A 57671-nucleotide genomic window follows, 5' to 3' on the forward strand; every position below is an offset into this window, starting at 1 on the left:
GATGAGTGCTCTCACCACGTAAGTGGGTAAGGTCACGGGAAGAACACCCGTTCTTAGGCGGTAGGTGGAAGTACAGCAATGTATGTAGCCGAGCCGTGCTAACAGACCGAGGGCTTGACCTCACAACTCATTTGGTTTCGTGTTACTGTGCAGTCTTCAGGGTTGCTGTTAAATTCTGATTTCTAATTCTTTAATTACGAATTAGCAATTAAAACTTTTCCTGGTGTCTATTGCGCGGTGGAACCACACTGAATCCTTCCCGAACTCAGAGGTGAAACGCTGCTGCGGCCACGATAGTTTAGGGGTAGCCCTACGCAAAAATAGCTCGATGCCAGGATTCATAATTACAAAATAAAACCCTCTAGCTCCCATAACAGCTAGTGGGTTTTTGTTTATCTTGAATTTAGTATTGAATAAATTGCTATGACTTATGACTCAAGAACTTTGGGATTTAAGAAAGTCTATTCTTGATGGACGATTATGACGACGCTTTGGTAATTGTTGATGAGCTAGAGTTGATGAGTCGAAAGAGTTATATCCGAAATATTAAGAGTTTCCTCATCAGACTCATGATTCATTAGTGACAAGTTAAGCCAAAATTAGTTTTGTCAACAGTAATTAAGCTAGAAATTAACTGAAACAATGAGTATCAAATTTAGCTTAATATTCTGGTTTGAGTACAAGGGCAAACGATGCTTTTAAATATGACGCTTAAGCTAGCTTAAAAATGGTGTTTCTAACCCGGATTTATGACAATAATTCAAGTACAAGTGCTTATTGACAAATAGTTTATAACCTTAACTTGTCACCAATAGCCTAATACTGTTGTATAAGAGCAGTCGCGTAGATTTTTGTTTTGAGTTCTAAGTCTTTTTTTTGGCTCGTTTTAGCAACTTCTATTAGCCAAAAGATATCTTCTGGTTCAGGATGACGATTATTATACAGCGCTTCCCGCTATTATGCAATACAGGTTTTCTCCTTGCCCCTCTCCTAGCATAGCTTTCAGCTTTTAAGATGGATGTACCTCATAGCTGCCGGAAGTGCTGTATACAGAATCTTGTGGTCTAACAATAGCGATATTTGGTTCAGGTTCTGAATTTTATAGGGTTATCGCAGTCCTAACAACTTAAAATACCAAAAATCGCAGCTACCAATTGAAAAAGCATTTCTAGCGAGCCAGTAGCTACAGCTATATGACTTCCAAGTGCTACTGATATCGCTTCAAAACTAGCTCCAGCACTAATCATAGTAACTAAAATAGTTCCTATAGTTACAATACTAACTCCACTACCCACAACAAAAACCCCACTTCCAGCAACTAAAGTCACTATGACTATCCACTGAAGTGGATTAGGGTTGGAGCAAGATACACTACCTAATACAATGTGGAACAACTGCAATTGCTGTAACTGCATATCTCTCGCCTGGATAAATTAATAAATCTCTACAAATATAGTTTTCCCAATAGCTAAAGCAGTATAACAGTCCCAAAAAAGAAGAATTTCTTCTGTAGCAATTCCTTGTGCAATCCGATCGCCTACTCTTCCAAAACTTCCACCAATTGTTCTAAAGTCACTTCAAACGCACGGGCTATTTTAAATACAGCAGATAGGTCAACGGTGTTGAGAGTACCACGCTGGACATAACTTCTAACAGTGTTGTAGTTGACTCCTGAGCGATCAGCAACATCTTTTAGTGTCAAACCTCTCTCTTCAGCTAGCTCTCGAATCTTTAACCTAACGTAACCCATCCTAAATAGTTGACATTGATGCGTATGCATCAGATAATCTTTTTGTACATATTGATGCGTATGCAATACAAGATGTTTACGCATATCAAAAGCGATCGCTCGTCCAGTCTGTAAAACTAACGGAGCGATCGCTATCTTCAGTTTTGAAGGCAACCAAGCATAGAAGTCACCTTCGATACTTAGGTTAAAGGTTGATCACCCTCTCCCTGTTGTCTTGTCCCCGCCTCTAATGGTGGTGCAGACATGATTTGCTTTTGCTGTTCTTGTAGCCAGGTTTCAAAGAGTTCATTCAGCAGTCGCGCTTTCATAAATTCATCCAGTTGTGCGGGGATAAATTTTTCCAACCGCAAAATCACGAACCAGTCGGCGATGCGGGTAGGGGGCAATATCTGACCTGGTTGACTGCTAGATAGCATTTGCACCATTATCGGATGTAGTGCATTTAGTTCAATCGGGCCTACTAAGCCTCCAGTTTGGGCTTCTGGCCCCAGTGAATATTCACGCGCCAAGTCAGCAAAAGAGTTTTCTTTTGCCTGAATGCGAAAGTAAAGTTCTTGGGCTATTCCTAGATCCTGGGTTCGCAGTAGAGAATAAATTACTTTGTCTAGTTTTGTCTTGGACTGAAAAAAGTAGGATTCCAGTTTATTACCCCAAGTAGCTTGCTTGAATTTTTCAATTTTAAGCTTACGAGTGATAATAACTTCTAGTTGTTCGGGAGTCAGCCCTTGATGTGCTATCCAAGCCTGGATGTCTTCTTCATTTTTGAACTGTTTTTCAGCGTAAAACTGCTGTTTAGCTTGGGCTACTTCCTCAGGTGTACATATTGCTACCTTGGCTGAGCGTGAATTTTCCTCTATTGCCTCATCAATAATCAATTCGCGCTGCAAATGTGGCAGCATTTGGTAACTTGCCAGTAAGGAAATCAGTTCACTAGCTGTGATTGTACGATTACCGATTTGGATCGCTTCAGTCATTAGCTTTCGGGCATCTTAAGAATATCTGGTCTGTTAAAGAAGCTAAACCCTAGCTCACTCACTGGGAGCTTTTGTCTTAATCTTACCGAGTTAGGTACGCTAACTTCACTTTCGTAATAATTAAATAGTGGCTTTAACATATTTTAAAATATACAGTCTATATGAGTTTTTATCAAAGATTCTACGTAAATACGACCAGATGTGAAAAAAAAAGGACAAAGCTCAAATGGTAGCATCCCAATTTTGCAATTTTACCAAATATAGTTACAAGTTAATTGCGATTGCTTTGCTGCGTTACGTACCCTGCGGGTTCTCCAAAGGAGTACGCAATGAGAAATTATGTTTTTACACATTTGGGATGCTCCCGCTCAAGTAACTAATAACACTTCTCGCCACTGCAAGTTAGAAGACGAAGTTATCAGACTGAGCTAGGGTGCTTTGAGATAACCTTCTCCTAACAAAGGTTTTTTAGTTAACCAGAAATACTCACTTTATAGCGAGTCCCATTTGAATCTGACTTTTCCCATTATATTTTTGGTAGAGCGATGTCTACGAAGGGCTGCGCCTACCCTCACTATACCTCTATCCCAAAGTCCTATTATGTATCCCACAACTAAAAATTCTAACGTTTACAATGACTCTAAATAATTCAAAAGATCCGCCATTTCTTGGGGACTAGGTTGGAATTTTGGCATTGGCGGGGTTTCGCCACTGATCACTTGGCGAATAAGTCCATATCGAGACTTATGCTTTGAGACAGCTTGCAAACTGGGGCCTACTCGCCCATCTGCTTCCAAGCCATGACAACCAGCACAATTAATTTGAAAGATCGCGTGTCCTTGAACTGGGTTTCCTGTTAAGGATAGAACGCTTTTGACGTATGGATCGGAGGCTTGAACCAACTGAACACCAAAAAAGCCCAAAGGGACTGCTAGCAGTATAGCCAGCGTCAATAAAACGATCCTCTGAATCAAAATTTCAGGTTTGGTAATCTGGTTATCCAAAAGGTTTGCTGTGAAGTTTAGGTGTGCTAAAAAGTTTTCATTTCCTACACATAGCTTAAAAGTTCTTGATTGTGTCTGCAAGCACAGAAGACTATTTTCTTGTGGGCAGTCGCTCTCCAAAAAGGCTGTAGGGCGCAGGATTCATACGAAATTTGGTAAAATCGAAAATAGGCAACGAATATTTAATAATTTCAAAGAGGAGATTTACAGTGGTTGAACCCTTACTATCAGGTATTGTCCTTGGTCTAGTTTTCGTCACCCTTGCTGGACTGTTTTACGCTGCCTATAAGCAATATAAGCGCCCCAATCAGTTGGGGGGGTAAGCAGTGCTGAGTTTTGTTAGCGGATAGCTATGGTTTAGCCTGTGCTGAGTTTTGAGTGGGAATATGAGGGGGATGAGGGAGACAAAATAAAATTTTCTCCTCCTGCTCCTTTGTCTGCCCCCTCTTTTCTCATTGCACAGTTCTGTAGAAAGTAAGTGATGTGTTGCCGTAAACTTTCTCGCGGCAAATTTCCCAAGCGGGAATCTCTGGCGGTGTCCAACCTTGTGAGGCGTGTTCAACTGCGATTTCACCGCTAGGATCTAAAAGTTGATAGTGAGCGATCGCTTCTAATACTGGCTGGTACAATCCACTGGCATAAGGTGGATCAAAGTAAATTCTATCGAATTTCTTGCCTGATAAAGTCTTTAACTGTTGGAAAATATCTCCCCGCAATACCCGAAGTTCTTGCTCGGCATTCCCTACCTGCTGCCAATTTTGTTGGATGGTGGCACAGGCTCGGCTCGATTGTTCAATTCCCACTACTAGGCTGGCTCCTCTACACAAAGCCTCTGCGCCCATTGAACCAGTACCCGCGCACAAATCTAGCCAGCGACAACCTGCAATTTCTCCCTGCCAAATATTAAACACTGCCTCCCTTACCCTCGCACTAGTGGGTCTAGTCTCTTTCCCGGGTAAAGTTTTTAGCTGGCGATTTCCGTAAATTCTCAGGCTCATTGGTTATTAGTCATTGGTCATTAATCATTGGTCATTAGTCATAAGTTTTAGACAAAGGACAAACAACAAATAACAAAAATAGTATTAGGCAGGAATTTTTTCGCGGACTTGAGCAACAAAATTAGATAGGATTTGCAATCCGATATTAGAAGATTTTTCGGGGTGAAATTGGACTGCCATCAGGTTTTCGTGGGCGATCGCAGCTGTGACGGTTTGAGTCCCGTGGGTGACGGTTGCTGCACGGATTAGGGGGTCTATTGGGTCAACATAGTAAGAATGGACAAAATATACCCAAGGATCGGACGGTAAATGCTCCCACAAAATACTTTTTGGTTGAGTCACTTCCAGTTGATTCCAACCCATGTGAGGAATAGTGATGTCAGGCTCTGAGCGAAACCGCCGCACTTTTCCTTTGATAATTCCTAGTCCTGGTTGAGTACCTTCTGCACTTGATTCAAAGAGAATTTGTAATCCTAAACAAATTCCCAAGAACGGTTTACCAGATGCGATCGCTTCTTTAATCGGTTGTTCCAAACCACGCGATCGAAGGTGTTGGACTGCTGGATCAAATGCTCCCACTCCCGGCAGAACTATTGCATCTGCCTGCTCTAATTCCTTTGGAGAATAAGTAACATTAGGAGTTGCTCCAGCTTTTTCCAAGCCTTTGCAGACTGAGTGCAAATTTCCCATCTCGTAATCTACGACCGCAATTACTGGCATTCACCTGCTCCTTGTAAATTTATTATGGAGGGTTTTTCTATTCTAAATAATATTTGTTATGAAGAGAAGAATTCTATTAACTTCTTTTGACATTTGCCTAAAAGATCAACAGTCGAATTCTTCTGATGATTTATTACTTGAAGTTACCAAACTTGATCTGATACCAGATGATTTAAGTTTTTTACCCTAGTTACCCGTAGATGTGCAACTTGCCAGTACTCAGGTAATGGAAAAAATCAATGCAATTCAACCTGATTACATCATCTGTTGTGGCATGGCTGCAAGCCTTACATAATTAAGTATGGAAGCAGTTGCTAAGTAACTAGGCAAGAATAAATCGAATTAGATTAAGTAATGTAAAAACTCTTGAGATTATTTTGTAGTCAGAGCTTCAGCCCTCATTTGAGGACTTTAGTCTTGACTAAAAACCTTTAATTATTTACGCTGCTCTACTTAGCTATGGAGAAATTGTTTTGCAGACAGCAGTTGATTTAAAAAAATTAGTGGCGTGAGCAAAGACAATTGAGATTAGCCACGACTGCGGTAAATTTGTCTGTGTTCGCGTAGTGTCTCACAGAGAGTACTTAAGCTAAAAACAACTGACGGTACGTTGTATATTTGCCCACGTTCCGGTTCTGACTCAAGAAAATTTGATGGGGATTCTTGGAGATTCCGTATTAATTATTAACAAACTGGCACTTTCATCAAGTTGTTAATGTCTGTATGGTGAAAGAAATATCTAAGTATATGTTGCCATTGTTACTAATTTTCCCAATTGCTCAATTAACTCCTGCCACGCCACCACCTGAAGAAGTCGTACAACCACAAGAAGTGCGTCCTTTACAAGGACAATTGGATACAGTGCCAATGTTTAACAGCAATAGTCCAGAATTGGTTTTGAAAGAAGGAATTTTACTCTCCACTTTTCCACCAGATGGCAAAAAAGTGCCAACGGCGCATCTAAATTTTCCCTTTCGAGGACGATTTGATATTTTTGCCCACCATATTACTAGAGCTGAACCACCAGAGAATTTGCAATCGCTCTATCTAGGAATAATTTTGCATAACCCTAATTCGGAAGCAGTGAAGGTGAATATTTGGCAGGCGGCGAGTTATTTGAGTCAACCGGATGCACCATTTATTCAGCTACCATCCTTTAGCCAAAATCTTTTGGGTACAATTTTTGCCGGGCCAGGCGATCGCGTCATGTCTGATGTACTGAGAGGACGGCGACAAGAGATTTTTCCTGCCCAAATTGAGATTCCAGCAAGGCAAAGTCGGATGTTACTAAATTTACCAATTCCGGTGCAGGGATTGACACCACCTCTCAATGGTCGATCTACGTTCATGCGACTACAAAGTAATGGCACTGTCTATGCAGCTAGCCTAGCCATGTTTGCGCGTGTAAATCCCGATGGCAGTGAGCGATCGCCTACTTTAGAAGAGTGGCAAAATTTACTCAATAATAGCGATGTGTCCGGGCCACGCGATAAAACCCCCACTCCTTTAGAAGAAACTGGCAAGCCAAGAATTTATGGGCGTGTTGCTGGAGTGGCTGCTGGTTCACGATGGAGAGCTTTATTAATAGATAATCCTAAAGCCAGGTATCTAACTATTCCCCAGGCTGGTCAAGCGTTTTCTTACGCTCTAAGTAGCCTGCATAATGGCACATTAGGAACTGGTCAAATTCAAAGTGCGCCTATGCTGGTGCGCTATCCTGACACCGCATATCGCGCTCATGGCAACTATGGAATTCAATATAATCTCAAGTTGCCGCTATACAACAATACTCAAAGTCCTCAAACTGTGAGTGTATCCATACAAACACCACTCAAGGAGGATCAGTTAGTCAAACCAGGGTTACGCTTTTTTAGTACACCAGCCCGTCAAGTATTCTTCCGAGGGACAGTGCGGGTACGTTACAGAAATGGCCAAAATCAACCACAAACTCAGTTTGTGCATTTAGTGCAAAAGAGAGGTCAACCAGGGGAACCCTTAGTTTTATTAAAGATGAAAGCAGGCGATCGCTCTTTAGTAGAAGTTGACTTTCTCTATCCGCCAGATGCTACACCTCCACAAGTATTAACAGTTTCAACTCAAGCTGAACCTCGGTAATGAGTTATGGGTAATAGGTAATAGCTTTTCTCCAATTACCTGTTACCAAAAAATATTAGTCAGCTGATTCACAAAGCTTTACTGTTTATCAACTTGGCGCGGCTCAATGGCACATCAATCATAGATAACTTGTTCGGGGCGATCGCTTACCTAACAGAGCGGTGAATGTGATCCGTGAATTAACTTCTTCATATTGATAAAACTTTTCACCCCAAATTTCTGTATTTAGGGTGAATACTTATTCCCCCCCCATGCGTTGCAATAGAAATACTAGACTATAGCAGGCAACAAAGGGACGGCATGGCAACCGATCAAAAAATCAATCAAGAAACTGAGTTAAATTCGCTTCAGCACCTTATTGGAACCCTGATTTTACTGGTAGAGGATGAGCCAGATATCGCAGATTTGCTCACCTTCATTTTGGAAGCAGATGGTGCAGAGGTGATTGCTTTAACCGATGCAGAAGCAGCCCTTGCCTTAGTAGAATCGCTTCATCCCGATATTCTGCTGTGCAATGTGAAATTGCCCGATCATGATGGAAATTGGTTAATTGAGCAAATTCGAGTGCATTCTTGCCCATCCTTAAGACAGCTACCCGCGATCGCTATCACTTCTTATACACGGGAAGTCTCAAGTCATAAGGCTTTGGATGCTGGCTTTAATCGATTTTTAGTCAAGCTTGAAAATCCAGATGAGATCGTAGGTGAGATTGTTCACCTGCTATCTACCGAAATTTAAATACAAATATTTAGTTTTTATGTCGCTTTTAATAGTTATATTTCCATAGATGCTGGGAGGTACAGCTAACTGTACGCTCCTACAAATGACTCTAACTGGGAAATTAAACCCTAAGTGGGTGGGGTGAGATATTGGATATATTTGTTAACTTTATTGAAAACCCTTTGCTGGTTTTTTTTGCCCTTTACCCTTGGGCTTGGATTTGTTAACTTCTCCTAAAGCTTCCTGAAACAAGTTGTGTAGATGTATGGGGACACTAGCAATTTCTGGTAATTCTGGCTCAATAGGTTTATTGAATTCTTGCAAAAGTGCGTCTAAGTCGGTTTCAAGACCGAACTCTGGACGTTGCAGAACTGTTTGCAACACATTTTCTAATTTACTTGGATACTGTTGCGCTAATCGATGCCAAATAAAAGCATTAATACTTTTATCTTCGAGGTAGTAACGAACAAGTTTTTCCGCCCCTTTAACACTTTGCCAGTCTTCTGCCGATAAAATTGCTTGTACTTTACTATATGTTGGTAAAAACATTTGTCCCCAACGAGGATGAGAAAGAGCTGTTACTTGTTCTGCTTTCTTGAGTTCCGCAGGTAAATCAACCTTTGGCATAACCATTTTGCTATTACTGGTTTTGCTGTTAAACATCTGAGAGACTACGTTGGAATCAGCACCAAATTCTTCTGCTGCCGCTTTTATTTCATCGTCTCCAATGCCAGCTGCTTCTACTACTTCAGCCAAGGATTTAGAAGTATCAATTCCTGCTTCTGCAAAGCGTTTTTCAGTGATTAATTCTTGGAATTCAGCTATTTTTTTATTAAGCTGGTATCCAGATAGTGTGATTTCATCAGTGCCAAAAAAGTCCACAAACTGCTGATGATATTGTCCTACTGACTGCCAAGCTTCTTCTAGCAAGTCTGGAGCATCGCTGTAAAGATTACTTCTATAGTTTTCTTTGAAATTACCAATTGCTACAGCAAGTTTTGGTTTACCTAATTTACCCATTATTGTGTAGGGGCCAGAAAACATCCAGTAGCTATCGGTAACAGGAGAAATGCGAGTTAGTAAAATTTCTCCTACTTTCAACCGAGATATTGCCTGTAATGTTTGAGTATTATTTGGCTTGACGATGTAGTGTTTATCTGTCAACCAGTTCGTCAATTCAAAGCCATCAGGTAGAATATTCGTTATGGCAAATAAGCCAATAAAACTATGATGCCAGCTATTGATCAGGTTGCGATCGCTTTCTTCTAAATCTGGATGGCTTTCGATAAACAACTGTAATGGAGATTTATCACCGACTTTCCCGGCTGTCAGAAAGCTATCGATAGTTAAGTCCTGCTGTGTACTATCCCCGCTTCCACGGCGCAACTGTGCGGCTGCATAAGTTTCTAGTGCTTGTGCTAGTTCGCCTTCAGCATCAAGGACAAAATCAACTAAGGCTTGTTTTAATTGGTGCGATCGTTCTAATATGACATCCACAAGTTAATCTCTCGGTGCAACAGATGTAGATTATAGCTCTTGAGAGAATTACAGCATCTAGCAATAGCTAGATTTATGCGGATTTAATCCGTAAAGCTTCTTTTAAACTAGATACAAGGCATCACACAAGGTCATTACAGATGGTTGCAACTCCAAATAGCTATATTTCTCCAGAAGACTATCTCAAAGGAGAAGAAACCAGTCCTATCAAGCATGAATATAGAAAGGGAGATATTTATGCAATGGCAGGAGCAAGTAATACGCATGTAATTATTACTGGTAATCTGTTTGCTATGCTGAGAAATCATTTGCGTGGGAGTGGTTGTCAGGCTTATATCTCAGATACCAAAGCACATATTGAATCGATTAATATCTATTACTACCCCGATGTGATAGTAAGTTGTGACCAACGAGATAGAGCTTTTAACAACTTTCTGCGTTATCCGTCGTTAATTGTAGAAGTGCTATCTCCGACAACAGAAGCGTTTGACCGAGGTGATAAATTTGCTGATTACCGACAGATAGAGCCACTTCAGGAATATGTAGTTGTAAGTCAAACTCGGTTAAATGTTGAATGCTTTCGCCGCAACTCAGAGAAACAATGGGTACTTTATCCATATAAACAACAAGATATCATTCATTTGGCGAGTGTAGATTTTCGGTGTGCTGTTGCAGATTTATATGAGGACGTTACTTTTGAATCCCCATAATTGGCTGGCTACTAGCTCGAAAGGTAGAAACCAGAATATTGAGGATTTAAAAATGTGTTTTTAGAGAGCAAAATAAAAAGGCAAAAGAAGATTTTCTTTTGCCTTTATTAATTTTTACCTTTTAATAGAGACGGGAAATTTCAAGTCTCTATTCATCGTCGAAATCATCGTCGTCTTCCTCTTCTTCCTCATAATCGTCGTCGTCTGCGACTTCATCGGCGATTAATTCATCTTCGTCATCTAGAACTGACCTTTCTGCCCGTCTGCTACCAAAACCAGATTCCCCAAGAGTAGGAGAATCTAAATTATAGGTGCGAGCTGTGCGGTCATCTAAGACCATATCCAGGGGATCATCGACTTCATCCAAGACACTACTGGTAATTTCAGCAGCATAATCATCGATCGCACCGGGTTCATCATAGGTATTGTAGCCAGTACCAGCCGGAATCAATCGCCCGATAATCACGTTTTCCTTTAATCCGCGCAGCCAGTCGGATTTCCCTTCTATAGCTGCTTCGGTAAGTACCCGTGTTGTCTCTTGGAAGGATGCGGCGGAAATAAAGCTGTCGGTATTCAACGATGCTTTAGTGATACCCAACAATACTGGGGTATACTGTGCCCTAGCACCGCCTGTAATTGCCATAGCTTCGTTCACCTGCTCAACTTGGCGCAGTTCCACCAATTCACCAGGAAGCATTGTGGTGTCACCACCATCATCAATCCTGACTTTGTTGGTCATCTGGCGAACAATGACTTCAATGTGTTTATCGGAAATATCAATCCCTTGAGATTGATACACCATTTGCACTTCATTTACCAAGAATGACTGTACCTTCTGTAAAGCATGGCTAGCACAAGCATAGATTCCATCTTCGGAACCCAGGCTAAAGAAGATTTCCAAAATTTCGTGGGGATTGGATGGCCCATCGCTTAATGGTTGTCCAGCTAACACAAACGATCCATCTGGCACAATCAAATTTTGTCCTGGGCCTAGAGGATAATCTGTTACCACGCCATTTGATTCTACGACCTTGATAGCGATCGCTTCATCACCACTTTCAGCGTAAACTACCTTAACTTCACCCCCCCGGCGACATAAAATGCACGCTTCTTTGGGTTTACGAGCTTCAAGTAGTTCCTCAATCCGGGGCAAACCTTGAATAATATCTCCGGTTTTGGCGCGTTCAAACACCAGCAACACCAAGTTATCACCCCGTTGTACCAAATCGCCATCTTCTATCTGCAACACAGCACCAGGGCTGACTCGATAAGGACGACCGATACGGGTAGTAACAACGTAGTTTTTAGTACTCAGGGCTGATTCCTCACCAGATGCAGCAGTGGCACTTTTGATATCCACTACTTGTCCTGATTCTGGGGCAAAAACTCCAGGAGCAACTTCTGTACCTTCTACTAGCAACTCACCCACTTTTACCTTTGGCTGAGTACTAGTATTAATGGTCAACCTGTCAGCATCGCGCAACACCAAGCAGCGACGCACGTTTTCGGTTCCTTGTCGGACACCCCGCACTTCCCCGCCTTCTTTACATAAGATTTGGGTACGTGCAACCACAGATCCAGGGGCGATGGTAAGCCCATCTTGTACCTCAAGTGTGGTTTGGGTGCTACCTTGGGTAGCATCGGCGGTAATGTCTCGACGAATTACCAAGGATTCCAAAATTACCAGTTGTAAACGTTGAACTTCTGGGTCTTCAGTATCCTCTACCAATTCAATATCTGCTGCAAGGGGTGAAGCATTATGGTCTTGTTCCCCTTCTTGCTCAATTTCCAGTACTAGCTGAGTTCGCAGCAGTTCCACACCTTCAACAGATTTGACGCGTTCTGAATCTTTGTAAGGTAGTCGCTGCACAGCCCGCAACTGAATCGATCGCCCGGTTTGTTGACTCACGGATGTAGTTGATGGCACATCTGGATTATCAGGTACAGCAAACTCAACTACTGGACGACTCAACAGGGCCGGCCCTTCTGGTGTCTCCACATACTGGATATAACGCAATTCTGTGGCGACATTACCTTGGAATTCCTCACCTGGTTGGATGAAGGTGTTATCTCGCCCGATAACTGATTCTGGATCGTCTACCATCAGCAGTTCCCCAGGCTTAACTACAACTTCCCGCAGGATGTCGTTTTTCTGGGTAACTTCTATCACACCACTGTTTTGGCAGAAGATATCTTTTACTACCTCGGTGCCAGCTTCTACAAACTGACCATCTTCTACCAACAGCAAGGAGATATCTTTATTAACTTCGTGGCTTTCTTCGGGAATCCACAAAAGAGTACCGCCTTGCACGACTTCATAACCCAGCTTGGCTTTGCCTTTTTTCTGGACTTCTACACCCGCGAATTTCAGGAAACCACCAGTGGTTGTCCGATAGCGATCATCAATTAACTCAGCTACCACTTGACCATTTTGCACTTTTGTGCCTGGTGTCGCCCGGAGGTTAAATACCTGGTTGTTGCCAGTGGAGACTAAGTAATTATTCCGCCCTTGGGAACTTTGAACTGTCACCGTTGCCTGGTCTAGTACCACAGAAGCAGTGATAATTTCAATTTCCCTGGTACTCTTACCTGGGGTAGCTTCTGGCAAGCGCACCACACCACCGTGCAAACTGGCTAACTTAGTTTCTGCTAAAACTCCATTAGAAGCGATCGCATCACCATTTTTCACCACCAATTCTGCACCAGGCGGCAAGTTGTAAACTTCCCCAGACAAAATCCAAATCAAACCACCGCGTGCGGCTGTGGTTGTGGTATTACCTTGACGGTCAGTTTTTTGTTCTGGAACAACTTCGGCAAATTGCACTTCCCCTGCTAAGTCAGAGGCTACATCTTTAACTGCTTTTTCTGTATTAGTCCGAGTTGTGCGTCCACCAAGGGCAACCTCTGCCAACAACTGACCTTGTTTTACCTTATTTCCATCAAATACATATAGTGTTGAACCTTGGGTAAGATGAACCTCTTGGTTCTCTGGGGTAACATCACCTACTTTTGTTGGCTCCAAAAGCATGATGCCATTAGCCTCAACATAGAGGGCATCTTCTCCGTGGCGGGTACGATATGTTCTGGTCTTCAGTTTGCGGGGAAGCTTGACAGTTCCATCGATTTTGGAACGTACTTGTTGCGCCACTTCTCCGGTAAACACCCCACCAGTGTGGAATGTCCGCATGGTTAGCTGGGTACCAGGTTCGCCGATACTTTGGGCGGCAATAATCCCTACAGCTTCGCCCAAGTCCACCATCTTAGCGTGGGCTAAACTCCAGCCGTAGCAGTGTTGACAGACAGAACGTGCCGCTTCACAAGTTAGGGGCGATCGCAGCACAACTTCTGCCACCCCAGATTTGTCGATTTTTTTCGCCAAGTCCTCAGAAACTGGGGTATTGCGTGGTGCAATTACTTCTTTTGTCACCGGATGCAGCACATCTTCGCCAATTACCCGTCCCATCAAGCGGTTTCCTAGAGGGATCAAGGTTTTAGCACCTTCTGTCATTGGTCGAATGGGAATTCCTCTGGTGGTACCACAGTCAAATTCCCGAATAATCACATCCTGGGATACGTCTACCAAACGCCGGGTAAGATAACCAGAGTCAGCCGTCCGCAAGGCAGTATCCACCAATCCTTTTCTGGCACCGTAAGACGAAATAATGTATTCCGTCACAGTAAGTCCTTCACGGAAGTTGGTTTTGATGGGTAAATCGATAATTTCCCCTTGAGGATCTGCCATCAGTCCCCGCATCCCCACCAATTGCCGGACTTGAGAGATGTTACCCCGTGCCCCGGAGAATGCCATCATGTATACGGAGTTGAGGGGATTAGTCTTCTTGAAGTGGACGACTACTTCATCTTTCAAGGCTTCACTAGTACCATTCCAAGTATCGATTACCTTTTGGAAGCGTTCTACTTCAGTAATTTCTCCCCGTTGATAACGGGTTTCAGTAGCGCGAATTTCTTCCTCGGCTGCCTCTAAAAGCAATCGCTTAGTTGGTGGTATCATCAAGTCATCTACACTGATGGAAACCCCTGCTTTGGTAGCGTAGCGAAATCCCAAATCTTTCAGTTTGTCCGCCATCACTGCGGTTCGCGCCGTACCATAATTTGTAAAGGCCCAAGAAATTAAATTTCTCAGTTGACCTTTGTCAACCACCCGATTGCGAAAAATCATTTTTTCGTTAGTCATTAATCATTAGTCCTGAGTCATCAATAATTAATAATTCGTAATACTCGCCTTTGGCGAGAAGCAAGCTACGTAGTTCGTAATTCGTAATTCAATTCTTCAATTACGAATTACGAATTAGAAATTACGAATTAACTTGCTAGTGCTTCCTGAATGGCATTGTTGTAAATAACGCGGCCAGGGGTTGTGTATATATACTGCGAAAGTACATTGCCTTTAGCGTCTTGTCTGACTCGACGGAACTTATAGAGTAATGTGCGGGTACCATCCTCGTTTTCCGTCACCTTCACCGGTTCTGTATCCGGTTGGTCTGATTCTATTTCACCGTCAAACCGCACATAGATATAGGCGTGCAAGTCAATTTGATCTTGCTGGAAAGCCATAATTACATCCTCTAGCGAAGAAAAGTAATTTCCTGCCCCTTTTGTCGCACCGGGATTTTCTGCTGTTAAATAATACGCTCCCAGCACCATATCTTGGCTAGGCGTGATGATCGGTCTACCCGTGGCTGGTGACAAAATATTGTTAGAAGCCAACATCAACAACCGCGCTTCAGCCTGACTTTCTAACGATAGAGGGACGTGTACCGCCATTTGGTCGCCGTCAAAGTCGGCGTTAAAGGCTGGACACACCAGAGGATGCAGTTGAATCGCTCTACCTTCTACCAAAATTGGTTCAAAAGACTGAATACCCAAGCGGTGCAATGTTGGTGCCCGGTTTAGCATTACAGGGTGTCCTTCAATCACCTCTTCCAGCACATCCCAAACACTGGGATCATTACGGGATATGAGCTTTTTCGCAGCTTTGATATTATTGACCATACCGCTACGAATCAGCCGATTAATCACGAATGGTTGAAATAGCTCAATTGCCATTTCTCTAGGCAAACCGCACTGGTGAATTTTCAGCTTTGGCCCGACCACAATTACAGAACGTCCAGAGTAGTCAACCCGTTTACCCAACAAGTTTTGTCGGAAACGCCCTTGCTTACCCTCAATAATGTCGGACAAAGATTTTAGGGGTCGGTTATTTGCCCCTACCACAGTGCGTCCCCGACGACCATTGTCAATCAAAGCATCCACTGCTTCTTGCAGCATCCGCTTTTCGTTCCGCACAATAATCTCTGGTGCCAAAATTTCTTGCAAGCGTGCCAAACGATTGTTGCGGTTAATTACCCGCCGATACAAATCATTCAAATCGCTGGTGGCAAACCGTCCGCCATCTAGCTGCACCATTGGGCGCAAGTCGGGGGGAATCACGGGAATAACTGCCATTACCATCCACTCTGGTTTGGAACCAGTAGCAATGAAGTTGTCAATTACCCGCAGTCGCTTAATTAGCTTGGCTCTCTTTTGTCCTTTGGCGTTGCCAATTTCTTCGCGTAGGCTTTCGGCTTCTTGTTCCAAATTGATATCGGCAAGCAAACGCAACAGCGCTTCAGCCCCAATACCTACCTCTACGCCTTGCAGCACAGAATCTTCGCTATAAATTTGGTCTTCTATTTCCAACCACTGGTCTTCACTCAGTAGCTGTTTGTAAGTTAAAGTTTCGGCATTACCAGGACTCAGGACAACATAAGAGTTGAAATAGACAATCTGCTCGACATCCCGCAAGGGCATATCCAACAGGATGGAAATATAGCTAGGAATGCCTTTGAGATACCAAACGTGAGCTACTGGTGCGGCGAGTTTAATATAGCCCATGCGGTGACGACGCACCCGTGACTCAGTGACTTCTACCCCACAGCGTTCACAGACAATACCTCTGTGACGAACTCTTTTATACTTACCACAATGGCATTCCCAATCTTTCGCAGGGCCAAAGATGCGCTCACAAAACAAGCCATCCATCTCTGGCTTGAGAGTTCGGTAATTAATCGTTTCTGGCTTTGTGACTTCACCGACTACTTGCCCATTGGGCAATGTTCTCTCGCCCCACTGCCGAATCCGTTCAGGGGAAGCCAAGCCGATTTTTACGTAGTCAAACTGATTAGTTTGGGCAGGTCTCATACTTAATTCGTAATTCGTAATTCGTAATTAACAATTTCTAATTCGTAATTAACAATTTTTAATTCGTAATTCGTAATTAATTCTTCAATTACGAATTACGAATTATCAATTACGAATTATTCGTCGTCTTCCAGCGATTCGCGGGAAAGTGATTCATAAGTTGGTCGAGGAGGTGTGCGACGGGCTGATTGGTCTGCCATCAAATCGACTTCTACATCCAGGGAACTGCCGTCTGTTTGGGTTTCTACCTTGTGAACGGCAATGTCTAACCCCAATGATTGCAACTCGCGCATTAGCACCTTAAAGGACTCTGGGGTTCCGGGTCGAGGAATTGCCTTACCTTTAACGATCGCATTTAACGCTTCATTTCGTCCTTGCATATCGTCAGATTTAACTGTGAGCAATTCCTGTAAGGTGTAAGCTGCACCAAAGGCTTCCAATGCCCACACTTCCATTTCTCCAAACCTCTGACCACCTTGTTGTGCTTTACCACCCAAGGGTTGCTGAGTCACCAGTGAGTATGGGCCTGTGGAACGGGCGTGGATCTTATCATCCACCAAATGCACCAGCTTCAGCATGTAAGCCACACCGATGGTAATTGCTCGGTCAAAGGGTTCACCTGTACGACCGTCATACACCATGATTTTGCCTGGGTTATCTGGGTTATATACCCAGTCTTTCCCTGTTTCGTCCCGTGCTTCTTGCAATTTGCCATGCACGATTCGGCGAGATGACTCTTCCCCGTACATTTCATCAAAGGGAGTAATCTTAAATCGCACTCCCAAGGTCTGACCAGCCCAACCCAAGAGGCACTCAAAGACTTGTCCAACGTTCATCCGACTGGGTACGCCCAAGGGGTTAAGTACAATGTCCACTGGGGAACCATCAGGCAAATAAGGCATATCTTCCGCCGGTAATATCCGAGAAATAATCCCTTTGTTACCGTGACGTCCTGCCATTTTGTCGCCAACTTGGATTTTGCGTTTTTGAGCGACATACACCCGGACTACCATATTGGCTCCTGGTGGCAGTTCATCGCCTTGTTCACGAGTAAACAAGCGCACATCAACTACGCGACCTTTTTCACCGTTTGGTACTCGCAGAGAATTATCCCGTACATCCCGTGCTTTCTCACCAAAGATGGCCCGCAACAGTTTTTCTTCTGGCGGTTGGTCAGATTCACCCTTGGGTGTGACTTTTCCTACCAAGATATCCCCAGCTTCTACCCACGCCCCAATGCGAATGATTCCCTGTTCATCCAACTGACGCAAGGCATCTTCCCCGACGTTGGGAATTTCTCTAGTGATTTCTTCTGGCCCCAGTTTTGTCTGTCTAGCTTCAATTTCATATTTTTCAATGTGAATTGAGGTGTAGACATCATCCTGGACCAGTCTTTCAGAGATTAAAATCGCGTCTTCGTAGTTGTAGCCTTCCCAAGGCATATAGGCAACGACGATATTTTGTCCTAGCGCCAATTCACCGCCTTCGGTGGAGGAGCCATCAGCCAATACCTGACCAGCAACAACCCGTTCACCAATGCGGACGAGAGGTTTCTGATTTAAACAAGTGTCTTGGTTGGAACGTTGGTACTTGGAAAGGGTGTACTTAATTTCTGAGGTATTAGGTTTAGGGCGGACACGAATTTCTGTAGCATCCACATAAGTGACATCACCATCGGTACGCGACACAACTACCATCCCAGAGTCTCTTGCTCCTTGGGCTTCCAAACCAGTACCTACCAAAGGACGTTCTGGTTTGAGCAGGGGTACTGCTTGCCGTTGCATGTTCGATCCCATCAGCGCTCGGTTAGCGTCATCATGCTCCAAGAAGGGAATCATGCTGGTTGCTACCGATACAATCTGTACGGGAGATACTGCTACGTAGTCCACCTGTTCTGGTGTTGTGGTGGAAAATTCTTGACGATACCGGACTGGTACTAGTGGCCCAATAATGTGCCCAGTTTCATCTACAGGAATATCTCCAGGAGCAACCCGCAGATCGTCTTCTTCATCGGCTGTCATGTAGGCTGGAGGCAGATCAAATCTGACTCGCCCATTTTCTACAGGTCTAAATGGTGTTTCGAGGAATCCGTACAGGTTAACCCGCGCATGGGTTGCTAAGGAGCCAATTAATCCGGCGTTGGGGCCTTCTGGTGTCTCAATGGGGCAAATGCGTCCATAGTGGCTAGGGTGAATATCTCGCACGGCAAAACCGGCGCGTTCGCGGGTTAAACCACCTGGGCCAAGGGCACTTAAACGGCGTTTGTGGGTCAGTTCTGCTAGAGGATTGGTTTGATCCATGAACTGACTCAATTGGCTGGAACCAAAGAATTCTTTAATTGCTGCTACTAATGGTTTGGGGTTCACCAAGGAAGCGGGAGTTAGCACTTCAGCATCGGATACAGTCATCCGTTCTCGAATGATTCTCTCTAAGCGGTTTAAGCCTACCCGCACTTGGTTTTGCAGCAATTCACCGACGCTTCTCACCCGCCGGTTGCCTAAGTGGTCAATGTCATCGATATTACCGATGTCATATTCTAGGTTGATCAGGTAATCCACGGCTGCCAAGATATCGCCAGCAGTCAACACGCGCATGGTGTCTGGGACAGAAAGGCGCAATTTCTTGTTGAGTTTGTACCGTCCAACGCGACCAAGGTCATAACGTTTCGGGTCAAAGAAACGAGAATCTAGGAGTTGTTGTCCACCTAATACTGTTGGTGGTTCACCAGGACGCAGTTTCCTATATAACTCCATCAGGGCTTCTTCTTCAGAGAATTGCCCTTCTTTCTCGATGGTTTTTTGGAAATACTCTGGATGGCGTAAGGCGTCAAAGATTTCGTTGTCTGATAACCCTAAAGCCTTTAAAAGTACCTGCGCTGACAGTTTGCGGGTTTTGTCAATGCGTACCCACACCAAATCGTTACGGTCTGTTTCAAATTTCAGCCATGCTCCCCGGTTAGGAATTAAGCTAGCTGAATAAGTACGTCGCCCGTTTTTGTCAATTTCTGATTTGTAATAAACGCCTGGCGATCGCACGATTTGGTTGACAATCACCCGCTCGGCTCCGTTAATAATAAACGTGCCGCGATCGGTCATCAAAGGCAAATCACCAATGAATACCTCTTGCTCTTTGATTTCCCCGGTTTCCTTATTAATCAACCGTGTGGGAACATACATTTGGACGGCATAAGTACTATCCCGCCGTTTGGCTTCTTCGACGCTGTACTTTGGCTCCTTGAGTTTGTAGTTATGACCCAAAAAGTGCAGTTCTAATTTGCCCGTATAATCTGTAATAGGACTAAAGGAGTTAAGTTCTTCTATCAGCCCTTCTTCCAAAAACCAGCGAAAGCTCGAACGCTGGATTTCAATCAAGTCGGGCAACAGAAAGGCGGGTTCCATGTATGTTTCTTTAGTCATGCCTCTTCCTTTGTCAACCTGGTAAAATTTTCCCCTGGACACTGCTGTTTGACGCTTCCCACTGCTAGCTAGTGTCCTTAGCTGTTTGGGAACTTCTTCTTACACACTTGCTATTTACAGGTGTGGGCAAACGCAGCCATTAAAGCTGGAATGAACAATTTGCACAAGGGGGTAATCGCCCGTAATCGGGGGGACTCAGACGCCAAAAACCCACTATAGTCTTGATTTAAGAAGAATATACAGTTGAGATATTCCTGAGTTTTATCTACTTTCTTCATTTTCCCTCCAAAAAGCGCGTTAATTTTCTGACGCAGCTCTAGACGGTGTTTCTTAAATCCACCCGGCTATTTATACTCTCAGTGATATCCTAGATATCCTAAGACTGAGGGAATGATCCGTACCTTGTCGGCTTTGAATCAGAATCACTTCATTTTGCTGGATTGTACTCACAAGGCAATTTCGTTTAACGATTTTGAATATGTTCGATACACACCAAGCCGATGTTGTGCAATCTAGCTCAACTTGGGTTGGCACAGTTAGTCATGTGTGGAGAGCATCCGCTTGTAGAGATTTGGAGGATGGCCAAGCCGATAACAGTATGGAAAATTAGGCTCAGAAATTTTAGGTTCCTTCCTTTATCATTATGGCGTAAGCAAAATGTTTTTGAGGGAATAATATTACCATATTTTCCCTCTCTAGAGTTTTATTTTTTTAGCACAACGGAATAAAAGAGAATTATTGCAGCCTTTATATTGACAGACCAAATAATTCACAGGCATTCTGGGTGGTTTGATGGGCGATCGCCTCTACTGTCTCCTGACGCAGTTTAGCCACTTGCTCGGCTACATATTGCACGTAAGCAGGTTCGTTGCGCTTCTCGCCTCGTTTCGGAACTGGAGCGAGAAATGGGCAGTCTGTTTCAATCAGTAGGCGATCGCTACTTACCATCGCCGCCGAGGATTGGATCGCTTTGGCGTTTTTGAACGTTACCGTCCCGCTAAAGCTGATGTAGAACCCCAAATCGAGAAACCATTGAGTTTCTTCTGGCGTTCCTCCCCAGCAATGCATGACACCCCGCACTCTTTCTCCTTTGAGTTCCCGCCATTTTTGCAACACTTCTCTAGTTGCCACCGCAGCGTCGCGGCAGTGGATAATTACTGGTAAGTTGAGTTCAGATGCGATCGCTAACTGTGACTCAAACACCATCAGCTGATGCTCATAGTTATCAGCTTTGTAAAAATCCAGCCCCATTTCCCCAATTGCTACCACCTGAGAGTCAGAACTCGCTAAAGTTTTGATTTTCTCGGCTGTGTCGTGATTCCATTTATCAGCATCTAAAGGATGTAATCCTACGGCAAAGCTGATTTCGGGAAACTCGTGCGCTATGGATTGAATTCTGGAAAATTCCTCTGGGTGAACGCAAGAATGTACTAAACGTACTACTCCTGCTTCTTGCCACCGCGATCGCACTGTTGCTAAATCCGGCTGAAAACTATCAAAGTTGAGATGAACGTGCGTGTCTATCAGCTGCATTCTTTGCCCTTTGTCATTGGTCATAAATTATTAGCCCTGATCACGACTAAGGACAAATGACCGTCCAGGTGAATCTTTCTTCTGCGATCACTAAACTTTTCAAGAAGGAAACCACGCCCACTACTTTAATTCCCTCATGAGACAGCCCTGCGGTTGACGGGTTGAGAGAGATAGACTAAGGGGTGTGGAAACCCTCAAGATTGCACTGGCTTGCCATTACCTTTCGCGTTTCACACCACTTACAAAAACTTTAGTAAGCTTTGTAACATCGTGTCTCCTTCTACTCAGAAGAGGGCACTGACTCATCAATCACTATTGACCAACTGCTTGAATTAGGGGTTTTAGTTTATTAGCCAATCTTGACTTTTTCCTTGCCCCATTGTTTGGGTGAAGGACACCCCGCTTAGTCGCTTTATCGATTTTGGCGTAAGCCTCGGATAAGCGAGCCTGTGCTTCTTGTTTTAATTCTGGGGTAGGATTAGCTGTATAGACAGCTACAGCATTAATGTATTTCTTCATCAGCGTCTTGACTGCTGATTTGTAAGCTTTGTTACGCAGTCGGTTACGTTCTGCGATTTCGGCACGCTTGAGAGAAGACTTTGTATTCGCCACAGTCAATTCCAAAAATACTATTAATATGTACACACACTACTAGACTTACTAATATAGCATCCAAATTGCCAATGTTATGATTTCCTAAAAAAAATCTATCATTGGAAATTTGGTACTGGAAATTGGGGAAGATAGTCTTTAGTCTTTGCTCCCGAATCCCCAGTCCTTAATTTTGTGTGTCGTCAATTAAGGAAATGCGTTAAAATAAGGTACATGTAAAATAGTCAAACCCTAAGTCATCACCTGATTAAGCAATGTGATTGCCAATATAATCAATCTGTCCCAAAAACAGGTGTATTGTCAAAGGCAAGGAACTGTAAATAGCTAAATTTCAGGGGTTTCAAAGTATAGAATCGATTCTATACAGATGTTAACTACTAAAAGTTAGGAAAAGAAAAATTATACTCAGACCCTACCCCCTGTAAATTTGGGGGATTAGATGTGTAAATACACCACCCGCACCCCGCAAGGAGTGAGGGTAAGGGCGTAAGAGTAGCAGGAAATGGCACCCCTGCTTCCTGCCGCTAGCCAAGCCAAGGCTAGTTGGACTGAGCAATTAAATGGCCTTCTCAAGCAAACTAGATCCTGGCAGACTTGAGAGTATCAAAAAAATTCAGGTTAAGCTAGAGAAGAGAATTAGAGTCAGCTTGCACACCCCAGTGGGTCAAGAGCAATACTAAATCTCAGGTGTGAATATTATAATTATTGGCATTGTCCTTACTCCATGCTGCGAATCATTACTCAGCAGGCAGACGTCAGAGCAGAACTACAACGGATCTGCGATCGCACCCATGACGAACAGGTGCTTCACAAAGAAGCAACGGTGCGGGAAGTTTTGCAAGCAGTGAAGCGCCAAGGCGACAAAGCTGTATTGCATTACACAGCCGAATTTGACAAACAAACCCTGAAAGCCGAAGAACTCCGAGTCACAGGCTCGGAACTAGATGCAGCCTATCAGCAGGTGTCAAAAGAGTTGTTGGGCGCACTTCGGCTAGCTTGCCGCCAAATTGAAGCGTTTCATCGTCAGCGAGTCCCAAAAAGCTGGGTACACTTTGGCGACGATGAGGTAGTGCTGGGCAAACGCTATACCCCCGTAGATCGGGCGGGGTTGTATGTGCCTGGTGGCCGTGCCGCCTATCCCAGTACAGTGCTGATGAATGCAATTCCGGCTCATGTTGCTGCTGTACCTCACGTTGTGATGGTGACACCACCAGGGCCAGGGGGTGCAATTAACCCAGCAGTCTTGGTAGCTGCCCAAGAAGCAGGAGTGCAAGAAATTTATCGCATTGGGGGCGCACAAGCGATCGCCGCTTTAGCCTATGGCACAGAAACAATTCCGAAAGTGGATGTGATTACTGGCCCTGGTAACATTTATGTCACCCTAGCGAAAAAACTTGTCTATGGCACCGTTGGCATTGATTCTTTGGCAGGCCCCAGCGAAGTGCTGGTGATTGCCGATGAAACCGCAAATCCGGTGCATGTAGCTGCTGACTTGCTAGCCCAAGCAGAACACGATCCAATGGCGGCAGCAATTTTGCTGACGACAGATGCGGCTTTGGCAAAAAACGTGCAATTAGCCTTGGAAAGACAGCTAGTAGATCATCCACGGCGAATAGACACAGAAAAAGCGATCGCTCACTATGGCTTAATTGTCCTTGTAGAATCGCTCCAAGCAGCAGCAGAACTCTCAAATGAATTTGCCCCCGAACACCTGGAATTAGAAATCAAAGACCCTTGGGCATTATTACCACAGATTCGTCATGCTGGGGCAATCTTTTTAGGTTACTCCACACCAGAAGCTGTAGGAGACTATTTAGCAGGACCTAACCATACTTTGCCAACTTCTGGTGCTGCCCGCTATGCTTCGGCATTAGGGGTAGAAACTTTCCTCAAACACTCTAGTATTATTCAATACTCCCAAACTGCGCTGCAAAATGTCGCTAGTGCTATTGATGTGTTAGCGACAACAGAAGGTTTACCTTCTCATGCTGATTCAGTACGCCGCCGAGTTCAGCAAGAAGAGTGATTTGGAATGCTTAATTTTTTCTTATAAGGGACTTCTCTTTAAAAAAATCCCATCCCTGCGGGACGCTCCGCGAACGTAGGGTGGTACAAATGTCATAGGTGTTAACTTAACGTACAAGTCATGTCCCGCCTAGAACTAAAGTTCAAGGCGGGTACGGAAGGCAACTGTTAACTGTTGACTGTTCACTGATTTAACTAGGGTTTTCCTGTGCCAGAAACTCGTGAAAAGCTTCTCCAGACCAGTTGCTATAATGCACCACACTGAAACTGATACATAGCACAGCCTCAAATATATAAACTAATTCCTAAATAAAAAATGTTTAGTGTCGTTGCCGACGAATTTTGCTAGATACTTATGTAAGGGGTCTACTCATTAGGAGACGAGAGCGGTGCTAAATAGTGTTTTGGTAGCTCTGGACGGTTCGGAAATTTCAGAACGAGTAATTGAGACTTTAGATAATTTGGCGTTCTCAAAAGATTCCAAGGTTATTTTTTGTCATGTATTTCCTACGCCAGAGTCAGAAATGGAACTACCTGCCGATCGTCCTCAGCCAGAGTCCCCAACATTTTCTTATTTTCAGATTGAAAAACAGCTGCAATCCTATCAGGAAAAGTTATCAGTCAGCAGTGAGTTAGAACTAGTAACTGGTGATCCTGCCGAAGAGATTATTCGCCTTGCCAATATTTACAAAACTGACTTGATTATAATTGGCAGCCGGGGATTGATGGGGATGAAGCGAATTGTACAGGGTTCTGTTAGCAGTCAAGTTGTAGAAGAGGCTAATTGTTCGGTGTTAGTTGTCAAACCAAGGTAAAAATTTGTAAGGGGAAGCAATGACTACAACCACCCCAAAACTAACCTTTGAAGAGTATCTAGCTTATGATAATAGCACTGATACGCGCTATGAATTGGTTAATGGAGAATTAATTCCCCTGAGTCTAGGAAGTGGGCAACATGGTGCGGTAACAGAATTTATCAATGTTTCTTTCCGAGCAGAAATTCTCCGACTAAAGTTGGATTGGACTTCTAAACAAATGGTTATCGGTGTTCGTTCTCCCCGTGCTGGCAGATGGGATATATCGAGAATTTCAGATGTCTTTGTGATTCCATTGCCTTAGTAGCAGGAGTTGAGAAATCGAGAAGCAGTTATTCAACTCAACGAATCACCCCCCCTTGTCGCTGGTGGAAGTCGTCAGTGAGCTAATAATATTGTAAATTATCGAGCCAAAAGAGTTGAATATAACGTTTTAAATATTCAAGAGTAGTGGATTGTATTGCTTAGATAATCCAATACTCTCGAATGATGACTTTAAGATAGCGAGTGATCAGGAGTTTTCATTGACGGTAAAACAAAAGCTTATCTAAAACTTATGCTTCACTCATACAGTCGAGTTCGGCAGTTGATTCATTTAAACATTAAGACTAATTAATCGTTTAAGATTTCATAGTCGAGAGCGTAGCCTTTCTAGCTTTTCTACAGTACGTCTCAGCCGATTTTCTAGTTTTGCTCTCTTGGATTTAGCTCGTCCAATTCGGTCACTTGCTCCGATTTGTAAACTTGCTCCGTCTACTCCTACTCCGTTTGCTCCTACTCCGTTTGCTCCTACTCCGTCTACTCCTACTCCGTTTGCTCCTACTCCGTCTGCTCCTATTATAATAATACTCTCACCACCAGACAAGTTTGCTTCTTCGATTTTAGTTAGTGAGATAAACATTGGGGATGTTTGAGTGCTTTTCATAGTTAACCTCAGTTACCAATTATCAGTTTTTAACTTTGACAAAGCTATTTTCACTTAAGATTATGAGAATAAACGTCTACCAAAATGATTACTATTCCATATCTCTACAGGAAAAATATCCGGAATTTTGGTATCTTTACCCTACTATTACTTAGGCTTTTATAGTAAAGGTGTTGCAGTTAAATAAAAGACTTTTGAACCGCTCCAGACGCGTCAGGTGCAGAGAGAAAAAAAGATATTTTATTAGTCACCTTCAAAAGGTTAGTCATACTTACTTACTGCAAACGAATAGATAAATTTGGTTATTCGTTTGCAGTAAGTAAGGTAAAAACAGTTTCATTATCCAAAGTTATAAAAATCTGGTAAATATACTCAATTGATCAAGTAGCAAAGTAGCAGCGCTTGTTTCGCTACTTAACTATTCAAAGATGAACAGTTACGTTTATAGAAAAGCGCTGCTAAAAATTATTGAAGCTTATCGGTGGACAACCTTAATGTTAAGATTGTTTAAAAAAAGTAGAGAAGAACCATAAACCTATGTTAAGTTTACTTCGATAAGAAAGCAGGTGATGGCTGGTAGGATTAAGTTGATTAACAATTGAGGCATCTGCAAAAGTAATTTAACCTGCGGTAACAGGGTAACTTATTTAAAACGCAGCGTTTCGCTTGTCTAAAAACATATTTAATCCTGCCTTAAGGTTATTATTTCTCCTCTACTCAGCTCCATAGGTTTGAGCGTAATGATAAGTTTTATACACTTAACGTTACGTCAAGCCTAAGCGTCTATTACTACAAGTCCAGGACCACCAAGTGCAGCACCACCAGTTCCAGCACCACCAGTTCCAGCACCACCATTTCCACCAATGCCATCTGCACTAACTGTACTCTTATTAATTTTCTTGACAAAAACAACACCACCAGTTCCAGCACCACCAGCTCCACCAGTGCCATTGCCACCAGTGCCATTGCCACCAGTGGCATTGCCGCCTTTAATAATTTTTACTGGCTTTGTGCCACCAGACAAGTTAGCTTCTTCGTTGGTGCTTAATGCGGTAAACAATGTGCTTTCCATAATTTTAGTTCTTACTTGATTGTTGGGATTAACGTCAGGTCAGCCCAAAGTAATAGATATAAGCCTAAACTGTATATCTGGTAACTTTTTCCTGTCCATAGAAGTATCTTACTACTCTTGCTAAATAGGTCAAGCAACTAATTGTTAAAGAAATGTGTATTACACACCTTCAATAAAGATGTTTTATGGTGATGGTTTATACAAAGTTAATAAAAAATAAATTTTAATTTATCAAAAAATTGTAGGCGTCAATATATATTCATATAAGTATGACGCTCTAAAAGCTTAATTTTGTCAAAAAATGGATAAATTAAGATGATTAAGTATTAATACTGATAAATCAACGAAAAGACCCAAAATTAAGATATAGTTAAGCAAACCAAAGAACTTTTTTATACGAGTTGTGCTTAAATAAATTTATAAAACTCTAAATTGCGATTCTGATTTATTAATAAGTATTTTTATATACAAATGGGAATTTTTAAAGTTATTTTATACAGCAACAATTCTAAATAGATAAATTATTCTAATATAAGAAATCATAAATCTGCTTAATTATTAATTAGTTTAAAAAAAGCTTTCTTCTAAAAATATAAATTATTGAAAGTCAATAAAGAAAAGATAAAATTATAGATAAAATTATAAAGATTTGATGTTTACACTAAAATGCGCTAATTGGTATATTTTTAGCTATATATAAGCTTGATATTTGCACATTTAATACATATAGTGAAGACACTTAATTTGTAATAAAAGCAAAAGCGATCGTTTTCGCCCTGGAGGGTGAAAACGCCAAATTATGGGAGTTTTTCAAAAAAGCTTATTTAAAGAAAAGACGGCAATACCCAGCAGAATCAGTTACAGCGATCGCAAATTGCTGCACGACTCCAAGCGTTAAAAATTCCAATGGGTAGTGAGTCTAATGCAATGGGACAGGCGATCGCATCTATGAACCAATATCAGCAGATGGGAAATACGGGGGCGATCACTATTCTCCAGGTAGGCAAAAACTTTTTGACATTTCTCTTTCTTGTTGCATAGCAGGGCTTTTAGGCATTTATCTATGAATGCGATCGCGGCTGAAACATCAAATGCTAATCATTAACTTGTGGCTTATTAATACTATTCTCAATTAGCTTGATTGCGATATTTCTCTTTATTATTGCATAGCAAGGCTTTTAGGCATTTATCTATGAATGCGATCACGACTGAAACATCAAATGCTAATCATCAACTTGTGTTATTTGATTCACATTCCTAAATTAGGAACTGGGGAAGCAAAGAATAACTAATGCTCAATCCCCAATCCTTTTACTCAAATCAACGTCCTTGAGTTGCCAAAAACTGACGCAAGCTCAACAAACTCAAAGTTTGACCGAAATTCAAGGGCAAAAGTGAAACTCCTTCCAAGCGGGACTGTACCCAACCTTCTCCCCAGTACCATTCGTGAAACCCGTCAATGCCTCCGCTAAGTACCAAGCGGAGACAGTTTGATTTAACAACATCTACTTGATGATGAATCGCAACTGGCCCAGTCCAGGTAGTAAACTGGAATCCTGGAAGCAGTTCTTCTGGCATTCCTGGCGCAAAGCGTTGCCCTAAGAGCCATTTTTCTAGTTGCACCGGATGCAGCAGACTGTCACGAATTGCATCTGTTGGTGCTTCAATTTCGATCCGCAGTTGGCTTTGTTGAAAATTACCCAGCATTTTTATAGGATTACCTAAAGGTGAGACATCGCTACTTCTAATATTGCAAATACAATCACTGATTATTGCTGCGTCACATTTCTACCAGCAGAGAACTTAGAATAGAAAAAGCGAACTTGTTAAGAAATGTAAGGTTATTCATGGCGGATCAGTTAATTCGTGCAACAGCAGCCGAAGGTGGAATTCGTGCCGTAGGTGTGATCACCACACGTTTAACAGAAGAAGCACGGGGGCGTCACAAGCTTTCTTATGTGGCAACGGCAGCACTGGGTCGGACTATGGCGGCGGGCTTATTAATGGCTTCTAGTATGAAGCGAACTGGGTCAAGGGTCAACGTCCGGGTGAAGGGCGATGGGCCTTTGGGTGGCATATTGGTAGATGCAGGCTTAGATGGTACGGTACGCGGCTATGTCGGGAATCCATCGGTGGAATTGCCTCCTAATGCCAGAGGTAAGCTAGATGTTGGTGGTGCAGTGGGTGGTGGTTATCTCTATGTTGTCCGGGATATTGGTTACGGTTATCCTTACTCTAGTACTGTTGAACTAGTTTCTGGGGAAATTGGCGATGATGTGGCTCATTATTTGGTGAATTCCGAACAAACACCTTCAGCTTTAGTTTTAGGTGTGTTTGTGGGAGCAGGTGGAGTAACTGCGGCTGGAGGATTACTGATACAAGTATTGCCCAAAGCTGCTAGAGACGAAGCTTTAGTAGAAACGTTGGAATCACGGGTTGCTGGGCTAGCAGGATTTACGCCATTGTTGCAAGCTGGGAAGAATCTGACTGAAATCTTTAACGACTTGTTGGGAGACATGGGACTGGTAATCTTTCCCGAACGGCAAATGCTGCGCTTCCACTGTGGTTGTTCTTTTGATCGCGTTTTAGGAGCACTGAAGATTTTGGGAGAAGCTGAACTGCAAGATATGATTGTTAAAGATGATGGTGCTGAAGCAACTTGCGAATTTTGCGGCAACGTTTATCAGGCAAGTAGCGATCAGTTAGCTCAACTAATTGCCGATTTGCAAGCTGAATCTACTGTTTTAGGATAACGTATAAAATAGCACTATTTTTTTAGATTGATAATGATATTCTGTGGAGAGAGAAATTTAAAAAAGTAGCTTTTTAATGATGAGAAAGTTACTATGTCAACAATGGAATTATCAACCTAAAACAGAGCGCTATTCAATTATTTTGGTGTGAGAGATGACAGAGCGGGATATTCCAGACAGTTGGTCTTCAGCCAGTGGAAGAGAGCCAGATCAAAACAAAAGATTATCCCGAACAGAACAATTCGGTGAAACTCAGCCATTTGATGCCCCAGTTACTGGTTCTAACTCCAAGTCAGTGAAGCGGCGAAAAAAAAACCATACGGATCGCAAAGCGTCTAGTAGAGAAGGATTACCTATAAATAGTAATTCAAAAGAAACTGCCCAACTCAGTAGAAATCCTGGGAAATTGCCACGCTGGATGAAAAGCTGGGTGTTGTGGCTGGTACTGCTAACTTTGATTCCCGGCAGTGTAGCATTCTTGGCAATGGCAATGCTGCTAAAGTTGCCCTCTGCCCCTAATTGCCCCTCGATTTTCTGGCCGCTAGCTAGCGCTTCGGTGCGGTTACACTGCGCTCAGTTGGCGGCTTCTAAACAGACAGTGAACGATTTATTGCAAGCGATCGCTCTGGTGAAGCAACTACCACAAAATCACCCGTTGCATGGAGAAATTGATCGTTTCATCGAAGAATGGTCACGGGATATTTTGAAGCTAGCTGATGAAAGTTTCCAAACAGGTAATTTAGAGGAAGCGATCGCTACTGCTCGTAAGATACCCAAAGATGTGGCAGCTTATAAATTAGTCGATGAACAAGTTGACAAATGGCAGTTAATTTGGTCAAAGGCAGAAGCCACATACAACGGTGCGATCGCTGAAGTTAAGGAACGGCGATGGCAATCGGCATTCATGTTATCCGCCAAAATGCTGCGTGTAGACAATCAATACTGGGCGGGTACTAAATACGACCAATTGAATCGTCTAATTGCCACAGCGCGGGAAGATGGCGATAAGTTAGGAAAAGCCGAAAATTTAGCAAACAGCAAAGTTGTCGATAATTTATTAGAAGCTATCAAGTTAGCTCAGTCCATTGGGCAAGAAAGTTACATTTACCAAAAAGCTCAGGAAGCGATTCCGGTATTTGGACGCAAAATGCTGGAATTGGCAAAGGCAAAACTAGACAAGCAGGATGCCGATGAAGCACTAGATATTGCTAGACAAATTCCAGAGATTGCGAAATTACAGGGTGAAACAGATGACTTTATCGCCATAGCTGACGCGAAAAGAAGTGCTTGGATAGGTAACGTTTCTGGTTTAGAGGCTGCGATCGCTCAAGCACAACAAATTGATCCCTATAGACCAGTGTATAACGAAGCACAGCAGCTGATTGCTGGTTGGCAGTTAGAAATTGAAGATGTTGCCAATTTAGAAAAAGCGAGAATATTGGCTAGCCAGGGAACAGTCCCTAATTTAACAGCAGCGATCGCCCAGGTGCAGCTGATTCCTGCGAGTAATCCCCGGGCCACAGAAGCTAGGCAAGAAATGGGTCGCTGGCGTGCCCAAGTCGAGACAATTGAAGACCAACCTTACTTAGAACGCGCCGAACAGATAGCAATGTTTGATGATATCAACTCCTTGCAAGCTGCGATCGCTCAGGCTAGCGAAATTCGTAGAGGTCGTGCATTATATCCAGAAGCACGGAAAAAAATTCGCACTTGGGTAGGAAAGATTCAGCGAATTCAAGACCAACCCTATTTAGATCAGGCACAAGAACTGGCTCAAAGTGGAGATATCACAGCCGCCATTAGCGTAGCTCAACAAATTGCCTCGTCGGGAAGGGCGCTTTCACAAGAAGCACAAACTGCTATAAATGGCTGGGAAGGGGAAATCCGCACCAGGGAAAACTGGAAAAAAGCGCAGGAAGTAGGCGCAGCTGGCACACCAGAAGCATTGGTTGAGGCAATACGGCTGGCAGATCGGGTTTCAAATAATAGCATCTTACGTATGGATGCGAATCTGGCTATTGACCAGTGGAGTCAGCAATTGTTAGAAATAGCACGCTCTCAAGGTCAGTCTGATATTGGCAGAGGGATTGACATTGCTAAATCGATTCCACGCGGTAGTGCTTCTTACAGTGCGGCGCAAGAGCAAATTAGGGCTTGGCAGGAATTTCTCAATCCTCAACCAGAACCTCAGCCCCAGCCTGAATCTCTACCATTTCCTCAATCAACTACTACTGGGCAGTAATATCGTTATTTAAAGATTAAAATTTTTTAATTCAGCATTTTCAAAAAGCATATCAGGGATGCCGGGGTGTAGGGAGATTTCCTTAATGTGTCTCAAAAATATTTTTCAAGTAGGGTAGCACAGTTAGCTGTACTACCTTACGAAAATTTATTCCTCGATCACTCTCCCCATTCTTTAATTACAGAAAATAGTGATGAGTAATCATCATCAGCAAATGACATTTTTACGGCTGTTTGCAAGATTTGCCGAACACCTTTAATACTGCTGAGATCCAAACTTCGAGATTTCGCTTCCGAGATAAATAATTCTGTATCTTTGAGCAAGTGTTTTGTGGGGAAATTCGGATCAGCATAATTGCCATCCAACATCCGTTGTAGCTTTTTGTCAAAGGTAGGTGCGTAGAGTGGACTGTCGCGCAATATTTGCATAAACACATCCACATCAACACCTTGACGCTGGACAAAAGCCAGACTCAAAGCAAAGCTAGTTGTTAGGGAAGCTATTAGCTGATTTAGTGCCAATTTGAGCGCCGCCGCAGATCCCACTGGCCCAATAAGTAAAGGTTCTGTCCCAAAATTTTGGAGTAACTTTAAGTGGCGTTCATATTGTTCTGGCTCGGCCCCTACCATAATACTCAACTTGCCAGCTTTTGCTTCTGGGATACTCCCTAATACAGGTGCTTCTAAATACTCACCACCACCTGCAACAACTGCATCTCTAATTTCCTGGCTTTCTGTAGGAGTAATTGTTCCCATTTGGATGATTGTGCGCCCTTCCAGAGTTTGCCAAGCAGTATCTGAAAGCAACACATTATAAATGGCCGGGGCATTAGTCAGCATGAGGATTACGCACTCAGCAGCACGAATGGCGTGGCGGGGATGTGTAACAATTTCAGCCCCAGATGCTTGTAGTGGTGCTAATTTTTCTGGGGTGCGATTATAGGCAACTAGCTGTATATCTGCGGCTAATAACCTTTGAGCCATTGGTAGTCCCATCAGTCCAGTTCCCAGAAATGCCACCTTCATTTTTCACGTTCCTTTGGTACAGCGTAGGCGTAGCCTGTTGTAGGCATCGCGTTTCCATCGTTTGATTTTAATATCAGTTATCAGTGAACAGTTATCTTTAAATACTGATAGCTATTCACTGATTAGTAACTAACGTCTCTGGCAATTAGCCACCAGCCGCAAAAGTCACCATAATTATCACTGAAAGTAAAATCCCTGGAGTAAGTAAGGTTACTAGCATTAACAGATCATGGGTGGACATAATTATTACTTTGGTATTGTGTTTAACTTTACAGTAATCACTGTTATGCTAGTCTAGATAAGACTGATACTGCATTCTTAAATAGAATTTTAACTTTTCTTTCTTTAGGTTTACTCTGGCAGGGTCAATCCGAGTAATGGTTGAGAAATTTCTGTATTGTCCAGACCTTTGCTCTGAATTAAGACTCCAAAGCCGCCGAGTCCTGTAGGATCTAGAAGTTGGTGTAGTGAGTCCCGGCGCTGTAGTAACTGTGAGAGAGATTGCTGTTGAGAAGAAAGGGCTGCAATACGATCGCCTAACCCCAACGCCATCAAAAACAATCCCTGCTGGATAAAACCAATATTCTTTAAATTGTACTTCTCACCCCAACGTTCCAAAGCCGTAAAGTCAACATGGGCAGTGATATCTTGTCGCCCAATATTAATATAGGGGTTGTCATGGAAACGATGCTGGTAATAGCACTGTAGCGTTCCTTGCGATCGCCTGGGATTATAGTAACGACTGGCGGGGTAGCCATAATCAATTGTTAACACATAACCGCGCTGCAAGCGGTCTGCTACTATACTCAACCAGTCTAGAGCAGCTAAATTAATTTCACTACGGTAGCCATCGGGATATGCATTTTGGCTCAAGTCGATTCCCAGTGAATCCAAATGTTCAGCTAGTTGGGGCGTTGAAGGTTCTCCTGTGACTTCTACAAATGATGAGCAGGTTTCTTCCTCATTACTATCTGTGGTTACATAAATTTCTCGGAGTTCGCCTGTTTCTAGGATAAATTGATGGACGGGGAAAGCATCTACTAATTCATTAGAAAAAAAGCAGCCTGCGATCGCATTTGGTGGTATTTCCTCTAAATTGCACCAACGCACCGAGAAATCTTGCAAGCGTTGCTGCTGTTCTTGCCTTAATGCTGGCGACTTTTCAACAATGATGTACTCTAGGGCGGTAAAAAAATCTGGGTAGTGCAGTTGATGATATTTAAGGATATGCAAAGCTAGCAATCCTTGACCTGCTCCCATTTCTACCAGAGAAAAGGGTACAGGTTTTCCTAAAATCTCCCACATTTGGAAAAATTGTTCTGCTAGTAACTCGCCAAAGTCAGAACAGAGGTTAGGAGAGGTAAAAAAATCACTATCTTTAAAACCTATTTTGACTGCATCGCTGGAATAGTAGCCGTATTCAGGGTGGTATAATGCCATTTCCATGAATTCGGCGAAAGTAATTCGTTGTTGAGGATTGGTGGTAATGTGATTAGCGATCGCTGCACACAATGCTGGATTTGAATCCATAAAATTTGAGATTTGAGATCCATCTAAGAAAATTATCTATTGATTTTCATTAAGGCGATCGTGATGTCTACAACGGGCTACACCAATTAATCGCCTTCAATCGTTAACGCAAAGGCAAGAACCGAACTTGTCCCTCCCATTCTCCTTCTAAGCTACATTCATCTAGCAACAAAATTTCCTCGATCGCTAAACCAACTGAAACACGACGACTGATCTCAAACAAACCAGGCATTGCCAAGCCTGCTTGTAATCGTTCATAAGCATAAGTTGTCATCGTCGCAACATCATGAGTTAGCACCACACGCCTGTTTTGCGCTGCCCATTCTAATACAGTTGGGTCGTCTGCTTCAGTCAATCCAACATCCTGAACACGGACAATATCAACATTACTGTTCCGACGCAGAATACCACGGACAATCTGATTGTTAAAGTTCTCGTCAGCCAAAAAACGCAGCATCGCAATTTACCCTTGCGGGTTGCGTCTTGCTAATAGGCGATCGCGCACCCCAATGGGGTTAAAACGCTTTTCAGCTTCCTGTTGAACCTTTGCGGCAAGTCTTTGACGCTCTAGAAGGTAGGCATCAACCTCGGCTTGGTGTCGTAAATAATAACCAATAACGAAATAGATATCCCAAAGATGAAGCGATGGGTACTGCTCTCTAATCTCTTCTGCTGTAGACCCTTCAAGGAAAGCTGTAACCACTGTATCTAAAGTGATGCGGGTTTTGCTAATCCTAACAACGCCATTTGCATCAGTTACAAGGGGAATCGGGGTAACAGTAGGAATAAGTAGCATTTTAATATCTAGACAGTGCTGTTTTCGTATGGCCAGTATAAGCCAAATTTAGAAGCAGCCATCTAGATCAAGACATCTGCTAAAAGGCAATTGCTACTTAGGCACTCACCAACGACACCAGCACGCCATTGGGATCGCGGACACGAGCAATCATTTGTCCCCCAGGCTGGCTTTTAGGGGCATCTAGGGTTTTTGCACCAGCTCCGATCGCTCTCATGTAGGCGCTGCCAACATCAGGAGTAATAAATGATATCTGAATTAATGCTGGTGGTTGTGTAGCGTCGTTGTGATGGCAGCCACCAGGAAATAACTTCTGTGCTTCGCTACTAGAGGAGAAAGCTAGTGTAGTGTTTCCGGTTTCGATTTCCGCCCAGATAGATTGCCCCTTATCTACGAGGGTGCGACGAACTAGACCAAAGGCTTTTTCGTAAAACTCAACGGTCTTAACTACATCGTCTACCCAAATAACCGTGTAAGCAAATTTCATAGTTTTTTCTCCTTAACTAGAAAAATCAGTGCTGGCGAAGATTTCTGCCACTTTACTGTAGGTGATTTGAATATACAGTGACTTAACTCTCCAGAATATTATGATCTGTTGCAAAAGTTTGTGCCCCTGTTTTCATCATTTCTATATCTGATGGCGACCAATAATGAGGCCCTTGACAGTGATGTGCTACTAGCAATCCCCATAATCCTCTAGGGATGACAATTGGTACAACCAAGTTGGCGCGAACTTGCAAATTGCACAGAAAATCTCGGTGACAAGGCTCGATTGGCTCTAATTCAATATCAGCGATCGCTCTTACCCGTCCTGCTAAGTATAAAGCAGCATACTCGTTGTTAAAACAATCATCTGGGCAATAGTAAAGGGTGTTGCATTTGATCGTTCTGGAGAGTGACAATATTCACACAAGTATTTTGCCCTTTTACGGACATTTAAACGAACAAAATTGTTGATAACCACAATTAAGAAGCAAGTTCAGTGTTGATAAAACTGAAGATTTTTTCTAATTTCAATAAACCAGCTAATTCTGCTTGTTCATCTGGATTGAGTAAATTTTCTTTATTTTTTTCTAATAGTTCTTCTAAACGAAATTGTAATTCTTCAGTAAAAGAAAAAAGACGAAATTGATCAGAACGATTAAGTTTTATTCCATTTGGTAGCCAAGATGAAGGCTGTTTCATTAATTCTTTCATGGGTATCTCCATTAATTGAGGATTGTGGTCAACGAAGGCCATGTTAGCACTGAGCCGCCGAGTCAATATGCTCTTGAATTTATGGTTGGACAGGCATTGCTGGTAGTTATCGGACTATATTGAGATTCTTTAATATAAGTAATATCATAAATCGCTTCTACAGCGTCTACTTTTGCGTAAGTTCTACTTTTGAATTTGCAAACATTGGGACAAAGGTACGATAAGCTGACAATGCTGCTTCTTTAACGGTTGCATTCACAATGGGAAATGTTGTGAGGATGTAGCTAAATTCATCTTCGGTTAAGCCATAAAGATGTGCTACCATTCCATCGAGTTCAGCGCGTAGTTTAGCGCGTTCTGCTTCGTCGGTAACGCCTTGTTGATGGGAACCTAAACCGACTTCTTGCGCGAGTTCGTCAAATTCTGGTGTGGTGCAGATGAGTTTGGCGGCGCGTTGTACAATATCGTTGAAGTTGCGATCGTTTTTTGTTAAACGTGGAACGGGTAGTTGGTAGACATAGAACATATTACAATGAGATGTAACTTTTTGACGAGTTACAAAGTCACAAGTGAAACTATTAAGTAAAGAGCAAATAAATATTAATTCATCATATTTTGAAAATCGGTCTGACAAAACTACTGTATTCCCTGCAAAAACATTAGGGGGAAGAATTGCTGCAATCATTGTCCGTTGATTGGTACTTGACGCTATATCCCTATAACCTAAACGGTAGTTTTGATAGTCAAACTTTTGACCGCTATCTACTTCCTTTCGTTTTAATAAACCTTTTCTACCTTCTTGTTCATCTATCCAATACTTTGGTTCAGCAAAGATATGAGTGAACTGATGAATCCTTTTACCTTCATAGAGTGCTAATGTACCTTTCTCTGGCTTTTTCTTGAAAAGAAAAGCATCATCAGTCATACAGCGCTTCCGGCTATTATGCAATACAGTTTTCCTCATTACCCCTCTCCTATCATAGCTTTCAGCTTTGAGGATGTACCTCATAGCCGCCGGAAGTGCTGTATTAAATTCACGATGTAGTTCCAAGTTCCATTTATCTTCAAGTTTTTCACCCAACAATGGTAACTTGGTCATTTTATCAGCAATGGGAAAATCAATATCATTTTTGAACTCCATTACTGAGAGAGAATCAGGTGATAGCTTTCGCACTAAGTCAATACTAATTGGTAAACCATCATTTTTAGGGAACCCTTGCAGTTCTTGGACATCTTGACGCATAAAAGCAGCAGGAAATTTTTCTGTTTTGCCTTCTTTTTCAAAAGTTAGAATAGCAAATTTAAAACTACGATGAACCCCTTCAAAAATTGTCTTACGATTTTCAAAGCAGAATAAACCTGTGATTTTTGTATGATTAAATAGCATCTCTCGAAGCTTCTTAGCTCCTAAATCAGTATAAATACCACTTGGTATAACGATGCCACATCCGTCACCATGACGTAAAAGATTAAAACATTGTTCTAAAAACAGTTTGTAAAAGTTAACATCTTTTCCGTGGCGTTTACCATTAATTATAGGAACTTGATTTATATACTGTTCGGCAAATCTAAAATACTCTCTTTGATGGTTGTAATCACTTTGATACTTTAACCATGCCTTTTGAATTTTCGTGTCTATTAATAAACGTTTTAGTTCAACCTCAAAATCTTTGATATCCATCTTTTTTTTAGACACGATATCACTGTATTCAGAGCAAAATTCTTTTGCATCCGGCTGAAAAGTTTCCCACGGCGGATTAGTGATAATTGCATCAAAACCACCGCGTTTTAAAACCTTGTCAAAATGATAACCCCAGTGAAACGGTTTCAAAGCTGCAATATCCTCAACCTTCAAAACCCGCTTCTGTGATTTTCCAGTTAACTGAACTTCCTCATACTTGATACCCAAACGCTTACTAAACTCATCCAATAGCAAAAGATTTAACTTTTCTTGCGATTTTTTGTTCAGTTGTTCAATATTTTTGCGGATGTGTATCAATCGAGTATCTTTAGGTGTATCTGTATCGGGTAATTGTTTAGGTGAAAAAGCGTGTTCTTTGTACAACTCAACAGATTTATTCTTTTCTTCTAAAATTTTCTTATAATTATCTGCGGCTAAAGACTGTAATAGATTTCCTTGTAGTGAATTTCCCACCGCATGATTGGGTTATGATTTTACCAAAAGCCTTGGAAGCAGAATTTTGGCAAGAGTTTAAGCAATTAGAGCAGGAGCGGACTATGAGCTACATTACCACAGGCGAACGCATTGGTTACGAGCGGGGAAAACAGGAACAAGGACAAACACTCGTGTTAAGGCAACTACAAAAACGAGTAGGAGAGTTACCACAAGAGGTTCGGGGGCGCATTCAAGCTCTTTCCCTAGAGCAATTAGAAGCACTTGGCGAGGCTTTATTGGATTTTACAGCCATTGAGGATTTACTTAACTGGTTGGAAGCAAATTAAACAGTTTAATTTTTAAAATCCAGTATGGTGCGTTAGCCAAAGGCTAACGCACCATATCATTTAGATATTGATTTACTATTTAACTTTTAACCAACTAAATATATCTGCTGGCGTAATTTGCCAATCTGTTAATACATCAAGAACAGTCAATTTATCATTATTATATTTTACTTCTGGCAATTTATTAGGTTGAAATACCATCACCGATTTATCGTTAGAGTCAATAAACCAACCTAATTTTGTACCATGATTAATGCAGAAAATAATTTTATCAATCACCCGGTTAGGAAATTGGTCAGGTGATAAAATTTCAATTATCCAATCTGGATAAATTTTAAACTTATTGGCAATTTCCCCATCTTCATCAACAATAAGTCGTGACCACTCAAATACAGCAATATCTGGAACTAAAGAACGTCCTCCAAATGTGCAGCGTAATTCAGTTAATGCTAAAGCTTTTTGCTCAGGTTCGCTTTCCTGATTAATCTCGGTTGATAAACGAGTTTGGATTCTGTTATGTTTTCCCTGCGGCATTGGTTTTTGGTAGATTTCTGCATCAATATATTCACTAGCTGGTTTAGTTTCTGGTAATTGCAGAAACTCTGTTAAAGAAAGATTAGATGATAATATAACCATAAAAATTACTCCTAAAATAATTTAATTATATCTTTAAACCTTTGTAGGGTGTGTTGCGGATAATAAAGACGCGATAAATCGCCGTCTCTACAAAGGACTGATTATTGTAGAGATGGCGATTCATCGCGTCTATTGCCTTAATTAAAAATTACGAATTAGAAAATAATCCTAATGAACAAATAATCTGAGGTTCTCGCTTTTCTAGTTCTTCTGTGACAATACACAAACGGTCATCCATTCGTAGCGCCACTACTAACTCAGCTAACTGCTGATTATTAATACCGCTTCTCAGTTGACGGTTGAGAGTATCAATGGCTGACTGTCGCAAAGGATAACGGTAAATCTCATCAATTGCTTTTAAAAGTTCTTCGCTAACAAATAGTGTTCCATTCATTTCTTGAACATAACTTTTCAGCCGTTCATAACTGCGGAACCTTGCACCTGATGGTCGCCCTAATTGACCACCTGCATTTTTCTCTTCTTCAGCAATCAGTTCAGCACCCTTTTTGACTAACTCGTGATGCTGTTTGTCTCTGGGTATCGCTGGGGTAGATTCTTCACACGCCGCTACCCGAAGCACTGCTAATTGTGATTGAGTAACGCTATTTCCATCGCGGTCAACATAAATTAAAGAATCATTTCCTTCGGTAGTTTTCATATAAAGCAATACCCCCTCTGGTTGCACAGGTTGCGGAGTATGGGCGCGGGTAGAATAAACTACATTTTCCATTTCTTCTATCGTTTTTTTCAAACCCGGATTACCATCGGTAGCTTTTTTCCAAATTTGAAATGCTTCTGAAGTCAAGTCAACTTCTGTATCTTCTTCACCATCTAAAACTCCAGATTTCTCGTTGTAGAGGTCGAGAATTACCCGTGCATCATCATCTTCAAAAAAAGCTTCATCAGTTCCCACTACTTCCGCATTTTCTTGCAGTCGTTTGCGGAGTCGTCCCCGCAAATTAATAATCCGTTCTACTCCTTCGGCTGGTAAAAAAGAATAACAGAGAATTTTATCAGCATTTTGTCCAATGCGGTCTACTCTTCCCGCGCGTTGAATTAAGCGAATAATCGCCCAAGGTAAATCCCAATTGACGATAATTGCACAGTCTTGCAAATTATGACCTTCACTTAAAACATCGGTGGCGATTAAAATACGCAACTCATCTGATGATGAAATTTGCTCACGTTTTCCATTACTCACAGGGCTAAATCTTCCCGTCATTACTGTCGGGTCTTTAGATTGACCTGTCACCCCAGCTACATGAGTAATTTGACTCGACTGCAAATTGTCTTCAAGATACCGGACTGTATCAGCAAACTGTGTGAAAATTAGTACTTTATTTTTGGGGTGAATTTCTGTTAATAGTTTGATTAAAGCAGCAAGTTTCTCATCTTTTTGAGGATTCCACTCACCACACTGTTGCAGTACATTAATAAGTGCTTTGGCATCCTCTAACAAATCCCGTTTCAGCTTTTTAATATCAAAAAGTGTAGAACGCAACCACTTAAATCGCCGTTGATATCGAGTTGTATATTCTTGGTAAATTAATTCTGCTCTTTGACGAAAAACTTTTTCTTGACTTTTCACATAATCTGGAAAACCTCTCTCCTGCAAGGAGAGAGGCTTTGAATTCTCCCCATTCCCTAGTAGGAAAGGGGGTTGGGGGGTTAGGTCAGAATCATCATCTTCCGTTTCTGTATCAAACAAAGCTGCTGCTACAGAATCGGCATCTTCATCATTATTACTTGTATCTAATAACTCAGCTTCCTGAGTTCCAATAGGAATATCAAACCCCTGCTCTAGGGCATATAAATAAATAAAGTTTCGTAAAATGTGGCGCTCAATTGATTGAATAAAAGCAACACCGCTACTTTCTAAACGTTTAAATAAGTTGGTGCGAGAAAAACCCATTAACCTCCTACCGCCACGAAATAAGCTATTAATAAAGCGTTGCTCGGTGTCTGTAGGCGGCTGTTTGTGTTTCGCAATAACGTAATTTCCTAGTCCATAACGAGGTAAATTCAGTTGATTAATTACTTCTACAACTAACTCTGAGTAAAGACGAGCATAAAAGTCACTGCTAGAACCTTCTAAAGGAAACTTCAAACTCCGAGGTAGACGCTGGGGAAAATAAGAACGTCTCCCATCAGCAAATTCTAAATATTTACGCCCTGTTTCATCTGTGTGGGCATAATTATCTTTAATAAAAGAGCGAGTGCGACGCACCATGTAACGCTTCATCAATTCTCGCCAGTCATCAGGGTGTTCGCTTTTCTCAAAGGCAGCTAAAGAACGTACTGAACATTGATGCTTTCTAATAAACTCTAATTCTCCTACCGAACTGCCACCAAGTTCATTAATTAAAGCTTCTGGTCTTAATCCTAAATCTTCGTCTTCTGGCACAAATAGCCGCAGTTGCGCGGAAAGGTCAAGATAACTTTTATTGTAAGGAGTAGCAGATAATAAAATACATTTACTTTCGTTAGCTGCAATATATTCTGTAATTGCTCGATAACGTTTACCTTCGCGGTTCCGTAAATTGTGACTTTCATCAATTAACACAACTCGATAACGGCGAAGTTTTGGTAATTTATTTTGTACTTGGCTAATTGGCATAATTTCGGCAAGTAACCGATAGTTATTTGCATATTCTTGCCACATTGACACCAAGTTTTTTGGGCAAATAATTAGTGTTTCTAAAAAACAATCTTCTTGTAATATCTTCGCCAAAGCGGTTCCAACTAAAGTTTTGCCCAAACCAACCACATCACCCACTAATACGCCGCCACGCCTAGTTACATGACGTGCTGCTAGCTGTACGGCAGCTTTTTGGAAATCAAATAAATTGTTAAATTCGCGGGGGATGCGGAATTCTGAAAGTCCTGCGATCGCTTCATGGGATAAGTGGTAAGCTATCTTCAGGTAGATGTAGTAAGGTGAGACTAAATCTTGTCTAGCCCAACTCTGATCGATAATTTCAGCTAATTCTTGAGAAATATCTACACAACCGTAATCTTGCCAGCGATCGCTAAACCACTTTTGCAGTTTATTACAAGCATCATGGTCTAAAATATCTACATTTAACTCCCCTTGTTTCGCCAGTCCGGGAAGGGTTAAATTACTACTACCCAGGAATCACACTGTGGGAGTATTTGGGTCATGACGATGCACAAGATATAACTTGGCGTGAAGAGAATGGCGCAAAAACAGCCTAATAATTACTTTCTGAGTTCTTAACTGATGACTCAACCGCCGTAACCCTGCTTCATCCTGATTAGTCGGCGCACCGATAGTCAACTGCTGGCGAAATTCCGCCGCCATACGTTTTTTAAACCGCACAATGCTACTATTGTCAATCCTTCCATCACCATTACTAAGGGAAAATGCCGCATGAACTTCATCACTGGGTAAGCTTTGCATCCCTATTAGCAAACGACAACAAGCATTTTCACTACCAACATACTGTTCAATCAAATCATCAATTCTTCGCCAACCTCTGAGGTTGAAGTAGCCAACGCAAAAGTCTGCGCGATAAGAGACTTTGAGGGTTTCTCGTAAAATCGGTAGCAGTTGCAAATCTATGTTGTCAAAAATACGGGGCATTTTTTAAAATTCTATAAATATTTCGTACATCTGTTATATGAGTAAAAAATTTTTCCAGCTAGATTAGAGACGCGATAAATCGCCGTCTGTACAATAATCAATCCTTTGTAGAGACGGCGATTTATCGCGTCTTCAAAGATTTATTGTGTTTTCAAAAATTATAAAAAAAAGAGCAGTTGCATAATACAACTGCTCTATAAAATGTTTAGATAGACACTTTCTACCTATCCACAGACCCCATAATTACGTCAACACTACCGAGAATCACCACAATATCTGCAACTTTCATGCCCCGCAGTAAATGTGGAACAATCTGGAGGTTGTTGAAATCTGCTGCGCGAATCTTCCAACGTGCAGGGAAGACGTTATCATCGCCAACCAAATAAATTCCCAATTCACCTTTGCCACTTTCTACACGAGCGTAAATTTCACCTTTGGGCATCTTGAAAGTGGGGGAAACTTTTTTACCAATGAATTGGTAATCGAACGCGTCCCACTCGGATTTTTTACCTGCGGCTAAACGCTTGGCTTCCAGATTTTCGTAAGGCCCGCCAGGAAGTCCTTTAATTGCTTGGCGAATAATCTTCACAGATTCGCGCATTTCCCGCATCCGCACTACGTAACGGGCAAAGCAATCACCGGCGGTTTCCCACTGTACATCCCAGTCGAAATCGTCGTAGCATTCATAATGGTCAACTTTCCGCAAATCCCATTGCACGCCAGATGCGCGTAACATGGGGCCAGAAAGTCCCCAGTTAATTGCTTCTTCACGGGTGATAGTACCAAGTCCCTCAACACGTCGCCGGAAGATAGGGTTATCGGTTACTAAGCGTTCGTACTCATCAATTTTGGGTAATAGGTAGTCGCAAAATTCCACACACTTATCTACCCAACCATAAGGCAAATCGGCTGCTACCCCACCAATGCGGAAGTAGTTGTTATTCACCATCCGATAACCTGTGGCTGCTTCCCACAAATCATAAATCATCTCCCGTTCCCGGAATTGGTAGAAGAAGGGAGTTTGTGCGCCTACGTCAGCGAGGAAAGGGCCAAACCACAGCAAGTGGTTAGCAATCCGATTCAACTCCAGCATGATGACGCGGATGTAGCTAGCGCGTTTGGGGACAGCGACACCTGCAAGTTTTTCTGGGGCATTAACAGTGACGGCTTCGTTGAACATTCCTGCTGCGTAGTCCCAACGACTAACGTAAGGAACGTACATTACATTAGTACGGTTCTCAGCGATTTTTTCCATTCCCCGGTGCAAATAGCCGATAACTGGTTCACAGTCAACGACATCCTCGCCATCCAGAGTCATGATTAGCCGCAGAACCCCGTGCATTGAGGGGTGGTGTGGCCCCATGTTTAGCACCATTGGTTCAGTGCGGGTTTCTAGTCTGGTCATAGATTTCGTGTTCTCCGTTCGTGAAAATTTTGAATTGAACCGCCTAGATGCCAACCACAGCCGATTTATCTAGTCTGCCAAAATGAGGTTTGTAGGGGCAATCTATATAATTTTGACTCTACAGGGTTATGTTGGAGAGAGGATAGCAGCGCAGGTGTTGTAATTGATGTTTCATTTCGTTGCACCTCTTCAATTATTATAGGGAAGCTTGATATGCAAGGGATTGAGGCACAGGTTTTTTTTCATCTAATCTCTTTTTGCATTTAAAATCCTGATGTTGGGAATTGGGAATAAGCGCTAAACAGGACTTAAATCGAACCACAGAGGATGCAAAGGACACGGAGGAATAAGAGTTTAAGAGGTTTTTGGTGTAAGTTTTACCAAATAGAAATAAAAATAAAATTAAAGATGAAATCAGATTTACAAACACCGCTAGATATAGAAGAACTGGCTTTTTCTCATATTTCCGTTTTGGGACGAGAGGTAATTGAGGGTTTGGCGGTTCGTCCAGGTGGACATTATTTAGATGTAACGGTAGGTGGTGGTGGTCACAGTCGCTTGATTTTAGAAGCTGCTGCCGATGTGCGGGTAACGGCAGTTGACCAAGATGAAGATGCTTTAGCCGCAGCAAGGAAAGAATTAGCTGAATATAGCGTTAGCGAAGCTCCTCCGAAGGAGGCTCGCATACAATTTATTTATAGCAATTTTGCTGACTACCAATTTCCCCCCAACACTTTCGATGGTATTTTAGCCGATTTGGGGGTGAGTTCTTACCATTTAGATCAAGCAGAACGAGGTTTTAGCTTTCGCCAAGCTGCGAATTTGGATATGCGAATGGATCGAGGGCGATCGCTAACTGCTGCTGATGTGATTAATAATTGGGATGAAGCAGAATTAGCAGATATTTTCTTTAAGTACGGTGAAGAGAGATTATCGCGGCGCATTGCTCGTCGTATTGTAGAACGCCGTCCGTTACACACGACTACAGAATTGGCTGATGCGATCGCTTCTTCAGTTCCCCCCAAATACCGTTATGGGAGAATTCACCCGGCTACCCGTGTTTTTCAAGCTCTGCGAATTGTCGTTAACGATGAGTTAAAATCCCTAGAAACCTTTTTGGATAAAGCCCCAAATGCTCTTGTCCCTGGTGGCAGAATTGCGATTATCAGTTTTCATAGTTTGGAAGACCGTCCGGTGAAACATGGTTTAAGAAATTCACCTTTGTTAAAAGTCTTGACAAAAAAGCCGATTATTGCACAAGAAGAGGAAATTGGGAAAAATCCGCGATCGCGATCAGCCAAACTGAGGATAGCCGAAAAGTTGCTGTAACTACAATGCAGCGTTAAACTGCTCCATCTCAACGATCTGTTAACCTAGCGTTGTTGATGAGTTAAAAAATAATAGATGGAAATTAGTAATCTGTTTACAGCAGGTGGCATAGTCATGTGGCCTCTGCTAGCGTTCTCTTTGTTAGGAGTAGCGCTGATTATGGAACGGATCATCTTTTGGGTAAGGATAAATAATCGACAAAACAAGGTAGTGCGAGAGGTGCTACAGCTTTATCGCCTTGATAATGTAGTTGGTGCTTTAGATAAGTTGCAGAAAAATACTGATTTACCTATTTCTCGAATTTTTTTAGCAGCTTTAGAATTGGAAGAGCCGACACCAGAGGAATTTCGTTTGGCATTAGAAAGTGAAGCCCAAGGCGAAATCCCCTTACTCAAGCGTTCCCAAAATATTTTTGAGACAATTATTGGTCTTGCGCCCCTGTTGGGACTTCTCGGCACTGTTTTAGGATTAATTAACTCCTTTGCCTCTCTAAATATCGGAGATGTGGGAGGTACTAAAACAGCAGGTGTAACATCTGGAATTAGTGAAGCTTTAGTATCCACTGCATCAGGGTTAGTGGTGGCAATCTTTACACTATTATTTGCCAATACCTTCCGGGGACTCTACCAACGCCAGATTGCCTGGATTCAAGAATATGGTGGACAGTTAGAATTACTCTACCGGCGTCGCTACGAAAGAGGAGATAAGAATTTAAAATTCAAAATAAATCCAAAATAGTTCGATTGAGACATTCAGCGATCGCTCAGTCGAGCCGCACTCATGCCAAACCCCAAAATCGGCAATCTAAAATCCAAAATTGATTGGCTCTAATAGTATTCTAAAATGACGAATAACTTTTTTCGCTACAGTTTTCGAGGAAATATTCTATGACTATTTGGGTAAATGAGCAAATTGATCCGTCTGGGATGATTCATGCCTGTATTGCTACTTGTAACGAATCTCAAGCCAAAGATTGTCATGATTCATTTCAGAATAATTTGACCAAGACGCAAAAGGAAGCTGGTTGGGTAGCGCGATTGCGGACAGTCGATTCTTGGGATGATGTGCCGGTGAATTCTTTAAAACTCAATTAATTGGGTGAAATCGAGTTCATTTTTTGGGATTTTAATGAAACAGATTTCAGGAGCATAGGCGTAGCCCGCCATAGGCATTGCTTGTATAACACACGCTGCACCTATGCCAATGTTGATAGCGATCGCAACAAATCCCATGAGAACAGGTTAATAAAGGATAAAAATCGGATTAAAATTATCTAATTATTAGCAACTACTGCCAAAAAAAGTAAAATTTTATAATAAATTGATGATTTTTATGAACTTTTAAGAGCTATCATCTATACCGGAGATTAAATTAAAAAACTTGCAAAAACCGAATCAATTTAGTGAACTATCTCAAGGTTTACACTTCGGAGCAGAACTGTCCTATTAATTTAGTTGGCGAAACGGGACAAGCGGTTCAAATTTCAATTCATGCTCCCAGTCAATATATCTGTGCCAACTGCGAACGGATATTACCAGATTGGAAACGGCAGCCATTTTTACGAGTAGTGATTGTCTTACAGCAATCGCGTTATCAACTAGTCGAAAAGACAGCAGAAGTAGAGACAGAGAAAGAACGCTTGCGAGAAAAGTTTATGAGATTTGGCTGCGATTTGGCATTTAATCTGCGCGATCGCGGCTATTTAACAGACCTGATCGACCCTCGTACAGGCTATCCTTTACTGTCTCATCCCGGAGCAATCCCTCACGATGACACAGCAGTTGTGAAAGCGTTGCTTAACTATCCAGTGATTAAGAATCAATGCCGTGTGCTAGTGCATCCCGATTGGGGTGCAGCAGTTTATCCTAGTATTTTGATATCAGAAGCTCCCCCAGTTGTGATCGAATGGGTTACAAAAAGTTTAGCAGCCATGCATGGGTGGAAAGAAATTGATTATTAGTTATTGGTCATTTGTCATTGGTCATTGGTTATTTCTTCCTTATCCCTTCATATATATTGGATATGAGGAGAATAAAAAACAAGCATCATAGAATCTGTGTCTTTAGACAACAACTTCTTCCAGGAAGCTAAGACAGTCGAAGCCTCTAATAGTGTGGTTTACTACTTCCCTCTGATGAGTGGACGCTACGAAGTCAAGCCGGGGATGATGGCTTTTGGTTCCTGTTTTGGTAACACTCAGGCTGATCAGCAGGTATTTCAAATTGATGATAATTTTGCCCACTACCGTCAGGCTAAACTTTTAGCTCGTGGGGAACGGTTGAGCAAGTACTACCAAACCAGCAATTATTCTAAAGCTGTGGCAGGTGCGATCGCTCGTTTGATAATTAATCGCCTCACTGAAGAACACCCACAGCACTTTGATTGCAAAAAGTCAATAGATAGCACTCTGAAATTCCACAGCCAACTTACCAAAGAAACCCTTTATTTAGATGCAGAATTACAGTTACAGCAAGTCGAGGGTAGTTCAGTTGTTCCAGCTTACGCCTCTACCCTTGATGCTTTATCAGCACAGGTACAAGAAGATTTGACAGTTATCTGTCGTGCCAATGGTATCAATTGGCTGAGTGCAGTTCATCTCTGCTATCCCAACCACTGGTCAGCTGAAGAAAAAATTGGTAAAGATTTTGCCGCAATCCATGCACCTGTCGCTGGTATAGAAAAAATTAATCGACGTGCAGGTGCGATCGCTCATACAATGATTAGCCACAAACCGATGGTGCGCTTTGCTTGGGGTTTGAGTACCGACACCCGCCTTAACCACCATCCCGAACCACCGCTTGGTGTGTCAGTTGAACAATGGCAAGGTAGAAACTTTGATCCGCAGCATCCTAGACTTTATCTGCGAATTGAGCGCCAAGTTATTTGGGGGCTACCACAGTATGAAGCGGCGCTTTTTAGTATTCGTACTTATTTTAGAGATTGTAGTGTAGTTAAAAAAGATCCAGTGTTACGGTCTAAGCTGTATGCTGCGATTCAGTCAATGACACCGGAATCACTAGTTTATAAAGGTTTGGTAGAAAGTAAAGCCAGTATTTTGGAGTGGCTAGAGGATGGTTGAGGTCTTAAATATTATTTACAGAAATTACGATCGTTAAGTTAAGTTTCATTGTAAATTCAAATTGCAGTCTGCTGCAAACTTCCATTAACACGGGCTAGTTAAGAAGAACTTAGGAGAAGCGAATGGCAGACAAGTTTGAGGATACATTCTCTTCAAAGACAAATTATACAGGTAAAGGATTAATGAAAGGAATTTCTCGGCGGCGGATACTGCTTAGTGGTGTCTCTGCTACTGGAGTCGCAGCCACGATAGTTGCTGGAGGTGTCCAAGCAAATACTCAAAAACCGCCGGAACCCAAAACTACTATTGATCGCAACGGCAAATTTACAGGTAAAGTTGTACTGATTACGGGTGCAACGTCGGGAATTGGAGAAGAAACAGCTTATGCTTTTACGCGAGAAGGAGCAAAAGTCTTCTTCTGCGGACGACGTGAAAACTTAGGCAAACAAGTTGAAGAGAAAATCAAAGGCTTTGGTGGTGAAGCTACGTATATGCGAACTGATGTTAGAAAAGAAGAGGATGTCAAAGCTTTTATCGAAGGCTGCATCCAGAAGTATGGTCGCATTGATATCGCTTTCAACAATGCCGGAATCTTCATGACTCCAGCCGAAATTCACACAATTCCCCTCGATAATTTCATTGACATCCTTACAACTAATACTGTTGGAGAGTTTTTGTGCATGAAATACGAGATTCCCCGTATGCGGCGTCAGGGTGGAGGCATTATCATTAATATGGCGTCGGTCGCTGGACACGTTGGCTTCAGTACAACTGCTCATTACAACGCTAGCAAACATGGCATTATTGGTTTAACAAAAGCCGCAGCCATTGAAAATGCTAACTACAATATCCGCATCAATTCCATTTCGCCACTGGCTGTAGATACACCGCAACTACGGGAATCTTTTGCTTTCCAGGGGATCACTTATGAACAAGCAGTTCAAGGCTTTGTGACAAAGCGAATTATGACTCCTCACGAAATCGCACAAGCAGTTTTGTTTCTGGCTTCCAATCAAGCGACATCGTTAACAGGTATGGATTTAGATGTTACGGGTGGTCAGCTAGCTCGTTAGCGATATCGAACAAAAACAGCCTTGAGGATCGCCGTAGGCGGGAGGATCTGAATTTAGGATACCCAATCGTTATCATTTATTTATTTGCCATATCCCTTTCATTAGCTATTTTTTGGTCGCCGCAGTTGTTTGGAATTCATCGGGCCAAGAATTTGGTTAAGGTCACGCAACTGTTCAGCTGTACCCATACCAATTAACCGATCTCCTGGCATTAACACCGTATCACCAGTGGGGCCACCGATTAAAGTCCCATCAAGGCGGCGAATTGCCAGAACTAATGCCCCAGATTGCGATCGCAATCTCGCTTTTTGCAAACTCTGACCCACAAAGGGACAAAAAGCCGGGTCGAGTAAAAATTCTTCCATATACAATTGGCGGTCTGCACCTGTCAAAATACCGTCTACAAAGTCCAATACTTGGGGTCTGAGAGCCGCAGCAGCCATGCGCTTCCCACCAGTAATATAGGGGGATATCACTTCATCTGCACCACCGCGTCGTAACTTCTGTAAAGCCTCTTCTGTACTTGCCCGTGCAATCACCCGAATTGCCGAATTCAGCGTTTTTGCTGATAAAACAATGTATAAATTTTCGGCATCTGAAGGAAGGGCTGCAACAATACACATCGCCCGTTCAATACCAACTTTCAGAAGTGTGTCATCTAGGGTAGCATCACCTTGATATGCCGTGTAACCTTCCGCCTGCGCCCTTTGCACAGATTCCATTTCCGAATCAATCACTACAAAAGGTGCGTCTTCTGCCCGAAATTCTTTGGCAATTTGACGACCAGTCCGGCTAAATCCACAAATGATGTAGTGTTCTGTTAGGGATTCCATTAACCGCCTCTGTTGCTGTAGTCGAATTCCTTCTTGAAAATAGCCTTGAATGATCGCTTCGGTAAATCTGTTGACAATGTAACCTATATTGACTACACCCAACAAAATCAAGGCAATGGTAAACAATCGTCCTCGGCTACCTAGCGGGTGCGTCTCTCCATATCCCACAGTTGCAAGAGTGATGACTGTCATATAAGCCGCATCTTCCCATGACCAGCCCTCCACTAACGAGTACCACGAAGTGCCAATGAAGAAAACACCGCCAAGAGCGATCGCCCCAGCCATTAACTCCTTTTGGATACGTTGATATTTTTGCTCAAGTGTTGAGAATGACGTAAAAATAGTACTTTTAGCCTACTTTTTCTAGTTTTGTAATAACTTTATCGCATTTGTGATTTTTAGTACATTCAAACTACAAATCCAGCTATGACAGGTCATTGAAGAGGACAAGGGGCACTTAGCTGGGGGCAGAGGGGAGAACCCCATACATAAATTCTAATGGTGTAAGTATTACTGTGGCTGTCGGGGTGGGAGCATTAACGCCCAAAATCACTAATGCCCAATTATTTTACCCACCAGCAAGCGATCGCCATTCATTAATGGTAATCGGTCAAGGGGTGGTGAGAGTGCCAGCCGATACAGCCGATATTGAATTGGTATTCAGTAGCAAAGGTAGCAATGATGAGTTACAAACTGCTTATCCCACAGCTATAGTAATCCTAAATCATTGAAAAGTTAGATCCCCGACTTCTTAAAGAAGTCGGGGATCTGGACACTGCGAATTTTCACAAATCAGATAGGATTGCTATATAGTATGCGTGTTGATAATAAAAGTAAAATATCCACTGGAGTTTAGATTAGATCGATAATTTTAAACTCTAATAATGAAAAAACTCCAGAAATATTTGTGGCAAATCTGGAGCCAAGAAAGATACACATTTACCTATACCAAATTTTCACCGTAAGAGAATCCTACGTCATCAGGGTATACACTCAAATGTAGATAAAAGTCTACGAGGACAAACCACTGTGCTTCTCGTTTACCAACTTCTCTATCGGAAGTAACGCAAAACAGCCCCAGTCAATCTGAGGCTGTTTTGCGAGAGTTGTTTGGCAGGAGGGGTACATCAATAACTAATGCCCCATATTTAAATATAGATAATTCAGTATGCATCCTTATTCAGCCGGGTTTTGGCATATCCGGATGATTTAGAAAATTGCGTAGGCGCAACCCGTCGTAGACATCGCTTATTTCCAAAAAGAAACTCCAGATGCCTTAAGCGCATCTGGAGTAGTAACAGGTTTCTAACATCAATCAATTTTGACCGATGCGATCGCCCGATGTCGTTAGGGTATATACTCAAATGTATTTATGTCTGTTCATCCGCAAATCGACGAGCAAATTACCTTCTTTTATACGCATAATCTCAATGCATCTAAGGAATTCTACGAACAAAAACTCCGTTTGAAGTTATGGCTCAATCAAGGAGTCTGTCGAATTTATACTATCAGTGATTTTGGATACTTAGGTTTGTGTCAAACAAGTGAAATATCAACTCCTCTATCTGACAAGCAATCAAGTGTCATTTTTTCTTTGGTAATACAGCAGGTGGATGATTGTAACAGAAGGTAGAATACAGTCATTACCGCCAGCATATATTGTGAGCTTCACAACAGTATTTATTACAGTATCCTCTTTGCCAATTGTGCTATTACTATAGTTATTATTTTTAAAGTATCGATATTTTATCTATCGGTTCACTAAATATTCTCTTAGGGTGACTGCATGACAGCCGAAAAACTCACATGGTTACAACGCACAAAATTGCAACTTAAAGGTTCAGTTATTAAAGCAATTTACAAACATGTTTTATGGTGTGGAGCTTTCGGCTTTTTGATTTCTCTACTTTACCATTTTAAGATGCCTGTATCCCAACCTATTTTAGGGAGTGTTATTCCTAGTATCGTTTTAGGTTTGTTGCTTGTGTTTCGTACCAATACTGCTTATGAGCGATTTTGGGAAGGGAGAAAATGCTGGGGTTCTCTAGTAAATAACATCCGAAATCTGGCCCGGCAAATTTGGGTATCTATTGATGAAATATCACCAGAAGATAAAGAGAATAAAATTACAGCACTAAATTTATTGGTAGCTTTTGCTGTGACAACTAAAATACATTTGCGGGGAGAAGTAGTCAATAGCGAGTTACAAGATTTAATGCCATCTAGTAAGTATATAAAACTGAAGATTATGAATAATCCCCCCATAGAGGTTGCCTTTTGGATAGGAGATTATTTACAGCAGCAGTATCATCGCAATTGCCTTAATAGCTACCAGTTAACATCTATGCAAGAATTATTGAATAGTCTTGTGGATAATTTAGGTGCTTGCGAACGTATTTTAAAAACACCTATGCCATTAGCTTATTCCATTCATCTAAAGCAATTATTGTTACTATATTGTTTTTTGTTCCCATTTCAAATAGTGGAGAGTCTGGGTTGGTGGACAGGTTTAATTGCTGCTTTCGTTGGTTTTACAGTATTTGGCATTGAAGCCATCGGCTTGGAGATAGAAAACCCCTTTGGTTATGATTCTAACGACTTACCTCTAGATGCGATTTGCGAGACAATGAAACACAATATTGACGATTTAATTACTCTGACTCCAAATGCGCGATCGCATCCAGGTAATTTGACCTATGATAAAAGTTAAGATTGCGAATAACTAACAAGGCTTTGTTATAGCTGTCAATCCCCATCTTTTTGCGTCCATCTTCTTTCGCAGTAATATATAAACGCGAAACTATCTCTTCATTGGTGGATGTGCAATGATGCCTGTACGTCAAACATTATCAAAGCCTGATATCCAACTTTCTTACTTAGAGTGGAGCCAAGGGCAAGAACCCTTACTACTGTTACACGGCTTAGGCGACCATGCTGTAGTGTGGTCTAGTTTAGGAGATTACTTAGCGGCAGACTACCACATAGTTGCACCAGATATGCGCGGACACGGGCAAAGTAATAAGCCTGAGAAAGATTATAGCTTTGAGAGTGCGATCGCAGACCTTGAAGCACTAATGGATCATCTCGGATGGACATCTGCCCATATTGTAAGTCATTCGTGGACAGGCAAATTAGCCGCCATCTGGGCAAGGCAAAACCCAAAGCGTTTGCGGAGTATAATTCTAGTCGATCCAATTTTCATCTGGAAAATGCCCAGCCTTTTCAGGGTAACTTTTCCCATGCTGTATCGCTTCTTGCCTTTTCTCAAAAGCATGGGCCCCTTTGCCAGTTATGAAGAAGCCGAACAACAAGTACAGCAGCTAAAGCAATATCAAGGATGGAGTTCCCTACAGCAGCAAGTCTTCCAAGCAGGAATAGAACAAAAACTCGATGGTAGTTGGGGTAGCAAATTTACTATAGCCGCCCGCGACGGGATTTTTGAAGCAGTAATGCAAGTGCCTGGTTTTACAATCCCCCTTGACACCCCTACCATGTTCGTCCAGCCAGAACAAGGCTTGAACCGCCAAGATTGGCAAATTCAACCATACAAAACCTATCTTAAAAACTTACGCATCTGTCAAGTTCCTGGCAACCATTGGCCGTTTTTGACACAACCAGAGGCATTTAACCAAACGGTAGCAGCTTTCTTGGGAGAACACAGATAGAAAATCAATTATTGGACGGGATTATCATACGGCAACAGAAGAATTAATAGGAGTGATGTCTAACGAGATTGGGCATGGGGCATGGCGCATTGAGCATTGGTTATTCCCCCCATCTTACCCATCTCCCTCATCTCCCCATTCCCCACTCCCCACTCCCCACTCATGAGCCTTTGTATCAATCCCGTTTGCCCTAAACCAAACCACCCGGATAATCATCAAAACCGCTTTTGTCAAAGTTGTGGTTCCCATTTGGAATTGCTAGGGCGTTATCGGGTGACGAGCCTATTGAGCGACAAAACAGGGTTTAGTAAAGTTTATGAAGCTTATGAACAAGATACCCCTAAAATCCTCAAGATACTCAAAGAGGATTTATCAGGCGACGCCAAAGCAGTAGAACTATTTCAGCAAGAAGTAACCGTATTAGGACACTTCTTGCATCCCGGCATTCCCAAAGAGGATAGTTACTTCCAATATCAAACCCGAAATGGTTTAGTGTTGCATTGCATTGCAATGGAAAAAATCGATGGGTACAACTTAGAACAATGGTTAAAGCAGCACCAGAATTATCCTATTTCACAGGAACAAGCTATAGCTTGGTTAAAACAATTGGTAAAAATTTTGGATTTAGTGCATGGTAAACAGTACCTGCATCGAGATATTAAGCCATCTAATATTATGATTCGATCCCCCCTTGGTAAGGGCTGGGGGGATTTGGTACTGATTGATTTTGGCACCGCCACTGAAATTGATAGAACCTACCCAGGTAAACTCAGCAACGGCGACGGGATGACAGCACTGATGTCATCTGGTTACAGCGCTCCAGAACAAATGAATGCTCAAGCAGTACCGCAATCAGATTTTTTTGCCTTGGGACGCACATTTGTATTTTTACTCACGGGATACCATCCCTTAGATATGTATGATATGCAGCAAAATTTATTGCACTGGCAAAATCATGCTATCCATATCTCACCCTTACTATTGAATTTAATTGATTGGCTCACAGCACCGGATATAGAAAAGCGTCCGGCTAATGCCCAAGAGATTTTACAACGCTTAAAACAAATTGAAAACCAACTAACAGAAACTACTCCTGAAAATATTAATTTAGTAGAGGATAGTAATATCGAACAATTACCACCACTAATTACTAAAACTTCATTTGCTCCACAGAAACAGCCAGAAGAAGTACCACTACTGAAATTTTTTGCAGTGCTGCTAGTGATATTAGGATTAATTAGTATAGTGGCTTTAGCAACGCGGACATCAAAATTTTCTGTAAGGCAAAAATATGGACAATCCCCGGAAAAAAAAGGTAATATTGATTATTTTCCTTATAAAGAAGGTAGAGATAGTCAGGGGAGGGTAGCCGAATTTAATATAGCTGTTTTATCAGTAAAATATAAATGGCTTTTAGGTAGCAATTTTCAAATTAAATATAATGATGAAATTATTAGTCTTGACCTTTTAAATTTAAACTTAGAACAAGAACTTATACAGAATATAATGGAAGATCCTAGTGAGATTATCTCTGTAGGCATTTCTTGTAAAGGTAATATAGAAGTTCAACAGCGAATGGCTCTAGAACGTTCCAAACAAATACAATTTTTTGTAAGAAAATTATTTATTAATACACCAAAAATCAAAGGTTATCGTTTATTAAATTTGGGACAATTTCAACGGAGTGATTGTCAGGCAAATCAGGATTTAACTAAATATCAGAGAAGTATTATAATTATTGGTGTTAAAAAACTATCACCAAGTGTAATTCTCGATGAAGCATTACGGAATAGGTTAGAAAAGAAACCTTTTGCTGATTTTAAGTTAGAAGATTATTCTTTGGGGACGGCAGAAAAGTTTAAGACAATACCGAGTAATTTATAAAATCTCTAGCAAAATACATCAGTGCATAGGCGTAACCCATAGTAGATATCGCCACTTTAGCCATAAACTACAACCAACTAGAGGTAATTAAGGGAAGATTTAAGACGCTAAATACTCTAGACGAATTGCGTGGACTTATCAGTAGTATTCAAGCTTCCTCAACTTAGTACATGATTTTATAAATTCGTAGCGAAAAAATTACCACATATCAAACCTTTGCGTACCCTCTGCATTTCATTAGCCTCAATTCTGCACGGTTTGACGCAAAGCTGTACTTAGCCAAATCATTAGATGGGATTTTTTTAATTGAATGTTAAATTATTTAAGCTCCCATCCCAGAGTAACGCTTTAAACCTGCACGCCAAAGAAAGCGATTCGCACCCAAAAACACTAATATCCATCCCACCATTGACCCAAATCCTTGCCCTATATCCACGGGTAGCCCTACTAAAAGACTCGCAGGAAAATCAATCAAATAGGGAAAAGGCGTAAACATCACTATTTTCTGCACAGGTTCTGGAAAGACCTCTAAAGGTGCTATCAAACCAGATAAAAATAGATAAAACAAAAACCAAAAATTTTCTAAGGCGCTAGCCCGTTCTGTCCAAAAGGCGAACATGGCAAACGTGTACTGAATCGTAAACCGCAAAGCAAAAGCTAACATTGCCGCCAATGTAAACAGCAAAAACCTACTCAAACTTGGTACCCAAAAAGCTTGAGGATAAAGAATAAAAAATAATCCCACTAATAAAAAAGCAAACGTTAGCCGAGCAAATCTTTCAGAAATATGGGACGCAACGTGATGCCATACTGGATCGAGCGGTTGTAGCAACTTGGGCGAAAGCTTGCCTTCCACTACTTCCCTTTCAAACTCCCAAATTACCCAAGCAACTGTGAGTTGCCTAACGATGAAAACTGTGATGAAGTAACGAGCAAAATCCACAGGTGATAGCCCAAACTGCCCGCCTTGTGCTGCCTGTATCCAGATACCCATAAGGATAATCGGCAAAGACCCAGCCAAAACCCATAAGATTAGTTCTGCTCGATACTCAATCATATAGGCGTAGTAT

General features: G+C 42.0%; 48 protein-coding genes, 2 rRNA genes and 5 pseudogenes (1 of these 55 running past the window's edge). 26 read left to right on the forward strand and 29 right to left on the reverse strand.

Annotated elements, in window-relative coordinates; genetic code table 11:
* Both VE944_RS25155 and rrf read left to right on the forward strand, forming a co-directional pair.
* Positions 1-122 (forward strand): 23S ribosomal RNA (locus VE944_RS25155); the annotation flags it as partial.
* A 97-nt stretch (positions 123-219) separates the two neighbouring features.
* Positions 220-337, forward strand: a 5S ribosomal RNA gene (gene rrf, locus VE944_RS25160).
* A 482-nt stretch (positions 338-819) separates the two neighbouring features.
* On the opposite strand, the pseudogene VE944_RS25165 reads toward rrf, so the two are convergent.
* From VE944_RS25165 to VE944_RS25185, 5 genes and pseudogenes are all read right to left on the reverse strand, one after another.
* Positions 820-951: pseudogene (locus tag VE944_RS25165) on the reverse strand (Uma2 family endonuclease); the annotation flags it as partial.
* A gap of 167 nt (positions 952-1118) precedes the next feature.
* Positions 1119-1415, reverse strand: a complete 297-nt coding sequence (locus VE944_RS25170; RefSeq protein ID WP_324983527.1) for a hypothetical protein — start codon at positions 1413-1415, stop codon at positions 1119-1121.
* 122 nt (positions 1416-1537) lie between these two features.
* The gene (locus tag VE944_RS34205) at positions 1538-1903 is read right to left on the reverse strand and encodes a helix-turn-helix domain-containing protein (protein WP_414690162.1); all 366 of its coding nucleotides are present in this window, start codon (positions 1901-1903) and stop codon (positions 1538-1540) included.
* Positions 1904-1929: 26 nt separating this feature from the next.
* Positions 1930-2724: a peptidylprolyl isomerase gene (locus VE944_RS25180; protein WP_324983530.1), complete on the reverse strand. Its 795-nt coding sequence runs from the start codon at positions 2722-2724 to the stop codon at positions 1930-1932.
* A gap of 629 nt (positions 2725-3353) precedes the next feature.
* Complete coding sequence (locus tag VE944_RS25185) at positions 3354-3728, reverse strand: c-type cytochrome (protein ID WP_100899502.1); 375 nt, start codon at positions 3726-3728, stop codon at positions 3354-3356.
* A gap of 209 nt (positions 3729-3937) precedes the next feature.
* On the opposite strand from VE944_RS25185, the gene petG reads away from it, so the two are divergent.
* Entirely contained in the window at positions 3938-4051 is a 114-nt protein-coding gene (gene petG / locus VE944_RS25190) for a cytochrome b6-f complex subunit V (protein ID WP_063721252.1), read from the forward strand.
* Between the two features lie 129 nt (positions 4052-4180).
* Here the strand turns inward: petG and rsmD are convergent, their stop codons facing one another.
* On the reverse strand, positions 4181-4726 hold the full coding sequence (rsmD, locus tag VE944_RS25195; RefSeq protein WP_324983537.1) for a 16S rRNA (guanine(966)-N(2))-methyltransferase RsmD: 546 nt from the start codon (positions 4724-4726) through the stop codon (positions 4181-4183).
* Positions 4727-4810: 84 nt separating this feature from the next.
* Positions 4811-5446, reverse strand: a complete 636-nt coding sequence (gene hisH / locus VE944_RS25200) for an imidazole glycerol phosphate synthase subunit HisH (protein WP_109006740.1) — start codon at positions 5444-5446, stop codon at positions 4811-4813.
* Positions 5447-5504: 58 nt separating this feature from the next.
* Here hisH and VE944_RS25205 point away from each other — a divergent pair.
* From VE944_RS25205 to VE944_RS25215, 3 genes and pseudogenes are all read left to right on the forward strand, one after another.
* Positions 5505-5732, forward strand: a pseudogene (locus tag VE944_RS25205) (peptidase C15); the annotation flags it as partial.
* Between the two features lie 461 nt (positions 5733-6193).
* On the forward strand, positions 6194-7561 hold the full coding sequence (locus VE944_RS25210) for a DUF3370 domain-containing protein (RefSeq protein ID WP_324983541.1): 1368 nt from the start codon (positions 6194-6196) through the stop codon (positions 7559-7561).
* 300 nt (positions 7562-7861) lie between these two features.
* Positions 7862-8299: a response regulator gene (locus tag VE944_RS25215; RefSeq protein ID WP_324983544.1), complete on the forward strand. Its 438-nt coding sequence runs from the start codon at positions 7862-7864 to the stop codon at positions 8297-8299.
* A 150-nt stretch (positions 8300-8449) separates the two neighbouring features.
* On the opposite strand, the gene VE944_RS25220 is transcribed toward VE944_RS25215, so the two are convergent.
* Positions 8450-9778: a hypothetical protein gene (locus VE944_RS25220; protein ID WP_324983547.1), complete on the reverse strand. Its 1329-nt coding sequence runs from the start codon at positions 9776-9778 to the stop codon at positions 8450-8452.
* A 140-nt stretch (positions 9779-9918) separates the two neighbouring features.
* Between VE944_RS25220 and VE944_RS25225 the strand changes: the two genes are divergently transcribed.
* Positions 9919-10488: a Uma2 family endonuclease gene (locus tag VE944_RS25225; protein ID WP_324983550.1), complete on the forward strand. Its 570-nt coding sequence runs from the start codon at positions 9919-9921 to the stop codon at positions 10486-10488.
* A gap of 148 nt (positions 10489-10636) precedes the next feature.
* On the opposite strand, the gene VE944_RS25230 is transcribed toward VE944_RS25225, so the two are convergent.
* From VE944_RS25230 to rpoB, 3 genes are all read right to left on the reverse strand, one after another.
* On the reverse strand, positions 10637-14683 hold the full coding sequence (locus VE944_RS25230) for a DNA-directed RNA polymerase subunit beta'' (protein ID WP_324983553.1): 4047 nt from the start codon (positions 14681-14683) through the stop codon (positions 10637-10639).
* Between the two features lie 128 nt (positions 14684-14811).
* The gene (locus tag VE944_RS25235; RefSeq protein ID WP_118169620.1) at positions 14812-16689 is read right to left on the reverse strand and encodes a DNA-directed RNA polymerase subunit gamma; all 1878 of its coding nucleotides are present in this window, start codon (positions 16687-16689) and stop codon (positions 14812-14814) included.
* A gap of 116 nt (positions 16690-16805) precedes the next feature.
* A complete protein-coding gene (rpoB, locus tag VE944_RS25240) occupies positions 16806-20105 on the reverse strand; it encodes a DNA-directed RNA polymerase subunit beta (protein ID WP_324983559.1) in 3300 nt (1099 codons plus the stop codon).
* 478 nt (positions 20106-20583) lie between these two features.
* On the opposite strand from rpoB, the gene VE944_RS25245 reads away from it, so the two are divergent.
* Positions 20584-20715, forward strand: a complete 132-nt coding sequence (locus tag VE944_RS25245) for a hypothetical protein (RefSeq protein ID WP_324983562.1) — start codon at positions 20584-20586, stop codon at positions 20713-20715.
* Positions 20716-20852: 137 nt separating this feature from the next.
* On the opposite strand, the gene VE944_RS25250 is transcribed toward VE944_RS25245, so the two are convergent.
* Entirely contained in the window at positions 20853-21638 is a 786-nt protein-coding gene (locus tag VE944_RS25250) for a TatD family hydrolase (RefSeq protein ID WP_324983721.1), read from the reverse strand.
* A 312-nt stretch (positions 21639-21950) separates the two neighbouring features.
* Positions 21951-22250, reverse strand: coding sequence for a 30S ribosomal protein S20 (gene rpsT, locus VE944_RS25255; protein ID WP_324983565.1), 300 nt, complete (start codon positions 22248-22250; stop codon positions 21951-21953).
* Between the two features lie 724 nt (positions 22251-22974).
* Between rpsT and hisD the strand changes: the two genes are divergently transcribed.
* The 3 genes from hisD (at position 22975) to VE944_RS25270 (ending at position 25394) form a co-directional block, all read left to right on the forward strand.
* Positions 22975-24276, forward strand: coding sequence for a histidinol dehydrogenase (gene hisD / locus VE944_RS25260; RefSeq protein ID WP_324983568.1), 1302 nt, complete (start codon positions 22975-22977; stop codon positions 24274-24276).
* A 388-nt stretch (positions 24277-24664) separates the two neighbouring features.
* A complete protein-coding gene (locus VE944_RS25265) occupies positions 24665-25090 on the forward strand; it encodes a universal stress protein (protein ID WP_324983570.1) in 426 nt (141 codons plus the stop codon).
* Positions 25091-25109: 19 nt separating this feature from the next.
* Complete coding sequence (locus tag VE944_RS25270) at positions 25110-25394, forward strand: Uma2 family endonuclease (protein ID WP_324983573.1); 285 nt, start codon at positions 25110-25112, stop codon at positions 25392-25394.
* 324 nt (positions 25395-25718) lie between these two features.
* Here the strand turns inward: VE944_RS25270 and VE944_RS25275 are convergent, their stop codons facing one another.
* Together VE944_RS25275 and VE944_RS25280 are read right to left on the reverse strand one after the other, a co-directional pair.
* Entirely contained in the window at positions 25719-26015 is a 297-nt protein-coding gene (locus tag VE944_RS25275) for a hypothetical protein (protein ID WP_324983575.1), read from the reverse strand.
* Positions 26016-26790: 775 nt separating this feature from the next.
* Positions 26791-27087 carry a hypothetical protein gene (locus tag VE944_RS25280; RefSeq protein ID WP_324983577.1) on the reverse strand — a complete coding sequence of 99 codons (297 nt, stop codon included), beginning with the start codon at positions 27085-27087 and terminating at the stop codon, positions 26791-26793.
* 906 nt (positions 27088-27993) lie between these two features.
* On the opposite strand from VE944_RS25280, the gene VE944_RS25285 reads away from it, so the two are divergent.
* Positions 27994-28128, forward strand: coding sequence for a hypothetical protein (locus tag VE944_RS25285; protein ID WP_324983579.1), 135 nt, complete (start codon positions 27994-27996; stop codon positions 28126-28128).
* A 279-nt stretch (positions 28129-28407) separates the two neighbouring features.
* On the opposite strand, the gene VE944_RS25290 is transcribed toward VE944_RS25285, so the two are convergent.
* The gene (locus VE944_RS25290) at positions 28408-28794 is read right to left on the reverse strand and encodes a hypothetical protein (protein ID WP_324983582.1); all 387 of its coding nucleotides are present in this window, start codon (positions 28792-28794) and stop codon (positions 28408-28410) included.
* Between the two features lie 140 nt (positions 28795-28934).
* On the opposite strand from VE944_RS25290, the gene hslO reads away from it, so the two are divergent.
* Positions 28935-29840: an Hsp33 family molecular chaperone HslO gene (hslO, locus tag VE944_RS25295; RefSeq protein ID WP_324983584.1), complete on the forward strand. Its 906-nt coding sequence runs from the start codon at positions 28935-28937 to the stop codon at positions 29838-29840.
* Between the two features lie 154 nt (positions 29841-29994).
* The gene (locus tag VE944_RS25300; protein WP_324983586.1) at positions 29995-32082 is read left to right on the forward strand and encodes a chromosome segregation ATPase; all 2088 of its coding nucleotides are present in this window, start codon (positions 29995-29997) and stop codon (positions 32080-32082) included.
* A gap of 158 nt (positions 32083-32240) precedes the next feature.
* Here the strand turns inward: VE944_RS25300 and VE944_RS25305 are convergent, their stop codons facing one another.
* The 8 genes and pseudogenes from VE944_RS25305 to VE944_RS25340 form a co-directional block, all read right to left on the reverse strand.
* Complete coding sequence (locus VE944_RS25305; protein ID WP_324983589.1) at positions 32241-33107, reverse strand: NAD(P)-dependent oxidoreductase; 867 nt, start codon at positions 33105-33107, stop codon at positions 32241-32243.
* Between the two features lie 351 nt (positions 33108-33458).
* Entirely contained in the window at positions 33459-34637 is a 1179-nt protein-coding gene (locus tag VE944_RS25310; RefSeq protein ID WP_324983591.1) for a class I SAM-dependent methyltransferase, read from the reverse strand.
* A gap of 103 nt (positions 34638-34740) precedes the next feature.
* Positions 34741-35094 carry a DUF5615 family PIN-like protein gene (locus VE944_RS25315; protein ID WP_324983594.1) on the reverse strand — a complete coding sequence of 118 codons (354 nt, stop codon included), beginning with the start codon at positions 35092-35094 and terminating at the stop codon, positions 34741-34743.
* 6 nt (positions 35095-35100) lie between these two features.
* On the reverse strand, positions 35101-35433 hold the full coding sequence (locus VE944_RS25320; RefSeq protein WP_324983597.1) for a DUF433 domain-containing protein: 333 nt from the start codon (positions 35431-35433) through the stop codon (positions 35101-35103).
* Positions 35434-35530: 97 nt separating this feature from the next.
* Positions 35531-35920 carry a VOC family protein gene (locus tag VE944_RS25325; protein ID WP_324983600.1) on the reverse strand — a complete coding sequence of 130 codons (390 nt, stop codon included), beginning with the start codon at positions 35918-35920 and terminating at the stop codon, positions 35531-35533.
* 82 nt (positions 35921-36002) lie between these two features.
* A pseudogene (locus VE944_RS25330) lies at positions 36003-36290 on the reverse strand (GAF domain-containing protein); the annotation flags it as partial.
* 109 nt (positions 36291-36399) lie between these two features.
* The gene (locus VE944_RS25335) at positions 36400-36630 is read right to left on the reverse strand and encodes a hypothetical protein (protein ID WP_324983604.1); all 231 of its coding nucleotides are present in this window, start codon (positions 36628-36630) and stop codon (positions 36400-36402) included.
* 166 nt (positions 36631-36796) lie between these two features.
* A complete protein-coding gene (locus VE944_RS25340) occupies positions 36797-38785 on the reverse strand; it encodes an Eco57I restriction-modification methylase domain-containing protein (RefSeq protein ID WP_324983607.1) in 1989 nt (662 codons plus the stop codon).
* A 5-nt stretch (positions 38786-38790) separates the two neighbouring features.
* Between VE944_RS25340 and VE944_RS25345 the strand changes: the two are divergent.
* Positions 38791-39093: pseudogene (locus VE944_RS25345) on the forward strand (DUF4351 domain-containing protein); the annotation flags it as partial.
* Positions 39094-39168: 75 nt separating this feature from the next.
* On the opposite strand, the gene VE944_RS25350 reads toward VE944_RS25345, so the two are convergent.
* The 3 genes and pseudogenes from VE944_RS25350 to VE944_RS25365 form a co-directional block, all read right to left on the reverse strand.
* A complete protein-coding gene (locus VE944_RS25350) occupies positions 39169-39729 on the reverse strand; it encodes a Uma2 family endonuclease (protein WP_324983610.1) in 561 nt (186 codons plus the stop codon).
* A 148-nt stretch (positions 39730-39877) separates the two neighbouring features.
* A pseudogene (locus tag VE944_RS25355) lies at positions 39878-43333 on the reverse strand (helicase-related protein).
* 220 nt (positions 43334-43553) lie between these two features.
* Positions 43554-44738, reverse strand: a complete 1185-nt coding sequence (locus tag VE944_RS25365; protein WP_118169588.1) for an NAD(P)H-quinone oxidoreductase subunit H — start codon at positions 44736-44738, stop codon at positions 43554-43556.
* A 408-nt stretch (positions 44739-45146) separates the two neighbouring features.
* Here VE944_RS25365 and rsmH point away from each other — a divergent pair, with 408 nt between their 5' ends.
* The 6 genes from rsmH to VE944_RS25395 all read left to right on the forward strand — a co-directional run bounded on the left by rsmH (position 45147) and on the right by VE944_RS25395 (position 50219).
* On the forward strand, positions 45147-46067 hold the full coding sequence (gene rsmH, locus VE944_RS25370; protein WP_324983617.1) for a 16S rRNA (cytosine(1402)-N(4))-methyltransferase RsmH: 921 nt from the start codon (positions 45147-45149) through the stop codon (positions 46065-46067).
* A gap of 75 nt (positions 46068-46142) precedes the next feature.
* Positions 46143-46805, forward strand: coding sequence for a MotA/TolQ/ExbB proton channel family protein (locus VE944_RS25375; protein WP_324983620.1), 663 nt, complete (start codon positions 46143-46145; stop codon positions 46803-46805).
* 149 nt (positions 46806-46954) lie between these two features.
* Positions 46955-47161, forward strand: a complete 207-nt coding sequence (locus tag VE944_RS25380; protein ID WP_229554842.1) for a glycogen debranching protein — start codon at positions 46955-46957, stop codon at positions 47159-47161.
* 308 nt (positions 47162-47469) lie between these two features.
* The gene (locus VE944_RS25385; protein WP_324983626.1) at positions 47470-48027 is read left to right on the forward strand and encodes a methylmalonic aciduria and homocystinuria type D protein; all 558 of its coding nucleotides are present in this window, start codon (positions 47470-47472) and stop codon (positions 48025-48027) included.
* A gap of 174 nt (positions 48028-48201) precedes the next feature.
* Positions 48202-49146: a heme-dependent oxidative N-demethylase family protein gene (locus VE944_RS25390; protein ID WP_324983723.1), complete on the forward strand. Its 945-nt coding sequence runs from the start codon at positions 48202-48204 to the stop codon at positions 49144-49146.
* Positions 49147-49268: 122 nt separating this feature from the next.
* Positions 49269-50219 (forward strand): SDR family NAD(P)-dependent oxidoreductase, encoded by a 951-nt coding sequence (locus VE944_RS25395; RefSeq protein WP_324983629.1) that lies wholly within the window; start codon positions 49269-49271, stop codon positions 50217-50219.
* 101 nt (positions 50220-50320) lie between these two features.
* Here the strand turns inward: VE944_RS25395 and VE944_RS25400 are convergent, their stop codons facing one another.
* Positions 50321-51337 carry a potassium channel family protein gene (locus VE944_RS25400; RefSeq protein ID WP_324983632.1) on the reverse strand — a complete coding sequence of 339 codons (1017 nt, stop codon included), beginning with the start codon at positions 51335-51337 and terminating at the stop codon, positions 50321-50323.
* A 230-nt stretch (positions 51338-51567) separates the two neighbouring features.
* On the opposite strand from VE944_RS25400, the gene VE944_RS25405 reads away from it, so the two are divergent.
* From VE944_RS25405 to VE944_RS25425, 5 genes are all read left to right on the forward strand, one after another.
* Positions 51568-51783, forward strand: a complete 216-nt coding sequence (locus VE944_RS25405) for a hypothetical protein (RefSeq protein ID WP_324983635.1) — start codon at positions 51568-51570, stop codon at positions 51781-51783.
* Positions 51784-52424: 641 nt separating this feature from the next.
* Positions 52425-52685 (forward strand): hypothetical protein, encoded by a 261-nt coding sequence (locus tag VE944_RS25410; RefSeq protein ID WP_324983638.1) that lies wholly within the window; start codon positions 52425-52427, stop codon positions 52683-52685.
* Between the two features lie 153 nt (positions 52686-52838).
* Positions 52839-53762, forward strand: coding sequence for a bestrophin family protein (locus VE944_RS25415; RefSeq protein ID WP_324983641.1), 924 nt, complete (start codon positions 52839-52841; stop codon positions 53760-53762).
* A gap of 118 nt (positions 53763-53880) precedes the next feature.
* Positions 53881-54717, forward strand: a complete 837-nt coding sequence (locus VE944_RS25420) for an alpha/beta fold hydrolase (RefSeq protein WP_324983726.1) — start codon at positions 53881-53883, stop codon at positions 54715-54717.
* A gap of 162 nt (positions 54718-54879) precedes the next feature.
* On the forward strand, positions 54880-56601 hold the full coding sequence (locus VE944_RS25425) for a serine/threonine protein kinase (protein WP_324983643.1): 1722 nt from the start codon (positions 54880-54882) through the stop codon (positions 56599-56601).
* Positions 56602-56923: 322 nt separating this feature from the next.
* Here VE944_RS25425 and VE944_RS25430 read toward each other — a convergent pair whose 3' ends face one another.
* Positions 56924-57671 carry the 3' portion of an ABC transporter permease gene (locus tag VE944_RS25430; RefSeq protein WP_324983646.1) on the reverse strand. The gene runs 41 nt beyond the window's last position, so only the last 748 of its 789 coding nucleotides appear in the window; its start codon lies off the right edge, out of view; it ends in the stop codon at positions 56924-56926.

It is taken from the genome of Nostoc sp., assembly GCF_035638895.1.
Lineage (GTDB): Bacteria > Cyanobacteriota > Cyanobacteriia > Cyanobacteriales > Nostocaceae > Nostoc.

What these genes read in the sequence shown, in the direction of transcription:
- VE944_RS25170 (WP_324983527.1), bottom strand. Translation starts at nt 1,415, where the DNA reads ATGCAGTTACAGCAATTGCAGTTGTTCCACATTGTATTAGGTAGTGTA.
- VE944_RS25180 (WP_324983530.1), bottom strand. Translation starts at nt 2,724, where the DNA reads ATGACTGAAGCGATCCAAATCGGTAATCGTACAATCACAGCTAGTGAA.
- rsmD (WP_324983537.1), bottom strand. Translation starts at nt 4,726, where the DNA reads ATGAGCCTGAGAATTTACGGAAATCGCCAGCTAAAAACTTTACCCGGG.
- hisH (WP_109006740.1), bottom strand. Translation starts at nt 5,446, where the DNA reads ATGCCAGTAATTGCGGTCGTAGATTACGAGATGGGAAATTTGCACTCA.
- VE944_RS25210 (WP_324983541.1), top strand. Translation starts at nt 6,194, where the DNA reads ATGTTGCCATTGTTACTAATTTTCCCAATTGCTCAATTAACTCCTGCC.
- VE944_RS25215 (WP_324983544.1), top strand. Translation starts at nt 7,862, where the DNA reads ATGGCAACCGATCAAAAAATCAATCAAGAAACTGAGTTAAATTCGCTT.
- VE944_RS25225 (WP_324983550.1), top strand. Translation starts at nt 9,919, where the DNA reads ATGGTTGCAACTCCAAATAGCTATATTTCTCCAGAAGACTATCTCAAA.
- VE944_RS25230 (WP_324983553.1), bottom strand. Translation starts at nt 14,683, where the DNA reads ATGACTAACGAAAAAATGATTTTTCGCAATCGGGTGGTTGACAAAGGT.
- VE944_RS25235 (WP_118169620.1), bottom strand. Translation starts at nt 16,689, where the DNA reads ATGAGACCTGCCCAAACTAATCAGTTTGACTACGTAAAAATCGGCTTG.
- rpoB (WP_324983559.1), bottom strand. Translation starts at nt 20,105, where the DNA reads ATGACTAAAGAAACATACATGGAACCCGCCTTTCTGTTGCCCGACTTG.
- VE944_RS25245 (WP_324983562.1), top strand. Translation starts at nt 20,584, where the DNA reads ATGTTCGATACACACCAAGCCGATGTTGTGCAATCTAGCTCAACTTGG.
- VE944_RS25250 (WP_324983721.1), bottom strand. Translation starts at nt 21,638, where the DNA reads ATGCAGCTGATAGACACGCACGTTCATCTCAACTTTGATAGTTTTCAG.
- hisD (WP_324983568.1), top strand. Translation starts at nt 22,975, where the DNA reads ATGCTGCGAATCATTACTCAGCAGGCAGACGTCAGAGCAGAACTACAA.
- VE944_RS25270 (WP_324983573.1), top strand. Translation starts at nt 25,110, where the DNA reads ATGACTACAACCACCCCAAAACTAACCTTTGAAGAGTATCTAGCTTAT.
- VE944_RS25275 (WP_324983575.1), bottom strand. Translation starts at nt 26,015, where the DNA reads ATGAAAAGCACTCAAACATCCCCAATGTTTATCTCACTAACTAAAATC.
- VE944_RS25280 (WP_324983577.1), bottom strand. Translation starts at nt 27,087, where the DNA reads ATGGAAAGCACATTGTTTACCGCATTAAGCACCAACGAAGAAGCTAAC.
- VE944_RS25285 (WP_324983579.1), top strand. Translation starts at nt 27,994, where the DNA reads ATGGGTAGTGAGTCTAATGCAATGGGACAGGCGATCGCATCTATGAAC.
- VE944_RS25290 (WP_324983582.1), bottom strand. Translation starts at nt 28,794, where the DNA reads ATGCTGGGTAATTTTCAACAAAGCCAACTGCGGATCGAAATTGAAGCA.
- hslO (WP_324983584.1), top strand. Translation starts at nt 28,935, where the DNA reads ATGGCGGATCAGTTAATTCGTGCAACAGCAGCCGAAGGTGGAATTCGT.
- VE944_RS25300 (WP_324983586.1), top strand. Translation starts at nt 29,995, where the DNA reads ATGACAGAGCGGGATATTCCAGACAGTTGGTCTTCAGCCAGTGGAAGA.
- VE944_RS25305 (WP_324983589.1), bottom strand. Translation starts at nt 33,107, where the DNA reads ATGAAGGTGGCATTTCTGGGAACTGGACTGATGGGACTACCAATGGCT.
- VE944_RS25310 (WP_324983591.1), bottom strand. Translation starts at nt 34,637, where the DNA reads ATGGATTCAAATCCAGCATTGTGTGCAGCGATCGCTAATCACATTACC.
- VE944_RS25315 (WP_324983594.1), bottom strand. Translation starts at nt 35,094, where the DNA reads ATGCTGCGTTTTTTGGCTGACGAGAACTTTAACAATCAGATTGTCCGT.
- VE944_RS25320 (WP_324983597.1), bottom strand. Translation starts at nt 35,433, where the DNA reads ATGCTACTTATTCCTACTGTTACCCCGATTCCCCTTGTAACTGATGCA.
- VE944_RS25325 (WP_324983600.1), bottom strand. Translation starts at nt 35,920, where the DNA reads ATGAAATTTGCTTACACGGTTATTTGGGTAGACGATGTAGTTAAGACC.
- VE944_RS25335 (WP_324983604.1), bottom strand. Translation starts at nt 36,630, where the DNA reads ATGAAAGAATTAATGAAACAGCCTTCATCTTGGCTACCAAATGGAATA.
- VE944_RS25350 (WP_324983610.1), bottom strand. Translation starts at nt 39,729, where the DNA reads ATGGTTATATTATCATCTAATCTTTCTTTAACAGAGTTTCTGCAATTA.
- VE944_RS25365 (WP_118169588.1), bottom strand. Translation starts at nt 44,738, where the DNA reads ATGACCAGACTAGAAACCCGCACTGAACCAATGGTGCTAAACATGGGG.
- rsmH (WP_324983617.1), top strand. Translation starts at nt 45,147, where the DNA reads ATGAAATCAGATTTACAAACACCGCTAGATATAGAAGAACTGGCTTTT.
- VE944_RS25375 (WP_324983620.1), top strand. Translation starts at nt 46,143, where the DNA reads ATGGAAATTAGTAATCTGTTTACAGCAGGTGGCATAGTCATGTGGCCT.
- VE944_RS25380 (WP_229554842.1), top strand. Translation starts at nt 46,955, where the DNA reads ATGACTATTTGGGTAAATGAGCAAATTGATCCGTCTGGGATGATTCAT.
- VE944_RS25390 (WP_324983723.1), top strand. Translation starts at nt 48,202, where the DNA reads ATGAGTGGACGCTACGAAGTCAAGCCGGGGATGATGGCTTTTGGTTCC.
- VE944_RS25395 (WP_324983629.1), top strand. Translation starts at nt 49,269, where the DNA reads ATGGCAGACAAGTTTGAGGATACATTCTCTTCAAAGACAAATTATACA.
- VE944_RS25400 (WP_324983632.1), bottom strand. Translation starts at nt 51,337, where the DNA reads ATGGCTGGGGCGATCGCTCTTGGCGGTGTTTTCTTCATTGGCACTTCG.
- VE944_RS25410 (WP_324983638.1), top strand. Translation starts at nt 52,425, where the DNA reads ATGTCTGTTCATCCGCAAATCGACGAGCAAATTACCTTCTTTTATACG.
- VE944_RS25415 (WP_324983641.1), top strand. Translation starts at nt 52,839, where the DNA reads ATGACAGCCGAAAAACTCACATGGTTACAACGCACAAAATTGCAACTT.
- VE944_RS25420 (WP_324983726.1), top strand. Translation starts at nt 53,881, where the DNA reads ATGCCTGTACGTCAAACATTATCAAAGCCTGATATCCAACTTTCTTAC.
- VE944_RS25425 (WP_324983643.1), top strand. Translation starts at nt 54,880, where the DNA reads ATGAGCCTTTGTATCAATCCCGTTTGCCCTAAACCAAACCACCCGGAT.